Annotated in this window: 42 protein-coding genes and 1 pseudogene; 16 read left to right on the forward strand and 27 right to left on the reverse strand. The window is 72.5% G+C overall.

The window, feature by feature from the left end; genetic code table 11:
• Positions 1 to 27: 27 nt before the first annotated feature.
• Positions 28 to 399 carry an NTP pyrophosphohydrolase gene (locus RIN80_RS08560; protein ID WP_309094910.1) on the reverse strand — a complete coding sequence of 124 codons (372 nt, stop codon included), beginning with the start codon at positions 397 to 399 and terminating at the stop codon, positions 28 to 30.
• Between the two features lie 80 nt (positions 400 to 479).
• Here RIN80_RS08560 and RIN80_RS08565 point away from each other — a divergent pair, with 80 nt between their 5' ends.
• From RIN80_RS08565 to RIN80_RS08575, 3 genes are all read left to right on the forward strand, one after another.
• Entirely contained in the window at positions 480 to 1,499 is a 1,020-nt protein-coding gene (locus tag RIN80_RS08565) for a hypothetical protein (RefSeq protein ID WP_309094911.1), read from the forward strand.
• Between the two features lie 231 nt (positions 1,500 to 1,730).
• On the forward strand, positions 1,731 to 3,002 hold the full coding sequence (locus tag RIN80_RS08570; RefSeq protein WP_309094912.1) for a nucleotide sugar dehydrogenase: 1,272 nt from the start codon (positions 1,731 to 1,733) through the stop codon (positions 3,000 to 3,002).
• Complete coding sequence (locus RIN80_RS08575; RefSeq protein WP_309094913.1) at positions 2,999 to 4,771, forward strand: glycosyltransferase; 1,773 nt, start codon at positions 2,999 to 3,001, stop codon at positions 4,769 to 4,771. Before RIN80_RS08570 ends, RIN80_RS08575 begins: the two co-directional genes overlap by 4 nt.
• Positions 4,772 to 4,833: 62 nt before the next feature.
• On the opposite strand, the gene RIN80_RS08580 is transcribed toward RIN80_RS08575, so the two are convergent.
• The 6 genes from RIN80_RS08580 to RIN80_RS08605 form a co-directional block, all read right to left on the reverse strand.
• Positions 4,834 to 6,261: a polysaccharide deacetylase family protein gene (locus RIN80_RS08580; RefSeq protein WP_309094914.1), complete on the reverse strand. Its 1,428-nt coding sequence runs from the start codon at positions 6,259 to 6,261 to the stop codon at positions 4,834 to 4,836.
• Positions 6,262 to 6,320: 59 nt separating this feature from the next.
• Positions 6,321 to 7,760: a cellulose binding domain-containing protein gene (locus tag RIN80_RS08585; protein ID WP_309094915.1), complete on the reverse strand. Its 1,440-nt coding sequence runs from the start codon at positions 7,758 to 7,760 to the stop codon at positions 6,321 to 6,323.
• Between the two features lie 162 nt (positions 7,761 to 7,922).
• Positions 7,923 to 10,052, reverse strand: coding sequence for a 3-hydroxyacyl-CoA dehydrogenase NAD-binding domain-containing protein (locus tag RIN80_RS08590; RefSeq protein ID WP_309094916.1), 2,130 nt, complete (start codon positions 10,050 to 10,052; stop codon positions 7,923 to 7,925).
• The gene (locus tag RIN80_RS08595; RefSeq protein ID WP_309094917.1) at positions 10,049 to 11,266 is read right to left on the reverse strand and encodes an acetyl-CoA C-acyltransferase; all 1,218 of its coding nucleotides are present in this window, start codon (positions 11,264 to 11,266) and stop codon (positions 10,049 to 10,051) included. The genes RIN80_RS08590 and RIN80_RS08595 overlap by 4 nt, the downstream gene beginning before the upstream one ends.
• A 120-nt stretch (positions 11,267 to 11,386) precedes the next feature.
• Positions 11,387 to 12,424: a LacI family DNA-binding transcriptional regulator gene (locus RIN80_RS08600; protein ID WP_309094918.1), complete on the reverse strand. Its 1,038-nt coding sequence runs from the start codon at positions 12,422 to 12,424 to the stop codon at positions 11,387 to 11,389.
• Positions 12,421 to 14,793 carry a glycoside hydrolase family 2 protein gene (locus RIN80_RS08605; RefSeq protein ID WP_309094919.1) on the reverse strand — a complete coding sequence of 791 codons (2,373 nt, stop codon included), beginning with the start codon at positions 14,791 to 14,793 and terminating at the stop codon, positions 12,421 to 12,423. Before RIN80_RS08605 ends, RIN80_RS08600 begins: the two co-directional genes overlap by 4 nt.
• A 163-nt stretch (positions 14,794 to 14,956) precedes the next feature.
• On the opposite strand from RIN80_RS08605, the gene RIN80_RS08610 reads away from it, so the two are divergent.
• Genes RIN80_RS08610 through RIN80_RS08620 form a run of 3 tightly spaced genes read left to right on the forward strand, consistent with a single transcriptional unit; the run spans position 14,957 to position 18,044 of the window.
• Positions 14,957 to 16,270 carry an ABC transporter substrate-binding protein gene (locus RIN80_RS08610; RefSeq protein ID WP_309094920.1) on the forward strand — a complete coding sequence of 438 codons (1,314 nt, stop codon included), beginning with the start codon at positions 14,957 to 14,959 and terminating at the stop codon, positions 16,268 to 16,270.
• A complete protein-coding gene (locus tag RIN80_RS08615) occupies positions 16,270 to 17,217 on the forward strand; it encodes a sugar ABC transporter permease (protein ID WP_309094921.1) in 948 nt (315 codons plus the stop codon). Before RIN80_RS08610 ends, RIN80_RS08615 begins: the two co-directional genes overlap by 1 nt.
• Positions 17,214 to 18,044, forward strand: coding sequence for a carbohydrate ABC transporter permease (locus RIN80_RS08620; RefSeq protein WP_309094922.1), 831 nt, complete (start codon positions 17,214 to 17,216; stop codon positions 18,042 to 18,044). Before RIN80_RS08615 ends, RIN80_RS08620 begins: the two co-directional genes overlap by 4 nt.
• 15 nt (positions 18,045 to 18,059) lie before the next feature.
• Here the strand turns inward: RIN80_RS08620 and RIN80_RS08625 are convergent, their stop codons facing one another.
• The 3 genes from RIN80_RS08625 to RIN80_RS08635 all read right to left on the reverse strand — a co-directional run bounded on the left by RIN80_RS08625 (position 18,060) and on the right by RIN80_RS08635 (position 21,234).
• The gene (locus tag RIN80_RS08625; RefSeq protein ID WP_309094923.1) at positions 18,060 to 19,349 is read right to left on the reverse strand and encodes a ribonuclease D; all 1,290 of its coding nucleotides are present in this window, start codon (positions 19,347 to 19,349) and stop codon (positions 18,060 to 18,062) included.
• 225 nt (positions 19,350 to 19,574) lie between these two features.
• Positions 19,575 to 20,237, reverse strand: a complete 663-nt coding sequence (locus RIN80_RS08630) for a response regulator transcription factor (protein ID WP_003993737.1) — start codon at positions 20,235 to 20,237, stop codon at positions 19,575 to 19,577.
• Positions 20,238 to 20,559: 322 nt separating this feature from the next.
• A complete protein-coding gene (locus RIN80_RS08635; RefSeq protein WP_309094924.1) occupies positions 20,560 to 21,234 on the reverse strand; it encodes a DUF3000 domain-containing protein in 675 nt (224 codons plus the stop codon).
• Positions 21,235 to 21,344: 110 nt separating this feature from the next.
• Here RIN80_RS08635 and hemE point away from each other — a divergent pair, with 110 nt between their 5' ends.
• Positions 21,345 to 22,412 (forward strand): uroporphyrinogen decarboxylase, encoded by a 1,068-nt coding sequence (hemE, locus tag RIN80_RS08640; RefSeq protein WP_309094925.1) that lies wholly within the window; start codon positions 21,345 to 21,347, stop codon positions 22,410 to 22,412.
• An 18-nt stretch (positions 22,413 to 22,430) separates the two neighbouring features.
• On the opposite strand, the gene RIN80_RS08645 is transcribed toward hemE, so the two are convergent.
• Positions 22,431 to 23,249: a rhomboid family intramembrane serine protease gene (locus RIN80_RS08645; RefSeq protein WP_309094926.1), complete on the reverse strand. Its 819-nt coding sequence runs from the start codon at positions 23,247 to 23,249 to the stop codon at positions 22,431 to 22,433.
• Positions 23,250 to 23,383: 134 nt separating this feature from the next.
• Here RIN80_RS08645 and RIN80_RS08650 point away from each other — a divergent pair, with 134 nt between their 5' ends.
• On the forward strand, positions 23,384 to 23,716 hold the full coding sequence (locus RIN80_RS08650) for a hypothetical protein (RefSeq protein WP_309094927.1): 333 nt from the start codon (positions 23,384 to 23,386) through the stop codon (positions 23,714 to 23,716).
• 75 nt (positions 23,717 to 23,791) lie between these two features.
• On the opposite strand, the gene RIN80_RS08655 is transcribed toward RIN80_RS08650, so the two are convergent.
• Together RIN80_RS08655 and RIN80_RS08660 are read right to left on the reverse strand one after the other, a co-directional pair.
• Positions 23,792 to 25,189, reverse strand: a complete 1,398-nt coding sequence (locus RIN80_RS08655) for an FAD-dependent oxidoreductase (protein ID WP_309094928.1) — start codon at positions 25,187 to 25,189, stop codon at positions 23,792 to 23,794.
• Positions 25,190 to 25,216: 27 nt separating this feature from the next.
• Positions 25,217 to 26,206, reverse strand: coding sequence for a DUF4349 domain-containing protein (locus RIN80_RS08660; protein WP_309094929.1), 990 nt, complete (start codon positions 26,204 to 26,206; stop codon positions 25,217 to 25,219).
• 157 nt (positions 26,207 to 26,363) lie between these two features.
• On the opposite strand from RIN80_RS08660, the gene hemG reads away from it, so the two are divergent.
• Positions 26,364 to 27,839 carry a protoporphyrinogen oxidase gene (hemG, locus tag RIN80_RS08665; protein ID WP_309094930.1) on the forward strand — a complete coding sequence of 492 codons (1,476 nt, stop codon included), beginning with the start codon at positions 26,364 to 26,366 and terminating at the stop codon, positions 27,837 to 27,839.
• Between the two features lie 5 nt (positions 27,840 to 27,844).
• Complete coding sequence (hemQ, locus tag RIN80_RS08670; protein ID WP_309094931.1) at positions 27,845 to 28,588, forward strand: hydrogen peroxide-dependent heme synthase; 744 nt, start codon at positions 27,845 to 27,847, stop codon at positions 28,586 to 28,588.
• Here the strand turns inward: hemQ and RIN80_RS08675 are convergent, their stop codons facing one another.
• From RIN80_RS08675 to RIN80_RS08705, 7 genes and pseudogenes are all read right to left on the reverse strand, one after another.
• Positions 28,589 to 30,190, reverse strand: a complete 1,602-nt coding sequence (locus tag RIN80_RS08675) for an alpha/beta hydrolase (protein WP_309094932.1) — start codon at positions 30,188 to 30,190, stop codon at positions 28,589 to 28,591. It lies immediately after the preceding gene.
• A gap of 206 nt (positions 30,191 to 30,396) precedes the next feature.
• Entirely contained in the window at positions 30,397 to 31,167 is a 771-nt protein-coding gene (locus RIN80_RS08680; RefSeq protein ID WP_309094933.1) for a TIGR04222 domain-containing membrane protein, read from the reverse strand.
• Positions 31,168 to 32,490: 1,323 nt separating this feature from the next.
• A pseudogene (locus RIN80_RS26560) lies at positions 32,491 to 33,573 on the reverse strand (DUF692 domain-containing protein); the annotation flags it as partial.
• A gap of 313 nt (positions 33,574 to 33,886) precedes the next feature.
• Entirely contained in the window at positions 33,887 to 34,360 is a 474-nt protein-coding gene (locus RIN80_RS08690) for a hypothetical protein (protein WP_309094935.1), read from the reverse strand.
• A gap of 70 nt (positions 34,361 to 34,430) precedes the next feature.
• Positions 34,431 to 35,210: a peptidyl-tRNA hydrolase gene (locus RIN80_RS08695; protein WP_309094936.1), complete on the reverse strand. Its 780-nt coding sequence runs from the start codon at positions 35,208 to 35,210 to the stop codon at positions 34,431 to 34,433.
• Positions 35,211 to 35,292: 82 nt separating this feature from the next.
• Positions 35,293 to 35,472, reverse strand: coding sequence for a hypothetical protein (locus RIN80_RS08700; RefSeq protein WP_094052755.1), 180 nt, complete (start codon positions 35,470 to 35,472; stop codon positions 35,293 to 35,295).
• Positions 35,473 to 35,515: 43 nt separating this feature from the next.
• Positions 35,516 to 37,033 carry an FAD-dependent oxidoreductase gene (locus tag RIN80_RS08705; protein WP_309094937.1) on the reverse strand — a complete coding sequence of 506 codons (1,518 nt, stop codon included), beginning with the start codon at positions 37,031 to 37,033 and terminating at the stop codon, positions 35,516 to 35,518.
• 85 nt (positions 37,034 to 37,118) lie between these two features.
• On the opposite strand from RIN80_RS08705, the gene RIN80_RS08710 reads away from it, so the two are divergent.
• The gene (locus tag RIN80_RS08710) at positions 37,119 to 37,523 is read left to right on the forward strand and encodes a metalloregulator ArsR/SmtB family transcription factor (protein WP_309094938.1); all 405 of its coding nucleotides are present in this window, start codon (positions 37,119 to 37,121) and stop codon (positions 37,521 to 37,523) included.
• Entirely contained in the window at positions 37,520 to 38,005 is a 486-nt protein-coding gene (locus RIN80_RS08715) for an SRPBCC domain-containing protein (RefSeq protein WP_309094939.1), read from the forward strand. The genes RIN80_RS08710 and RIN80_RS08715 overlap by 4 nt, the downstream gene beginning before the upstream one ends.
• A gap of 9 nt (positions 38,006 to 38,014) precedes the next feature.
• Here the strand turns inward: RIN80_RS08715 and RIN80_RS08720 are convergent, their stop codons facing one another.
• The 7 genes from RIN80_RS08720 to zapE all read right to left on the reverse strand — a co-directional run bounded on the left by RIN80_RS08720 (position 38,015) and on the right by zapE (position 45,340).
• Positions 38,015 to 38,869, reverse strand: coding sequence for a PPK2 family polyphosphate kinase (locus tag RIN80_RS08720; RefSeq protein WP_309094940.1), 855 nt, complete (start codon positions 38,867 to 38,869; stop codon positions 38,015 to 38,017).
• 85 nt (positions 38,870 to 38,954) lie between these two features.
• Positions 38,955 to 40,337, reverse strand: coding sequence for an alkaline phosphatase PhoX (locus RIN80_RS08725; RefSeq protein ID WP_309094941.1), 1,383 nt, complete (start codon positions 40,335 to 40,337; stop codon positions 38,955 to 38,957).
• 90 nt (positions 40,338 to 40,427) lie between these two features.
• Positions 40,428 to 41,291, reverse strand: a complete 864-nt coding sequence (locus tag RIN80_RS08730) for a slipin family protein (RefSeq protein ID WP_309094942.1) — start codon at positions 41,289 to 41,291, stop codon at positions 40,428 to 40,430.
• A 153-nt stretch (positions 41,292 to 41,444) separates the two neighbouring features.
• Positions 41,445 to 42,938 carry a SulP family inorganic anion transporter gene (locus RIN80_RS08735; protein ID WP_309094943.1) on the reverse strand — a complete coding sequence of 498 codons (1,494 nt, stop codon included), beginning with the start codon at positions 42,936 to 42,938 and terminating at the stop codon, positions 41,445 to 41,447.
• A gap of 14 nt (positions 42,939 to 42,952) precedes the next feature.
• Positions 42,953 to 43,534: a carbonic anhydrase gene (locus RIN80_RS08740; RefSeq protein ID WP_309094944.1), complete on the reverse strand. Its 582-nt coding sequence runs from the start codon at positions 43,532 to 43,534 to the stop codon at positions 42,953 to 42,955.
• A gap of 78 nt (positions 43,535 to 43,612) precedes the next feature.
• Complete coding sequence (locus RIN80_RS08745; protein WP_309094945.1) at positions 43,613 to 44,044, reverse strand: hypothetical protein; 432 nt, start codon at positions 44,042 to 44,044, stop codon at positions 43,613 to 43,615.
• A 198-nt stretch (positions 44,045 to 44,242) separates the two neighbouring features.
• A complete protein-coding gene (gene zapE, locus RIN80_RS08750; RefSeq protein WP_309094946.1) occupies positions 44,243 to 45,340 on the reverse strand; it encodes a cell division protein ZapE in 1,098 nt (365 codons plus the stop codon).
• A gap of 37 nt (positions 45,341 to 45,377) precedes the next feature.
• Here zapE and RIN80_RS08755 point away from each other — a divergent pair, with 37 nt between their 5' ends.
• The 4 genes from RIN80_RS08755 (at position 45,378) to msrB (ending at position 48,829) form a co-directional block, all read left to right on the forward strand.
• Positions 45,378 to 46,181 (forward strand): pyrimidine reductase family protein, encoded by an 804-nt coding sequence (locus tag RIN80_RS08755; protein ID WP_309094947.1) that lies wholly within the window; start codon positions 45,378 to 45,380, stop codon positions 46,179 to 46,181.
• Positions 46,182 to 46,433: 252 nt separating this feature from the next.
• Entirely contained in the window at positions 46,434 to 46,907 is a 474-nt protein-coding gene (locus RIN80_RS08760) for an indole-3-glycerol phosphate synthase (protein WP_309094948.1), read from the forward strand.
• A 108-nt stretch (positions 46,908 to 47,015) separates the two neighbouring features.
• On the forward strand, positions 47,016 to 48,407 hold the full coding sequence (murC, locus tag RIN80_RS08765) for a UDP-N-acetylmuramate--L-alanine ligase (RefSeq protein ID WP_309094949.1): 1,392 nt from the start codon (positions 47,016 to 47,018) through the stop codon (positions 48,405 to 48,407).
• A gap of 14 nt (positions 48,408 to 48,421) precedes the next feature.
• On the forward strand, positions 48,422 to 48,829 hold the full coding sequence (gene msrB, locus RIN80_RS08770) for a peptide-methionine (R)-S-oxide reductase MsrB (RefSeq protein ID WP_309094950.1): 408 nt from the start codon (positions 48,422 to 48,424) through the stop codon (positions 48,827 to 48,829).
• Positions 48,830 to 48,863 lie beyond the last annotated feature (34 nt).

Consider the following 48,863-nt stretch of genomic DNA (forward strand, 5'->3'; position numbering starts at 1 on the left):
CGGGCCGCCCGATCCGGTCCCGGGCCGTTACGGGCGCACCGTGCGCGGCCCGGCCACCTCCGCGCCCAGGGTGCCGACCCGGTCGCGCAGCTCGCGGTCGGCCGTGACCACCAGCACGGAGCGCTCGCCTGCGGACGCCACCACCTCGACGATGTGGTCGTCCCCGCTGCCCGGCGCCGACGACACCCGGACCCCGGGTACCGACTCCACCCCCCGGGCCGCCCCCTCCACGACGAGGACGATCTCCACCGGCCCGGGCACCCCCGGCACCCCGTCCGCCGCCAGCCGGTCGCGCAGCCGCTCCGCGGCCCCACGCCGGTCCCGCCACCACCCGTCCGGCACCGATCCGACGACATTCGCGGCGTCCACCACGACGAGGAGAGGCTCAGCGGTGTTCATGCGGCCAGGGTCGCACGACGGGCGCCCCGGCACGCGGGGGTGGGCCGCGGCGGGCCGCCGCGCCCGCATAAAGTGAACTGGTGAACGGCGACTGGCTCCTGCGCGGCCGTGACGGCCGCCTCACCGTCTACCTGCCCTCCGGCGAAGCCGTCCTGTGCCGGGCGGAACGCGGCCCCGGCGGCCCCTGGGAGGGCACCCCGCGCACCGTCGGCGGCACCCAGAAGCTGCACCCGGGCGCGACGGTCGGGCAGGGCGCCGACCGCTACGCCCACCTGGCGGCCTGGCGGCCCACCGTGCCGGGGGAGTCGGGGCTCGTGCACACCACGCACTTCCGGCCCCTGCTGGCCCCCCTGGACTGGGCGCCGATCGGGCACCCCGACAAGAAGGGCGACCGGACCGGGCCGCCGGCCGTGGCCGTCGACGGCCCGGGGCGCGGCTACGTCTTCGTCCGCAACGCGGGCGGCGGGGTGAGCCTGCGCAACCAGAAGGTGAAGGGCGGCTGGGGCGGCTGGCTGGACCTCGGGGGGCAGGACGTCGAGGAGCGGCTGGCCCCCGTGGCGGGGGAGTCGGGGCTGATCGAGCTGTACGCCTGCGCGCCCGGCGCGATCCTGCACTGGCGGCAGGAGGGTGACGGGAAGAAGCCGGTGCGGGCCGGTGAGGTCGAGGTCGCCGTCCGTCCCGGGACCCTGCGCGCGCTCGCCACGTCGGCCGAGCACACCACCGTCTTCTTCACGGACATGTCCGGTGACCTGTGCGCCTGGCGGCCCGGTGAGAAACCGGTGCCCCTCCTGGCGGCCGCCGGGCCGGGGCCGGTCTCCGCGGTGCGCTGTGTCATCGAGGGGCACGACTGCACCGTGCTCGCGCAGCGCTCGTCGAGCGGCCGGGTCGCCTTCGCCGCGTACCCGACCGAGCAGGAGTCGGCGGGGGCCTGGTGGACGGAGTCCGGCCCGCAACTGCCGTCCGACGCCCTGGTCGCGGTGGCGCTGGACGAGCACGAGGAGCTCGTCGCGGCCTCGCTCTCGCCGTCCAGCGGGACCCTGCTCCTGACCCGCCGCAAGGACGAGCCGGGGCTCGCGCTGGAGGCCTGGCGGGAGATCTGACGCCCTGCCGGAAACAGGGGGGAGCCCTTCATTCCGGGGCTCCTGACGCACCAGACACACGAAGTGTGGCGAGGGTTGTACAGATGCGCGCGTGACAAGGCGCACCCTGGATGAACATGGTCAAAAAGTGAAGATCTTGTTAGCCTCCTTTGACTTGTTCGATTTTGCTCGGGGGGCCGGTTGCTGCTGCGTCTGGCCGACGCCGTGGCAACGGGGTTGGGGAATGATGTCGTGAGCAGATCCTCCACGGTGGATCTTGTCGTTGTCGGACTCGGTTACGTGGGACTGCCGCTGGCCAGATCCGCCGCCGCAGCGGGTCTGAAGGTGGTCGGACTCGACCGCAGCCGGCGGGTGGTCGACGGACTGAACGCCGGCCGTTCGCACGTCGACGACATCACCGACGCCGACGTGCGCACCATGCTGGAGCAGGGCTTCCGCGCCGTCGACGAGGCCGGGGTCATCGCCGACGCCGCCGCGGTGGTCGTGTGCGTGCCGACCCCGCTGACCGACCACGGCGCCCCGGACCTCGGCGCGGTGCACGCCGCCGTCGACGACATCGCCGCCCACCTGAGGGCCGGCACGCTCGTCGTGCTGGAGTCGACGACGTACCCGGGCACCACCGACGAGGTCGTCCGCCCGCGCCTGGAGGCCGGCGGACTGCGGGTCGGCGTCGACTTCCACCTCGCCTTCTCCCCGGAGCGCATCGACCCGGGCAACGCCTCCTTCGGCCTGGAGAACACCCCCAAGGTCGTCGGCGGCGTCACGGCCGACTGCACCAAGGCCGCCCGTGCCCTCTACGAGCGGTTCGTGCAGCGCGTCGTCGAGGCCAAGGGCACCCGCGAGGCCGAGATGGCCAAGCTGCTGGAGAACACCTACCGGCACGTCAACATCGCGCTCGTCAACGAGATGTCGATGTTCTGCCGGGAGATCGGCGTCGACCTGTGGGACGCCATCCGGTGCGCCTCGACGAAGCCGTTCGGGTTCGCGCCCTTCTACCCCGGCCCCGGCGTCGGCGGGCACTGCATCCCGATCGACCCCAACTACCTGTCGTACAAGGTGCGTTCGCTGGGCATCCCGTTCCGGTTCGTGGAGCTGGCGCAGGAGATCAACCAGCGCATGCCCGTGCACGTCGTCAACCGCGCGGCGGACCTGCTGAACGACCAGGGCAAGGCCGTGCGCGGCTCCCGGGTGCTGCTGCTCGGCGTGACGTACAAGCCGGACATCTCCGACCAGCGGGAGAGCCCCGCGCTGGCCGTCGCCGAGAACCTCCTCACGCGCGGCGCCGAACTCGTCTACTTCGACCCGCGGGTCGAGGACTGGCACGTCGACGGTGCCCCCGTCGAGCGGGCCGGGGACTACCTCGCCGCCGCCGAGGCCGCCGACCTCACCATCCTGCTCCAGCCGCACCGCGAGATCGACCTGGACGCGCTCGCCGACCGCGCCCGGGCGCTGTTCGACACCCGGGGCAAGTCCGCCGACCATCCGCGGGTGGTCAAGCTGTGACTGCCGACGATACGTACATACCGGGAGCCGTCGACTCCGGTGGCCGTCGGGCCCACCGCAAGCGGCGGCACCTGAAGGTCTCGTACTTCGTCTTCCTGGGCCTGGCCGCGCTGATCGCCACCCGGCTCGACGCCGGCTCGCTCCACCTGTACTCGATGGGCGCCATGGGCCTGCTGGCCCTGAAGATGATCGGCGCCCTGTTCTACCGTCCGGCCAAGGCCGGGCGGGAGGAGCTGGAGTACCTGGAGAACGCCTGGGTCACCGCGGTCATCCCGATCTACAACGAGGACCCGGTGATGTTCGAGCAGGGCATGCGCAGCCTCCTCGCGCAGAGCCGCCTGCCGAACGAGATCCACATCATCGACGACGCCAGCGCCAACGACTCCGGCATCCGCGCGGCCAGGAAGCTGCGCCGCGAGTTCGAGGCCAAGGGCGTCAAGTACACCGTCAGCGTCCAGCCCGAGAACAAGGGCAAGCGCGAGGCGCTGGCGCTGGGCTTCGAGGCCGCGCCGTACTCCGACATCTTCCTGTGCGTCGACTCGGACACGGTGCTGTCCCGGGACACCGTGCGCGAACTGCTGCTGCCGCTGGCCGACGAGAAGATCATGGCCTCCACCGGCATGGTGCTGGCGCTCAACCACGACAGCAACATCTTCACGCGCCTGCAGGACCTGCGCTACGGCAACTCGTTCCTCTTCGAGCGGGCCGCCTACTCCCGGCTGAAGTCGGTGCTGTGCTGCTGCGGCGCGCTCTCCGCCTACCGCGGCACGCTGGTGCGCAAGTACCTGCCGGACTTCCTCAACCAGCAGTTCCTGGGCAAGCCGGCCGTCTTCGGCGACGACCGCCGCATGACCAACTACTGCCTGATGGAAGGCCAGGTCGTCTTCCAGGAGACGGCCGTGGGCTACACCGCCGTCCCCGAGAAGCTGCCGCACTTCCTGCGCCAGCAGGTCCGCTGGAACAAGTCCTTCTTCCGCGAGTCCCTGTGGGCGTTCCGCCACCAGAAGAAGTACCGCCCGGCCTTCTGGCTGACCTGCATGGAGCTCGCGCTCTGGCTGGTCTTCGGCTCGGCGATGTTCTACTCGATGGTCATCCTGCCCATCATCAAGCCCCAGCAGTTCCTGAACCACATCGGGGACTACCTGATCTTCATGGTGCTCATGGGGTACCTGCGCAACGTCCGCTACCTCGACTTCCCGCGCCGCGGCATGGGCTTCGTCAAGCGCTTCGGCATGTTCCTGCTCGCGCCGATCTACGGCGTGATCCAGCTGACGCTGCTCACCCCGCTGCGCTTCTACGCCCTGTTCACCCTGCACAAGGGCAGTTGGGGCACCCGTCAGGGCGGCGTGGAGGTGTCCGTGGCCGGTGACCACGAGCACGACGTGACGGAGATCTTCGAGGAAGAGGACCCGTACTCCGACAAGAAGGTCACCGAGACGCTCCAGCTGATGCGCCTGGAGGGCGTGGCCCTGCGCACCCGGCCGCGCCCGGCGGGCGGCATCCCCTCCCAGCCGCAGCCGATCCCCGGCTACGACGAGGAGCAGCACGCGGCCGTCCCGCAGCAGCGGGTGTCCTGGGGAGCCCCGGCACCGGCCGGCCAGCAGCAGTGGCAGGGCGGCGGCTACGGTCAGCCCGACCCGTACCAGCAGCAGTACCCGGGCCACGGCCACGACCCGCAGCAGGGCGGCCACCCCTACCAGGACCCCTCGTGGCAGCAAGGCCAGGGTCAGGGGCACGGCCAGGGCTATGGGCAGGGCGGCGGCTGGTAGGGCCGCGAAGGAACGGAGAGAGGGGCGGCCGGGGGGCCGCCCCTCTCTTGTGCGTCCGGGCCTCAGGTGTACGAGGCCATGGCCTCCTCGACCGTCAGCACCGGGATGTCCCGGTCGTCGATCGCCTTCATCAGGGTCTCCAGACCGGCCTTGCCGATCTCGGTGCTGGTCGCCGGGGGGCCCTCGGTGACCTTGTGCAGGCAGAGGATCAGCCAGTCGCCGCTGTTGACGCACCGGTCGAGCCTGCCGCCCGGGCCCGTCAGCTTCGACAGGGCCGTACCGCCGATGCCCGTGCCGTCGTTGATGCCGGTCAGCGCCTTGAGGCGGTAGGGCATCGCCGGGGCGAAGGACTCGATGGTCTCGGAGATGATCGACCGGGCGGTGGTGAAGTGCCGGCTGGCGATCTGGTCGACCGGCACGCCGTCGGACGTCTTCTGGAACGCGCCGTGCGGGTAGGCGAAGTGCTCGCTGGTGAAGCCGTTGGACACCAGCCACTCGCGCAGCTTGCGGAAGTCGTCGTCGGCCTGCTCGGCGGTCAGCTTGGGGTAGCTGGCCGTGTGCACGGCGTTGGCGTACGAGTGGCCCGCCATCTCCCAGCCGGAGAAGTCCTGCATGGAGCGCATCTGGCCCATCGTCAGGAAGCTGCCGGTGCCGATGGCGTCGGCGATGTTGTAGACCGTGCCGGGGAAGCCGTAGCGGTCCATGACCGGCCGGGCCAGGTCGTGGATCGACTTGTGGGAGTCGTCGAAGGTGATGGAGACGACGCCCTTGGGGAAGACCGAGACGGTGTCCGGGATCAGCTCCACGGCCTGCAGCCGGTAGGTCACCGGGCCGCCCGCGTTGTCGTACACGGCGAACGACATGTCCGTGAAGCCGGTCTTCGTGGACGGCTTGCCGTCCGCGCCGATGGAGTACGTACCGGCCGCCGCGTTGACGTCCGCCCACTGGAGGTGGACGGTGACCCACTCGCCGGACTGGACGTAGTTGGCCGACGTCTTGGAGTGGACGTGGAAGGTCCAGGCGAAGTGGTTCGCGAGCGAGCCGCTGCCCAGGTAGAAGACCATCTTGGCCAGGTTGGTGACGTCGTCGACGCGGAAGACGAGCCGGATCATCTTGCCGCTCAGGCTCATCGCGCTCAGACCCGTCCTGCGGACGTAGGACTGCTTGCCGGTGCCGTTGGTGGTCACCCGGACCGCCTGGGTGCCGCGGACGAACTGGGTCTTGTCGTTCGCCTCGGCCGAGGCCGTGCCCGCGCCGCCCGGCGTCCAGCCGTGGCCCGACTGGAACTGCTGGGACCAGCTGGCCCGGCGGTACTTCGGGCGGCGCCCGGAGGGGGCGTAGAGGGGAGGCGTGGTGAGGCCTCCGATGGCTCCCTCGGCGGCGGCGGGGGCGGCGGCCGGCTGTGCCATCACCTTGCCCATCCACGCCCCGGCGCCGGCCATCGCGACGCCCCCCGCGCCGCCCATCAGCAGCGCGGAGCGCCTGCTCACCACCGGTTTGTTCTCCGTTGCCTCGGCAGCGTGCCTGTGGGCGCCGGACCGCCTGTTCCTCACCGGGTCTCCCGAACCGTGTCGAAGTAGGTCATGCCCTCGCCGGTGAAGTCCGCCACCTCGGCCTGGACCTCCTCCGCCGACAGCGTGTCGTTCGCGTTGTAGTAGAGCCAGTCGACCTTCATGTCCCAGGCGCGTTCGCCCTTGAACGGCAGGTCGATGAACCAGTGGTTGAAGTTCACGGACATGTCCGCGCGCGGCGCGTACTTGCCGTTGCTCAGGAAGAGCTTCTTGCCGTCGAGCCAGTAGGCGACCACGCCGTCCTTCACCCGGATCAGCACGGTGTGCCAGGCGTCGAGGCTCTTGTTGGTCGTCTCGTAGACCCGGTCGTTGGTCTTGTGGTCGTACCAGGTGACCGTGTCGAGCTTGGGACCGGGCCGGCCCCAGCCGCCGTTGGGCATGTACTCGTTGTCCAGCTCGCTGTACTTCGAGCCCTTGCCGCCGATGGTGTAGAAGGTCTGGTTGACGTGGTCGCCGGCCTTGCCGGTGGACGGCCCGTCGCTGAAGTGGATGCGGGCCGCGTAGGTGCCGTCGCGGAACTTGCTCGCGGCCGTGCCGAGACTCGCCTGCTTCGTCCCGGCCTTCGTGCCGTCCGTGCTCGCCCGGAGGTTGAGCACCTGGCCGTCCGCGTGGGAGCCCTCGGCGGTGGGGAAGCTGACGCCCTGAGCCGACCAGGTGTTCTCGATGCCGGGACCGCCCTTGCTGGTGCGGACCAGCCAGCCGTGCTTGAACAGGGCGGGATCCTTCGGGCCCAGGTAGTTGAAGTCGTCGAACAGCACCCCGGCCGGCGGGGCGGGCAGCGCCTCGGGCGCGGACTTCGCCGTGGCCTTCTTCTCGTCGCTCGCCTTCGTGCCGTCCGGTTCCTCACCCCAGGCGAGGACGCCCCGCTTGTACGCGGTGACCTCCTCGGCCTCCTTGTAGGACGTCTTCTCCGCGTCGAAGGAGCGGTCGTCGGACTGCTTGAGGTTCTTGTGGTCGGTGCGGAACAGCTGGACGTCGATGCCCTTGCTGTTGGCGCCGGGCTTCAGGTCGCCGGCGCCCTCGGTGAACCTCAGCTCCAGGTAGTGGTCGGCGGTGCCGGTGGGCTTGTCCATCGCGACGATCCGCCCGGCCACGTTCGAGCAGCCGAAGACGGCGTTCACACAGTTGTAGGCGTACGCGGCCTCGTCCTCGGCGGTGAACCAGTACCGGAGCGTGACGTCGCTCAACGGCAGTGGCGTGCCGGTGTCGTTGAAGACCTCCAGGGACGGCTTGGCCGCCGCGGCCGTGGCCGGGGTGTCGGTGCGGTAGCGGACCTTCAGCTCGGGCGGGTCCGGGTTGGCCGCCTTCCACACCGGGTACAGCGCGGTTCCGCCGGCCGCCACCACGGCCACGAGGAGCAGGAGCCTGAGCTTGGGCCACACCCGTCGTCCGGACGGTCGGCGGCGGGAGGACGCCACGGAAGACTCCTTCTCAAGACACCGGCGGCCTTGGGTGGAGACCGCCGGAGCCAGGTAAACAATGGTCGGATTGTGTGAGGATCCTATCCGTGCAGGCATACGCAGAGGGGGGCGGGTGCACGGATTGTTACCGTACGCCCCACCCCCCTCAGGGGTAACGCGTTACGCCGGGACGCTCGCGACGCCCGGAGCCAGGAACGTCTTGCCGTTGACGCGCTCGGAGACACCCTCGCGGTCCAGGTACGGCGTGATGCCGCCCAGGTGGAACGGCCAGCCGGCGCCCGTGATCAGGCACAGGTCGATGTCCTGCGCCTCGGCGACCACGCCCTCGTCGAGCATGAGCCCGATCTCCTGCGCGACCGCGTCGAGCACCCGCTCGCGCACCTGCTCCTCCGTCAGGACGGTGTCACCCTGCTTCAGCAGCGCGGCGACCTCGGGGTCGAGCTCGGGCTTGCCGCTGTCGTAGACGTAGAAGCCGCGCTTGCCGGCCTCGACGACCGCCTTGAGGTTCGGGGAGACCGTGAAGCGGTCCGGGAACGCCCGGTTGAGCGTCTCGGAGACGTGCAGGCCGATGGCCGGGCCGACCAGCTCCAGCAGGACCAGCGGCGACATCGGCAGACCGAGCGGCTCGACGGCCTTCTCGGCGACCTCGACGGGGGTGCCCTCGTCGATGACGTTCTGGATCTCGCCCATGAAGCGGGTCAGGATGCGGTTCACGACGAACGCCGGGGCGTCCTTCACCAGCACCGCGGTCTTCTTCAACTTCTTGGCGACGCCGAACGCCGTGGCCAGCGAGGCGTCGTCGGTCTGCTCGCCCCGGACGATCTCCAGCAGCGGCAGGACGGCGACCGGGTTGAAGAAGTGGAAGCCCACGACCCGCTCGGGGTGCTGGAGCTTGGACGCCATCTCCGACACCGACAGCGAGGAGGTGTTGGTGGCGAGGATCGCGTGCGCCGGGGCGACCGCCTCGACCTCCGCGAACACCTGCTGCTTGACGCCCATCTCCTCGAACACGGCCTCGATGATGAAGTCCGCGTCCGCGAAGCCCTCGGCCTTGTCCAGGACCCCGGTCACCAGCGCCTTGAGGCGGTTGGCCTTGTCCTGGTTGATGCGGCCCTTGCCGAGCAGCTTGTCGATCTCGGCGTGGACGTAGCCCACACCCTTGTCGACGCGCTCCTGGTCGATGTCGGTCAGCACGACCGGCACCTCCAGGCGGCGCAGGAACAGCAGCGCGAGCTGGGAGGCCATCAGACCGGCGCCGACGACACCGACCTTGGTGACCGGGCGGGCCAGGGACTTGTCCGGGGCCCCGGCGGGGCGCTTGCCGCGCTTCTGCACCAGGTTGAAGGCGTAGATGCCGGCGCGCAGTTCGCCGCCCATGATCAGGTCGGCCAGCGCCTGGTCCTCGGCGTCATAGCCCTGCTGCAGGTCGCCGTTCTTGGCGGCGGCGATGATGTCCAGGGCGCGGTAGGCGGCCGGGGCGGCGCCGTGCACCTTGGAGTCGGCGATGAAGCGGCCCTTGGCGACGGCCTGGTCCCAGCCCTCGCCGCGGTCGATCACCGGGCGCTCGATCTTCAGCTCGCCCTTGAGGACCGTCGCCGTCCAGATCAGCGACTGCTCCAGGAAGTCCGCGCCCTCGAAGATGGCGTCGGCGATCCCGAGCTCGTAGACCTGCTTGCCCTTGAGCTGCTTGTTCTGGTTGAGGCTGTTCTCGATGATCACCGAGACGGCCTTCTCCGGGCCGATCAGGTTCGGCAGCAGCGTGCAGCCGCCCCAGCCGGGCACGAGGCCGAGGAAGACCTCGGGCAGGGAGAACGCCGGCACGGCCGCGGAGACGGTGCGGTAGGTGCAGTGCAGGCCGACCTCGACACCGCCGCCCATGGCGGCGCCGTTGTAGTACGCGAAGGTCGGCACGGCCAGCTGCGACAGCCGCTTGAAGACCTCGTGGCCGCCCTTGCCGATGGCGAGGGCGTGCTCGTGCTCCTTGAGGATCTCCACGCCCTTGAGGTCGGCGCCGACCGCGAAGATGAACGGCTTGCCGGTGATGCCGACGCCGACGATCTCGCCGTCCGCCGCCTCCTTCTCGACCTGGTCGATCGCGGCGTTGAGATTCGCCAGCGAGGCCGGGCCGAAGGTGGTCGGCTTGGTGTGGTCGTGGCCGTTGTCCAGGGTGATCAGGGCGAAGCGCCCGGCACCCAGGGGGAGGTCGAAGTGGCGTACGTGCGCACTCGTGACGACCTCGTCCGGGAACAGTTCGGAAGCCTGCTTCAACAGCTCGGCGGTGGTGCTCACTTGTCCCCCTCGAAGTGCGGGTTCTCCCAGATGACCGTCGCGCCCATGCCGAAGCCGACGCACATGGTGGTCAGGCCGTAGCGGACGTGCGGCTGCTCCTCGAACTGGCGGGCCAGCTGCGTCATCAGGCGGACGCCGGAGGAGGCCAGCGGGTGGCCGAACGCGATGGCGCCGCCGTACTGGTTGACGCGCTCGTCGTCGTCGGCGATGCCGTAGTGGTCGAGGAAGGCCAGGACCTGGACGGCGAAGGCCTCGTTGATCTCGAACAGGCCGATGTCGGAGATCGACAGACCGGCCTGGGCCAGCGCCTTCTCCGTCGCCGGGATCGGGCCGTAGCCCATGACCTCCGGCTCCACGCCCGCGAAGGAGTAGGAGACCAGGCGCATCTTCACGGGCAGGCCGTTCTCCCGCGCGAACTCCTCGGAGGCGATGAGGGAGGCGGTGGCGCCGTCGTTCAGACCGGCCGCGTTGCCCGCGGTGACCCGGCCGTGGACACGGAACGGGGTCTTCAGGTTCTGGAGGTTCTCCAGGGTCGTGCCCGGGCGCATCGGCTCGTCGGCGGTGACCAGGCCCCAGCCCGTCTCACCGGCCTCCGCGTTGGTGCGGCGGACCGAGATCGGCACCAGGTCGGCCTGGATCTTGCCGTTGGCGTACGCCTTGGCGGCCTTCTCCTGGGAGCGCACGGCGTACTCGTCGGCGCGCAGCTTGGTGATCTGCGGGTAGCGGTCGTGCAGGTTCTCCGCAGTCATGCCCATGAACAGGGCCGACTCGTCGACCAGCTTCTCGGAGACGAACCGCGGGTTCGGGTCGACGCCCTCGCCCATGGGGTGGCGGCCCATGTGCTCGACACCGCCGGCGATGGCGATGTCGTAGGCGCCGAAGGCGACGGAGCCGGCGACCGTGGTGACGGCGGTCAGGGCGCCGGCGCACATGCGGTCGATGGAGTAACCGGGCACGGACTGCGGCAGGCCCGCGAGGATGCCCGCCGTGCGGCCGATGGTCAGGCCCTGGTCACCGATCTGCGTGGTCGCGGCGATGGCGACCTCGTCGATCTTCTTGGGGTCCAGGCCGGGGTTGCGGCGCAGCAGCTCCCGGATCGCCTTCACGACGAGGTCGTCGGCACGGGTCTCGTGGTAGATGCCCTTCGGGCCCGCCTTGCCGAACGGGGTGCGGACGCCGTCGACGAAGACGACGTCCCTGACGGTACGAGGCACGATGGCTCTCCTCCAGGGTCAGGATTGCGGTGCTGCTGCGACGCGCTGAGCGCGCGCTCAGTCCCCATGCTACTTATGAGTAACGTGGCTGCACAGTCCTGACAGGCACAGCGGTGAAGGTCACACCTTCGGCGGTGCCGTGGATCCCCGCGGCGTCAGGACGGGTGTGGGCACGGGATGCGACCCGGCCTCACCCCCTGTGATCACCGAGAACAGCGTCCGGGCCACCTCCGCCCCGAAGCCGTGCACGTCATGGCTCATCGCGGACAGCGTCGGATGGGTGAGCCGGCACAGCTGCGAGTCGTCCCACGCCAGCAGCGACACGTCGTCCGGCACCCGCAGCCCCATCTCCGCGGCCACCGAAAGACCGGCCACCGCCATGATGTCGTTGTCGTACACGATCGCCGTCGGCCGGTCCGGCGGCGCGGCCGTCAGCAGCGACCGCGTCGCCCGCGCCCCCGCGTCGCCCGAGAAGTCCGTCGCCACCTGCCACGCCCCGGCCAGCGCCAGCGCTCCCGCCGCCTCGTCGAACGCCGCCGTCCGGATCGAGGTGTGGCCGAGGTCCGCCGCCCCGCCCACCCGGGCGATCCGCCGGTGCCCGAGCGCGGCCAGGTACCGCACCGCCTCCGTCACGGCCGTGGCGTCGTCGGTCCACACCGAGGTGAGCTCCCCGGTCAGCGAGGGGTGCCCGACGGCGACGGCGGGCAGCCCGAGCCGCTGCACCAGACCCACCCGGGGATCGTCGGCCCGGAAGTCGACCAGGATCGACCCGCCGACCTGCCGCCCCCGCCACCACGCCTCCTGGACGCCCACCTCCTCGTCCAGACTCCGCACGAGCCGCAGCAGCAGCGAGCAGGAGTGCTCGGCCAGCACGCTCTCCACGCCCGACACGAACTCCATGTACCAGGGTTCGAGACCGAGCATCCGGGCCGGCCGGCACACCGCGAGCCCCACCACGTCCACCCGCGACCCGGCCAGCGTCCGGGCCGTGAGACTCGGCGCCCAGCCCAGCTCCCGCGCCGCCCGGAAGATCCGGTCCCGGGTCGCCTCGGACAGGCCGGGCTTGTGGTTGAAGGCGAGGGACACGGCACCCTTGGACACGCCGGCGCGCGCGGCGACGTCCTTGATGGTGACGCGAGGGGTCGGCGTTGCCGTCATCGGGTGGGCTCCACGCAGTACAGGGCCGATCGAGCACGTTCCGGGTCCGGAGTCTTCCAGCCGCGCACCCCGATGGTCACCTCTTCGCCCGGCAGCAGCGTGACCAGCCCCCGGTCCGCCCGCGCCGACGGATCGAGCCGGTCGGCCTGCAGCAGCAGGTCCCGCACCAGCGTGCGGGCGGTCACCGTGATCCCCTCCGGGGCGAGCGCGACCTCGAACTCGGGCCGGGGGTAGGCGACCTCCCGGTCGGGCACCGGGAAGTGCACCGCCCGCAGCCCGTCCGCGTCCGCCACCAGGAACTCCGTCGGCCCCGCCGGCACCAGTCCGTCCGGCACCCCGACCCGTGCCACGCTCCGCGCCCCGGCCGCCAGGGGCACGCCGCGCCGCCCCAGCACCTCGCCCTCGACGGACATCCGCCGCAGGGTCAGCGTCCCCGTCCAGTCCCCGGCCGCCTGGTTCACCGCGGCCAGCTCCAGCCGCCCGTCCTCCGTCCCCCGGATCGTCAGCAACCGGTCCGCGTACAGCCGCTTCAGTTCGTGGAACAGCGGCTTCTCGCGCCCGTCCCCGTCGATGGCCGCCCAGGAGGTCACCGGCCAGCAGTCGTTGAGCTGCCAGAGGATCGTGCCCGCGCAGACCGGCCAGTGCGCGCGCCAGTGCTCGATCCCGGCCGCGACCGCCCGGGCCTGGTTGACCTGCGTGAGGTAGTGCCAGCGGTCGAAGTCGCCGTCCGGCACCGCGAAGTGCCGGGCGAGACCGCGCTCCAGCTTGCCGTTGCCGTCGTCGGCCTTCTGGTGGTGCAGCATGCCGGGGGAGTCCGGCGCGAGATCCTCACCGGGCAGCGCCCGGCGCAGAGTGGCGTACGCGGGCGGCGCCTGCCAGCCGAACTCGGCGACGAACCGCGGCACGCTGAGCCGGTAGCCGGCGTAGTCCTCGCGGTTCCACACCTCCCACGAGTGGTGCGTGCCGTGCGCCGGGTCGTTCGGATGGTGCCGCCACGACCCGGACCAGGGGCTGCCCGCCGTGTACGGCCGGGTCGGGTCCAGCTCCGCCACCACCCGGGGCAGCACGCCCAGGTAGTAGCCCTCGCCCCAGGAGTCCCCGGCCAGCCGCGGCTCCCACCCCCAGTCGCGAAAGCCCCACAGGTTCTCGTTGTTGCCGTTCCACAGCACCAGCGACGGGTGCGGCATCAGCCGTACGACGTTCTCCCGCGCCTCGGCCTCCACCTCGCCGCGCAGCGGCTGCTCCTCCGGGTAGGCCGCGCAGGCGAACGGGAAGTCCTGCCAGACCAGCAGGCCGAGTTCGTCGCAGGCGTCGTAGAAGTCCGCGCTCTCGTAGATCCCGCCGCCCCAGACGCGCACGAGGTCCACGCCGGCGGCGGCGGCCTGCTCCAGCCGCTCCCGGTAGCGGGCGCGGGTGATCCGGGACGGGAAGACGTCGTCCGGGATCCAGTTGACGCCCCGCGCGAAGAGCCGCTCGCCGTTCACGACGAGGGTGAAGCCGGTGCCGTGCGCGTCGGCCCGCCGGTCCAGCTCCACGGTCCTGAAGCCGATCCGCCGCCGCCACACGTCCAGCTCCTCGCCGCCGTGCAGCAGCTTCAACTCCACGTCGAACAGCGGCTGTTCGCCGTAGCCTCGCGGCCACCACAGCGCCGGGTCCGGCACCCGCAGACGTACCGTCCCGCCCGTCCCCCCGATCTCCGCGCGGGCCCGCGCCCCGGCCACGGACGCCTCCACGGCGAGCGGTGCCTCCACCCGGGTCCGCTCGACGTCGACGGCCAGCTCGACGACCCCGGTGCCCTCCTCGACGGTCACCAGGGGCCGCACCCGGGCGATCCGGGCCGTCGACCAGTGCTCCAGGCGCACCGGCCGCCAGATCCCGGCCGTGACCAGGGTCGGCCCCCAGTCCCAGCCGAAGGAGCAGGCCGTCTTGCGCACGTACTGGTACGGCTCGGCGTAGGCGGCGGGCCGCTCGCCCAGCCGTCCCCGCACGGCCTCGGCCTCGGCGTAGGCGGAGACGAACCGCACGGCCAGCCGCCCCGACAGCCCCGTGACGTCGAACCGGTACGAGCGGTGCATGTTCCGCACCGTCCCCAGGGGCCGCCCGTCCAGGGAGATCTCGGCGACGGTGTCGAGCCCGTCGAAGACCAGGTCGGTCTGCTCCTGCGCCGACGAGCCGTCGAGTTCCCGCTCGTAGGTCCAGTCCCGGCGCCCCACCCAGGCCACCTCGGTCTCGTTCCGGCCGAGGAAGGGGTCCGGGATCACCCCGGCCGCCATCAGGTCGGTGTGCACGCAACCCGGCACGGCGGCCGGCAGCGCGTCCGGGCCGTGCCGCAGGATCCATCCCTCGCCGAGCGGTGTGACCTCCAGCATGCGCACTCCCTTTACCGGTTCAGTGAAGAGTCGAGTGTCGATTTCGCATCGTTGGCGGGAATGGGACTTTACCGGTTGAGTCAGCGCTGTCAGAGTGCCGAACCAGCCATACCGCACGTGCTCGTCCGTCCCGAGTCCCCCTCCGTGAACGGAGCTGATGCACATGAACCGCCGTACCGTCCTCGCCCTCACCGTCGGAGCGGCCCTGCTGGCCTCCGGCTGCACCGGCACCGGAGGCAGCGCGAAAGGCGCGGATGCGAAGGCGCCCGACGATCCCTCCGAGGTCAGCGGGACCATCACGGTCCTCACCCACCGGACCGACCTCGTACAGGACGGGACGATGAAGAAGTACGCCGCCGAGTTCCGCAGGACGTACCCCGGGGTGAAGGTCGAGTTCGACGCCATCACCGACTACGAGGGCGAAGTCAAGATCCGTATGAACACGGAGAACTACGGCGACGTCCTGATGATCCCGGGCGTGATCGAGAAGAAGGACTACCCCCGGTTCTTCGCCTCGCTGGGCAGCCGGTCCGAGCGGAGCGAGAAGTACCGCTTCACCGACTACACCACCGTGAACGGCAAGGTCTACGGCCAGAGTCCGCTCGGCGCGGTTCCCGGCTTCCTCTACAACAAGAGGGTGTGGCAGCGCGCCGGCGTCACCGACTGGCCGAAGACCCCGGCCGAGTTCCTCGCCGCCCTGAAGGCGATCAAGGCGGGGACCGACGCTGTCCCGTACTACACCAACTTCAAGGACATGTGGCCGCTCACCCAGTGGACCCAGGTCAACGGCTCGGTCAGCTGCGACGAACAGGCCACCACCCGGCTCGCCGAGGGCAACCCGTGGGCCGAGGGCTCCGACCTGCGGACGGCCGACACGCTGCTGTACGACATCGTGCGCGAAGGGCTCGCCGAGAAGGACCCGACCACCACCAACTGGGAGGCCTCCAAGCCGAAGCTGGCCAAGGGCGAGATCGCCACCATGTGGCTCGGCTCCTGGGCCGTCATCCAGCTGCGGGGCGCCGCCGAGCAGGCGGGCGCGAACCCCGACGACATCGGGTTCATGCCCTTCCCGGCGCAGAGGAACGGCACGTTCTGCGCGGTCGCGCTGCCCGACTACAACCAGGCCGTCAACATCCACTCCGACCACAAGGCGGCCGCCCGCGCCTGGATCGACTGGTTCACCGAGGAGTCCGGCTACGCCGAGGACAACCTGGCCCTGTCCCCGCTGAAGGACGACCCGCTGCCCGACGTCCTGGGGCCCTACGAGGAGGCCGGCGTCAGGCTCCTCGACCTCGACGACTCCAAGGGCGCCGAGGTGAAGGCCATCGACAACACCTCCGAGGTCGGCATCAACAAGCCCGACTACCGCCAGGACCTCGTCGACCTCGCCCGCGGAGCCACCGAGGGCAGCCTGGACGACTTCCTGGACGGCCTCGCGAGGAAGTGGACCGAGACCCAGCAGTCCCTGGGGTCCTGATGACGGACACCACCGAGAAGGCGGCCGTCCGGCCCGCCCCCGGCCCGGCCGCCCCACAACCGGCCCCGGCCCCGCGCACGGCACGCCTGTGGCGCGGGGCCACCCCCTGGCTGTTCCTGCTCGCCCCGCTCACGCTCCTGATCGTCTTCACCTACGCGCCGATCGCCAACATGGTCGCGTACAGCTTCACCGACTGGGACGGCGTCAGCCCCGAGCTGCGCTACACGGGCGCCGAGAACTACGCCGAACTCTTCACCCGCTCCGACCTGTTCGAGGTCTTCTGGGTCAGCGGCTACTACCTGGCGGCCTCCGTCCTCCAAGTCGTCGCCGCGCTGTACTTCGCCACGGTCCTGAGCTTCAACGTCCGCTTCCGGAACTTCTTCAAGGGCGTGCTGTTCTTCCCGTACCTGATCAACGGGGTGGCGATCGGCTTCGTCTTCCTCTACTTCTTCCAGGACGGCGGCACCCTCGACTCGGTCCTCGGCCTGTTCGGCGCGGAGACCGACCGCGCCTGGCTGGGCACCCCGGAATCGGCGAACACCTCCCTGGCGGCCGTCTCAATCTGGCGCTACCTGGGCCTGAACTTCGTCCTCTTCCTCGGCGCGATCCAGTCGATCCCCGGGGACCTCTACGAGGCGGCCGAACTGGACGGCGCCAACCGCTGGCAGCAGTTCCGCCACATCATCGCGCCCGGCATCAGGCCGGTCCTCTCCCTGACCGTGATCCTGTCGATCTCCGGCTCCCTGTCGGTCTTCGAGATCCCGTACATCATGACCGGCGGCGCGACGGGCACCGAGACCTTCGTGATCCAGACCGTGAAGCTGGCCTTCCAGTTCAACAAGACGGGGCTCGCCTCGGCGGCCGCGATCGTGCTGCTGCTGATCGTCCTGGCCGTGACCTGGGTGCAGCGGCGCCTCGTCCCCGACGACAAGGTGGACCTCACATGACGCGCCGCGCAGTCGCCCGCGCCCTGATGTACGCGTCCCTGCTCGCCGCGACCGCGGTGGTGCTGCTGCCGCTGGCGGCCGTCTTCCTGACGTCCCTGAAGTCTGAGCGGGAGATGGCCGACGGCAGCGGAGCCCTCGCCCTGCCGGACGACCCGCTGAACCTCCACAACTACGCGACGGCGTTCCAGGACGGCCGGATGCTCTCCGCGTTCGCCAACACCGCGTTCATCCTGGTCTTCGCCATCGGCGGCACGGTCCTGATCGGCTCCATGACGGCCTACGCCATCGACCGGTTCAGCTTCCGCTTCAAGAAGCCGGTCCTGGCCCTGTTCCTGATCGCCGCCCTGGTCCCCGGCGTCACCACGCAGGTGGCGACCTTCCAGATCGTGAACAGCTTCGGCATGTTCGACAGCCTGTGGGCGCCGATCGCCCTCTACACGGGCACGGACATCGTCTCGATCTACATCTTCCTGCAGTTCGTGCGGTCCATCCCCACCTCCCTGGACGAGGCGGCCCGGCTGGACGGCGCCAATGCCTTCACGATCTACCGCAAGATCATCTTCCCGTTGCTGAAACCGGCGATCGCGACGGTGGTGATCGTCAAGGGGATCACCACCTACAACGACTTCTACATCCCGTTCCTCTACATGCCGTCGGAAGATCTTGGCGTGATCTCGACGTCCCTGTTCCGCTTCAAGGGTCCCTTCGGTGCCCACTGGGAGACCATCTCGGCGGGAGCGATCCTGGTGATCCTCCCGACCCTGATCGTCTTCCTGAGCCTCCAGCGCTACATCTACAACGGCTTCACCAAGGGGGCGACCAGGTGAGGAGGCACCCGCCCCCTACGGCGCCTCGGCGGACAACGCGGTCACCAGCACCGGCGTGACCTGTTCGACCTGCCAGGCCCGGGCCCCGTACCCGGCCAGTGCCGCAGCGACGGACTCCGCGTCCACCACCGCCGGCGGCTCCCAGCACACCCGCCGCACCGTGTCCGGCGTGATCAGGTTCTCCTGCGGCATGTTGAGTTCCTCGGCGAGCGCGGACACCCCGGCCCGGGCGGCGGACAGCCGCGCCGCCGCCGCGGGATCCTTGTCGGCCCAGGCCCGGGGCGGCGGCGGCCCGGCCACCGACTGCCCCGGCTGCGGCAGCTGCGCCTCGGTCAGGGCCTTCGCCCGGTCCACCGCCGCCTGCCACTGCTCCAGCTGCCGCTTGCCCATCCGGTGCCCGAAGCCGTTCAGCGCGGCCAGCGCGTGCACGTTGGCCGGAAGGGCGAGCGCGGCCTCCACGATGGCCGCGTCCCCGAGCACCTTGCCGGGCGAGACGTCCCGCCGCTGCGCGATCCGGTCCCGGGTCTGCCACAGCTCACGCACCACGGCCAGCTGCCGCCGCCGGCGCACCTTGTGCATGCCCGACGTCCGCCGCCAGGGGTCCTTGCGGGGCTCGGGCGGCGGGGCCGAGGCGATCGCGTCGAACTCCTGGCGGGCCCACTCCAGCTTGCCCTGCCGGTCCAGCTCCTTCTCCAGCGCGTCGCGCAGGTCGACCAGGAGCTCGACGTCCAGCGCCGCGTAGCGCAGCCAGGGCTCGGGCAGCGGCCGGGTGGACCAGTCGACGGCGGAGTGGCCCTTCTCCAGGACGAAGCCCAGCACGCTCTCGACCATCGCGCCGAGGCCGACCCGCGGGAACCCGGCGAGCCGCCCGGCCAGCTCCGTGTCGAACAGCCGCGTCGGCACCATGCCTATCTCGCGCAGGCACGGCAGGTCCTGCGTGGCCGCGTGCAGCACCCACTCCACGCCGGACAGGGCCTCGCCCAGCGCGGACAGGTCGGGGCAGGCCACGGGGTCGATCAGCGCGGTGCCGGCGCCCGCGCGGCGCAGCTGCACGAGGTAGGCGCGCTGGCCGTAGCGGTAGCCGGACGCCCGCTCGGCGTCGACGGCGACGGGGCCGGAGCCGGCCTCGAAGGCGGCGATCACCCGGGTCAGGGCGGCGTCGTCCGCGACGACGGGCGGAATGCCCTCGCGCGGCTCCAGCAGAGGGATCGGCGCCTCCACAGCAGAAGATCCGCCGTCGTCCGGAGGGGCGCCTCCGGTGGTTCGCAGTGGGCTGTCTGCTGCGGTGTCGTGGGCGTCGGTCACCTGTCAAGGGTATCCATGTATGGACAGCGCCCGCCGACGGAACGTTCCGTCGGCGGGCGCCCGAGGGTCGCAAACCAGTCATGTCGGGGAAGTGGCGGGTTCACGAGCCGCGCGTGAGGGGAAGGGACCGAGCGGCCGGTCCCGTTCACGTGAGTGAATGATCAGGAAGGGTCAGGGCGGGGCGGATCCGGTGATCCGGGGGTGGTCGGTGGTCGGTGGTCGGGGTCAGTGGATGATGCCGGTCCGCAGCGCCACCGCCACCATCCCGGCGCGGTCGCCCGTGCCGAGCTTGCGGGCGATGCGGGCGAGGTGGCTCTTGACGGTCAGCGCGGACAGGCCCATCGAGACGCCGATCGCCTTGTTCGACTGGCCTTCCGCGACCAGTCTCAGGACCTCGACCTCACGGCCGGACAGTTCGCGGTAGCCGCCCGGGTGGCTCGGGGCGCCCGGGGGGCGGCGGTGCAGGCGCGCGGCGGCGGCGCCGATGGGGGCGGCGCCCGGCCGGGTGGGGAGCCCGACGTTGGTGCGGGTGCCGGTGACGACGTAGCCCTTCACACCGCCGGCGAGCGCGTTGCGCACGGCGCCGATGTCGTCGGCCGCGGAGAGGGCGAGGCCGTTGGGCCAGCCCGCGGCGCGGGTCTCGGACAGCAGGGTGAGGCCGGAGCCATCCGGCAGGTGGACGTCGGCGACGCAGATGTCGCGGGGGTTGCCGATGCGGGGACGAGCCTCCGCGATGGACGAGGCCTCGATGACATCGCGCACACCGAGCGCCCACAGGTGGCGGGTGACGGTGGAACGGACGCGCGGGTCGGCCACGACCACCATGGCGGTCGGCTTGTTCGGGCGGTAGGCGACCAGGCTTGCGGGCTGCTCGAGGAGAACGGACACCAGGCCTCCTGGGGTGCGGGACGGGGCCGGCTCGGGGGGTGAAGCCGGGACGAACCGTGCTTTCAAGGTCACAGACGTCTTCGGCAGAGGACCCGTCCGCCTTTAGAGAATGATCACGATTCGGTGATAACAATCCGTGCAATTCGGACACGCGGTCGATCATTCGAAGGCCGGACGGTTTCGGTCTGCGTCGGTACGCGGTCGAAAGTGGCCGTATCGACAAAGTGATTCGGCCAAGAGGGGGACGCGGGTGTGATCGTCGGCAGGGCAGCGTTGACCACCCCGTACAAGTTCGATCAGTACGGGGTGGGAAGGGGTTCGATCAGCGGGACTGGGGACCGCGCCGCTGGGGCAGCGTCACCACGGACGCGTCACCGGGCACGGCCGGGGGCAGCCCCGCGACCTGGGCCAGCAGATCGCACCAGGACGCCAGGTGGGCGGCCGTGTCCGGCACCCCGCCCAGGCCCTCGCGCGGCGTCCACGAGGCGCGGATCTCGATCTGCGAGGCGGCCGGGCGGGCGGACAGCCCGCCGAAGTAGTGGGAGCTCGCCCGCGTGACCGTGCCGCTCGGCTCCCCGTAGGTGAGCCCGCGCGTCTGCAGCGCGCCGGTCAGCCAGGACCAGCACACCTCCGGCAGCAGCGGGTCCGCGGCCATCTCCGGCTCCAGCTCGGCGCGCACCAGCGTCACCAGCCGGAAGGTGCCCCGCCAGGCGTCGTGCCCGGCCGGGTCGTGCAGCAGCACCAGACGGCCGTCGGCCAGGTCCTGGTCGCCGTCGACGACCGCGGCCTCCAGCGCGTAGGAGTACGGGGCGAGCCGCTTGGGCGCCGGTGTCGGCTCCACCTCGACCTGGGGCCGCAGCCGCGCCGCCTTGAGCGCGTCGACGGCGGCCCGGAAGGGCGGCGGGGCGGAGTCCGCCTCCCGCCGGTCGTCCCCGGTGTCCCTCGCTTCGTCCATTCCGCCAGCGCCGTCCGACAGTCGTCCCTGAGCCGCAGCCATGCGGGAAGATTACGGGGACCGGAGCCCGGGTGCGGGCTAGACACCCCGCGCCCGCCCGCGCCCGTCCGGGGGCTGGATCCCCTTGCCCAACGGCGTGCGAAACTTGGCCCGTGAGTGCCAACGACGCCCCCCGGGCCCCGCAGCCGTCCGCCCCGTACGACTCCGCCTTCCTCAAGGCGTGCCGGCGCGAGCCCGTGCCGCACACGCCCGTGTGGTTCATGCGGCAGGCCGGGCGTTCGCTGCCGGAGTACCGCAAGGTGCGCGAGGGCGTTCCGATGCTGGAGTCCTGCATGCGGCCCGAACTGGTCACCGAGATCACGCTCCAGCCGGTCCGCCGGCACGGCGTGGACGCGGCGATCTACTTCAGCGACATCGTCGTCCCGCTCAAGGCCATCGGCATCGACCTCGACATCAAGCCCGGCGTCGGCCCGGTCGTCGAGGATCCGATCCGCACCCGCGCCGACCTCGCCCGGTTGCGCGACCTCACCCCCGAGGACGTCTCCTACGTCACCGAGGCCATCGGCCTGCTCACCCGCGAGCTCGGCGCCACGCCCCTGATCGGCTTCGCCGGCGCCCCCTTCACCCTCGCCAGCTACCTCGTCGAGGGCGGCCCGTCCCGCACGTACGAGAACGCCAAGGCGATGATGTACGGCGACCCCGGGCTCTGGGCCGATCTGCTCGACCGCCTCGCGGACATCACGGCCGCCTTCCTGAAGGTGCAGATCGAGGCGGGCGCCTCGGCCGTCCAGCTGTTCGACTCCTGGGCCGGCGCCCTGGCTCCCGTCGACTACCGGCGCTCGGTGCTGCCGGCGTCGGCGAAGGTCTTCGAGGCCGTGGCCGGCTACGGCGTCCCGCGCATCCACTTCGGCGTCGGCACCGGCGAGCTGCTCGGGCTCATGGGCGAGGCCGGCGCGGACGTCGTCGGCGTCGACTGGCGCGTCCCGATGGACGAGGCCGCCCGCCGCGTCGGCCCCGGCAAGGCGCTCCAGGGCAACCTCGACCCGACCGTGCTGTTCGCCCCGACCGAGGCCGTCGAGGCCAAGACCCGCGAGGTCCTGCAGTCGGCGGCGGGCCTGGAGGGACACGTCTTCAACCTGGGCCACGGCGTCATGCCGGCCACGGACCCCGACGCGCTGACCCGGCTCGTGGAGTACGTCCACACCCACACCGCCCGCTGACCCCGTCCGGCCCGGGACTCACCCCCCGGGCCGTGCCCGCCTGCCGAACAGGACGCCGCGCGGCTGGGGAGGGGGCGGTGTGCCGGGGCGCAGCGGCAGGGCGATCAGCAGGCCGACGACGAACCCGGCGACGTGCGCCGCGTACGCCACCGTGCCGGCGTCGGAGACACCCGCCCCCGAGGAGTACACCGCCTGCAGCACGAACCACAGGCCCAGCACGATCCAGGCCGGCAGCCGCAGCGGCAGGAAGACCAGGAACGGGACCAGCACCCAGACCCGGGCCCTCGGGTACAGCACCAGATAGGCACCCAGCACCCCGGCGATCGCCCCCGAGGCGCCGATCAGGGGAGCGCCGGAGCCGGCGTTGAGGAGCGCGAAGGCGTAGGCGGCCGCGATGCCGCAGACGCCGTAGAAGAGCAGGAAGCGCAGGTGGCCCATGCGGTCCTCGATGTTGTTGCCGAAGATCCACAGGAACAGCATGTTGCCCAGCAGGTGCAGCCAGCCGCCGTGCAGGAACATCGCCGTCAGCACGCTGAGTTCCGGCGACTTGTCGTAGGACGGCGGACCGACCACACAGCCCGGCCCCTGCGGGCCCACGCCCACGTCACCGGTGGGCACCAGACGCGGCATCTCGTGGTGGATCAGCTCCCGCGGCACGGCCGCGTAGTGGTCCAGGAACGCCTGGAGGTGGCACAGCTGGGCCAGGCCGCTCCCGCCCGTGAGGGAGCCGGCCATGCCGGGGGTGAGCAGGAACACGACGACGTTGGCGGCCAGCAGGGCGTACGTGACCCAGGGGGTGCGCCGCACCGGGTTCAGGTCATGGACGGGGATCACCACACCCCACGTGTGCCCGGGGCGCCGCCGGTGAATCGGTGGCGTGGGTGAACGCGGTCGTCGGGGCGTGCGTATGTGTCGGCAACCGCCCGCGGCGCGGGGAAGGCGGGTCGCGGGGCCGACGTGAGGAACAGGCGATGAACGACCGAGTGACTCCTGCGATGCACGCACTGCCGGACGGCGAGGCGGAGCTGACGCTGGTGGTGCGGCTGCCCTGGGAGGACGTGGCCCGCCTCGGCCAGGAGGCCGGACGGCTGGCCGCGCAGTGGCGGCGGCCGGTGACGCTGGAGGAGGCGGTGAGCCACCGGCTGCGCTCCTCGCGGGTGGCCGCGCACGCCAAGCCGGCGGGGGAGCAGCCGCCGGCGGTGACGGCCGCGTCGGCGTCGGTGTCGTCCCTGCCGGCCCGGCCGCCGGCGGAGCAGGCCCGGCAGGCCATCGACCGGATCAACGGGACGGCCGGGACCGCGTAGGTTTCGCCGCAAGGGGTGCGGGTTCTCGTGCGGGTGCGGGCTCGTGGTGGCTTGTCGCGCGGTTCCCCGCCCTCTTCAGGGCGCGATCGAAGCGCGTACCTTCGCCGCCGCCTTGCGGGCCGCCACCAGGACCGGGTCCCAGACCGGGGAGAACGGCGGGGCGTAGCCCAGGTCCAGGGTCGTCATCTGTTCCACCGTCATGCCCGCCGTGAGGGCGACCGCCGCGATGTCGACGCGCTTGCCCGCGCCCTCCCGGCCGACGATCTGCACGCCGAGCAGGCGGCCGGTGCGCACCTCGGCGAGCATCTTGACCGTCATGGGGGAGGCGTTCGGGTAGTAGCCGGCGCGGCTGGTCGACTCGACGGTGACCGCCTCGAAACGGAGCCCGACGCGGTGGGCGTCCTTCTCGCGCAGGCCGGTGCGGGCGATCTCCAGGTCGCAGACCTTGCTGACCGCCGTGCCCACCACGCCGGGGAACGTGGCGTAGCCGCCGCCGGCGTTGGTGCCGATGACCTGGCCGTGCTTGTTGGCGTGGGTGCCGAGCGGGACGTGCCGCAACTGGCCCGAGACCAGGTCGAGGACCTCCACGCAGTCGCCCCCCGCCCAGACGTCCTCGTGGCCGCGCACCCGCATCGAACGGTCCGTGAGCAGGCCGCCGTGGATGCCGAGGGGGAGCCCGGCCGCCCGGGCGAGCCCCGTCTCGGGGCGCACTCCGATGCCGAGCACGACCACGTCCGCCGGGAACTCGCACTCCTGCGTGGCCACCGCACGGACCCGGCCGTCGTCCCCGGTCAGGATCTTCGTCACCTCGGCGTCGTTCACCATCGTGATGCCCAGGCCCTCCATGGCCTCGTGCACCAGGCGCCCCATGTCGGGGTCCAGGGTCGACATGGGCTCACTGCCCCGGTTGACCACCGTCACCTCGTAGCCGCGGTTGATGAGCGCCTCGGCCATCTCCACGCCGATGTACCCCGCCCCGACCACCACCGCACGCCGTCCGCGCGTGCCCGCCAGCGTGTCGAGCAGGGCCTGGCCGTCGTCCAGCGTCTGCACCCCGTGCACCCCGGGCGCGTCGGCCCCGGGCAGATCGGGCCGGATCGGCCGGGCCCCGGTCGCGATCACGAGCTTGTCGTACGGCGTCCAGGACTCGGCGCCCGAGTCGAGGTCCCGGGCGCGGACCCGCCGCCGGCCGAGGTCGAGTTCCGTGACCTCGGTGCGCAGCCGCACGTCGATGTCCCGCGCGCGGTGCTCCTCGGGGGTGCGGGCGATGAGCCGGTCCCGGTCGGTGACGTCGCCGCCCACCCAGTAGGGGATGCCGCACGCCGAGTACGACGTGAAGTGGCCCCGTTCGAACGCCACGATCTCCAGTTCGCCGGGGCCCTTCAGGCGGCGGGCCTGCGACGCCGCGGACATGCCCGCGGCGTCGCCGCCGATGACGACCAGTCGCTCCCTGCGCGTACGGCTCATGCTCATGCGAACACGCTACGGGAGCAGGGGACTTCAGTCCTGCTCGCCCGGGGTCCGCGGCTGTGATGCCTCCGGCGCCGGGCGGGCCGCCGGCAGCGGGCCGAGCGTGGCCGCCGCGGGCGCGGGCCGGGGCCGGCGCGGCAGCCGGGGGCGTACGACGCGCAGCCACAGCAGCGCCAGCAGGGCCGCCACCGCCGCGAACGGCAGGACCGCGCCCAGCACCACCGCGAGCCAGCGCAGCATCGTCACGAAGGCGTGCCAGCCGCCCGCGAGCGCGTCCAGGAACCCCGGGTCGTCGTCCCGCTTCGCCTCCTTCTTCACGGGCGTCTCGGACAGCGTCAGGGTGATGGTGGCCAGGCTCGTGCGTTCCTTCAGGGCCGCCTGCCGGGCGAGCAGCGCCTCCAGGTCGGCCTGCCGGGTGCTCAGCTCGCCCTCCAGGGTCACCACGTCGCTGAGCTTGGTCGCCCGGTCCATCAGCTCCCGGATCCGGGCCACGCTGGCCCGCTGCGAGGTGATCCGGCTCGCCACGTCCACGACCTGGTCGGTGACGTCCTCGGCCTTCGCACTGCGGTCGAGGAGCTTGCCGGCGCCCTCCAGAGAGGCCATGACGGCGTCGTACTTCCCGGCCGGCACGCGCAGCACGACCCGGGTGCGCTCGCGGCCCTGCCCGTCCCGGGTGGTGCTCTCGTTCCCGATGTAGCCGCCCGCGTCCTCGGTGCTCGTCCGGGCCTCGACCAGGGCCTTCGGGACGTCCTTGACCTGCACGGTCAGCGAGGCGGTGCGGATGATGTGCTGTGCGGGCAGCTTCACCGGCGCGGTCGCCCGTGCCCCGCTTCCGGTGCCGCCGGGCGCGGCCTCCTGCGCACCTGCCCCGCCGCCGTCCTGCGCGAGGCCGCGCTCGGCGGCCGTGCTCCCGGCGGAGTCGTCCGAGGCGCCGCTGCACCCGGTGAGCGCGAGGGCGGCGGCCAGCAGGAGGGCCGCCACGGCCGGAGCGGGACGGCGGGTGGATCGTCGTGTGCGCATGCGGGCATCCCCCGAGGGTCGATTCTGCTGACGCTTCTTCGACGCGCGAACCGCGCCGGACGTTTGGCCCGGCCGGTTCCGATGCGGTCACGGTCGGGACTCGTGACGGACACCGGGGCGCGACGGCGCCGCCCGTGGGGTCTGAGAGGCTGGGGGCATGCGCGAAGTACGAGGTCGTGGGGGCACGGGGCAGGTCGTCGTCGTCGGGGCGGGCATCGCGGGGCTGGCCGCCGCGCACCGGCTGCTGCAACGGGGGGCGCGGGTGACCGTGCTGGAGGCCTCCGGCCGGGTCGGCGGCAAGCTGCTGCCCGGGGAGATCGCGGGCGCCCGGGTGGACCTCGGCGCCGAGTCGATGCTCGCCCGCCGGCCCGAGGCGGTGACGCTCGCGCGCGAGGTGGGTCTCGCCGGCCACCTGCAGCCGCCCGCCACCGCGACCGCCTCGATCTGGACCCGAGGCGCCCTGCGCCCCATGCCCAAGGGCCATGTGATGGGCGTGCCGGGCGCCGCCGCCGCCCTGTCCGGCGTGCTGTCCGAGGAGGGCCTCGCCCGCATCGGGCGCGACGCCGAACTGCCGCGCACCGAGGTCGGGGAGGACGTGGCCGTCGGCCGGTACGTGGCCGCGCGCCTGGGCCGCGAGGTCGTCGACCGGCTGGTCGAGCCCCTGCTGGGCGGGGTGTACGCGGGGGACGCCTACCGCATCTCGATGCGCTCTGCCGTCCCGCAGCTCTTCGAGGCCGCCCGCACCCACGCCTCCCTCACCGAGGGCGTCCGCGAGATCCAGGCCAGGGCCTCCGCCGCGCGGCAGACCGGCCCGGTGTTCCTGGGCATCCGCGGCGGCGTGGGCAGCCTGCCGCTCGCGGTGGCGCAGTCGGTCCGGGCCCGCGGCGCCGAGATCGTCACCGGAGCCCCGGTGACGGAGCTGCGCCGAGTGGGCCGGCCGGACCCGGCCGGCGCGGCCTGGCGGGTGGTCGCCGGTGACCGGGTCCTGGAGGCCGACGCGGTGGTCCTCGCCGTGCCCGCCCCCGTCGCCGCCCGGCTGCTGCGCGCCGAGAGCCCCGGGGCCGCCGCCGGGCTCGACACCGTCGAGTACGCCTCCATGGCCCTGGTCACCCTCGCCTACCGCCGCGCCGATGCGGACCTGCCCGACGGCAGCGGCTTCCTCGTGCCGCCGGTCGACGGGCGCACCATCAAGGCGTCCACGTTCGCCTCGCAGAAGTGGGGCTGGATCGCCGAGGAGAACCCGGACCTGGTCGTCCTGCGCACCTCCGTGGGCCGCTACGGCGAGACGGAGATCCTGCGGCGGGACGACGGCGAGCTGGCCGACGTCTCCCGGCACGACCTGAAGGAGGCGACCGGGCTCGACGCCACTCCCGTCGCCACGCTCGTCACCCGCTGGGACGACGGCCTGCCGCAGTACCCGGTCGGCCACCACGCGCGCGTGGCCCGCATCCGCGAGCAGGTCGCCCTGCTGCCCGGGCTCGCCGTCTGCGGCGCCCCCTACGACGGCGTCGGCATCCCCGCCTGCATCGCCAGCGCCTACGCGGCCGTCGACCAGATCCACGGCGACCCGCGGGGTGTGCAGCAGCTCACCGCCCACCCGGTGCAGAGCCTGCACGGCGGAGCGGGAGAATGAGGAGCATGAGTGACGACGCCTCCACCACGCCCTCCGGCACCGCGCCCGACCGCATCCCGAACAAGGGCAAGCTGGCCAAGGACCTCAACGAGGTCATCCGCTACACGCTCTGGTCCGTCTTCAAGCTGAAGGACGTGCTCCCCGAGGACCGCACCGGGTACGCCGACGAGGTCCAGGAGCTGTTCGACCAGCTCGCCGCGAAGGACGTGACCGTCCGCGGCACGTACGACGTCTCCGGCCTGCGCGCCGACGCCGACCTGATGATCTGGTGGCACGCGGAGACCAGCGACGCGCTGCAGGAGGCGTACAACCTCTTCCGCCGCACGAGGCTGGGCCGCGCCCTGGAGCCCGTGTGGTCGAACATGGCGCTGCACCGCCCCGCCGAGTTCAACCGCTCGCACATCCCGGCGTTCCTCGCCGACGAGACGCCCCGCGACTACGTGAGCGTCTACCCCTTCGTGCGCTCCTACGACTGGTACCTGCTGCCCGACGAGGACCGCCGCCGCATGCTCGCCGACCACGGCAAGATGGCCCGCGGCTACCCGGACGTGCGCGCCAACACCGTCGCCTCGTTCTCCCTCGGCGACTACGAGTGGATCCTCGCCTTCGAGGCCGACGAGCTGTACCGCATCGTCGACCTCATGCGTCACCTGCGCGCCTCGGAGGCCCGCCGGCACGTCCGCGAGGAGGTGCCGTTCTTCACCGGCCGCCGCAAGGACGTCGCCGAGCTGGTCGCCGGTCTGGCCTGATCAGCGGACGCGCTCGCCGGCCCCGGCCCCGCCCGGGGCCGCCGGCCTGGGCTCGGCGTGCGGCGCGCACTGCGCACGCCGCCCGGGCAGCCGCCCGTCCAGCAGGTACGCCTCCATGTGCCCGTTGACGCAGGCGTTCGGCCCGCCCGCGAGGCCGTGGGCCCCGGCGTCCCGCTCGGTCACCAGCACCGAACCCGCCAGACGCCGGCGGAGTTCGAGGGCGCCGCGGTACGGCGTGGCCGCGTCCCGTTCGGCGGCCAGGATCAGCGTCGGCGGCAGCTCGCCCGGCCCGGCCCCGACGTCCAGCGGCCGCTGCCGGGGCGCCGGCCAGGAGGCGCAGGGCAGGTTCGTCCACACGTTGTCCCAGGTCTCGAAGGGCGCCACCCGCGCGAGCCGGGTGTTGTCCCGGTCCCACACCGCCCAGTCCGTCGGCCAGGGGGCGTCGTTGCACTCGACGGCCACGTACACCGCCCGGGAGTTCTCCGCCTCCACGGCCGCCTCGGGATGCTGTTCCGCCTGCTCGACCAGGGGCCGCGGGTCGCCCTTGAGATACGCCGACAGCGCGCGTGCCCGGTGCGGCCACTGGTCGTCGTAGTACCCGGCCTGCAGGAACGCCCCCTGCAACTGCCCCGGTCCGACCTTCCCACCCGCGGGCTCGGCGGCCAGCCGCGCGCTCGCCCGCTCGTAGCTGCGCAGCACCTCCCGCGCGGTCCGGCCCAGTCCGTACACGCCGTGGTGGCGGGCGATCCACTCCCGGAAGTCCCGCCAGCGGTGCTCGAACGCGGCCGACTGGGCGAGGTTGTTGCGGTACCAGATCCGCTCCGGGTCGGGATCGACCACCGAGTCGAACACCATGCGCCGCACGTGCCCGGGGAACAGCGTCGCGTACAGGGCCCCGAAGTACGTGCCGTACGAGGAGCCCAGGAACGTCAGCCGTTCCTCGCCGAGCGCGGCGCGCAGCACGTCGAGGTCGCGGGCGTTGTTCAGCGAGTGGTAGTGGCGCAGTGCGTCACCGGCGCGTTCGGCGCAGCCGCGGGCGTACGCCGCGGCCTGGACGCGGCGCTCCTTCTTGTAGGCCTCGGAGGGGTGTGTCGGCGCCTGCGTGGGCCCGTTGAAGAACTTCTTCGGGTCCTTGCACGACAGGGGAGCCGAGGGGGCGACCCCGCGCGGGGCGTAGCCGACGAGGTCGTAGGCGGCCGCGATGCGCTTCCACTCGGGAAGCAGGCCGATGAGCGGGAAGTACAGGCCCGTGGCGCCGGGTCCGCCGGGGTTGTGGACGAGGCTGCCCTGCCGCAGGACCGGGCTCTTGCCGTGCGGGTCCTCGCGGGTCGCCCGGGCCCGGCTGACGGTGAGTTCGATCTGCCGGCCGTCCGGCCGGGCGTAGTCCAGCGGGACCTTGACGGTGCCGCACTGCATGCTGCCGGGCAGGTCCTGCGCGTCGGGGCACGGCCCGAAGTCGATCCCGGCCGCCCCGGCCCGTGCCGCGGCCACGGCCGTGCCGCGCAGCTCGGCGGTCCCGGTGCGGTCCTCGGTGTCCGGGACGGCTGTGAGGGCGCTCAGCAGCAGGGACCCCGCGGCCGAGTAGAGGAGGGCGGCTCGCATCGGGTGTCCCTTCGCTGCACGGTGGCGACGCAAGGGATGTTTCGTGCGCGGCGGGAGGAAGGCAAGCACCGTCCGCCGGTGTCGGCGCCGATGCCCCCTAGAGCCTGTCGTGTGGATCAGGTCGCAGGAAAGTGACGGTGCTGTTCAGCGCCGGACCGCGCGTCTGCGGCGTGATCCACACGACAGGCCCTGGCGCGCCCCCTGGTTCAGTCGCGTGCCCCGCGGCGTGTGAAGGCGGCGCGCAGGTCGGGTTCGTCGATCGCGCTGACACCGCGCACCGCCACCGAGGTGAGGTACGCGCGGTCGTCGGCGTCGCCGTCCGCGGTGCGGGCCAGGGAGCCGAGCAGCCGCTGACCGGCCGGGGAGGCCCAGCGCGAGTACGGGTGGACCTCGACGCGCGCCACGGCCAGACAGCTCAGCACCAGGGCGAGCGGCAGCGCGAACCACAGGGCGACCAGGTGGCGCGGCATGTCCGGCGGGAGCGGGGTCAGCAGCGCGGCGACGCCGAGGGCGAGCACGGCGACGGCCGCCCCGCGCACCTGCCGTACCGCCGCCGCGACCGTCGTACGGGCACTGTCGGGTACGGCCAGCCCCGCGCGCACCAGTCCGTCGGCGATCCCGCGCACCGCGTCCGCCGCGGCGGCGGTGGAGCGCACCGGCGCGATACGCGACTGCCCCTCGGGCCCGATGGCCCCTATCACCGACCGCTCCATCTCGTCGCGCCCGCGCGGATCGACGACCGTCGCCCAGCCGGTGTGGGCCAGCAGCAGACGCCGCTGGCGTGCCATGGCCACCAGGGTGACGTCGGCGACCCGTCGGGGCCCGCCCGACAGGAACGCGGCCTCGTACAGCGTGAGTTCACGGATCCGGCCGGTGTCGGCGTCACCGGTCGCGGCCCGAACGGCGGCCAGGCACAGGCGGGTGCACGCCGTACCGGCCACGGCCCAGGCCGCCAGCAGGAAAAGAACCCAGAGCATATGTCGTTTGTATGTGACACGGTTACGCGAGCACCATGCCCTGGCCGCGATCCGGACGGAGTGTTGTCGGTATGTGACGTTCCGTTTCACTGTCCCGGCGGGGGGCGGTAGGCGGTACGCGGGTGGCGGGAGCGTGACGGTGGGGGGAGGGGACCGGTGCGGGGACGACCGGGGTGCCGTCCTCGCCGGCCAGATCGGGTGCACCCGCAAGTTGCGGATGCTCGCCCGGACCTGGGCGACGACCGGGAACACCCTGCCGTGCGCCACGCGCAGGAGGTGGGCGACTTCCGGTCGTGGGCGGCGCCCCGGCTCCGGTCGAGCGCGGACCGTTGGGCCCCGGCACAGCCGGGCAACCAGGTCCCGGCAGGGTGACCGGCCCACCCGGGTCCTCCGGACCGCCCGGACGCCCACGCGACGGTGCGTTCCGTGGCCGCCGCCCGCCCGATGGGCCGTGTTGCTCAGGGCGTCTGAGCGGCGCGGGCCTCAGCGCCGGAGCAGCGCCCTGCGCGTCGCGCGGGCCAGCCGGCGGACGGGCCGCGCGGAGCGCGGTGCGGGGCCCGAGCGTTCCAGCCACCACTCCCTCAGCTCCCGCCGGGCCTGCGCGTCCCCGGGCCGGCCGGCGGCGAGCAGGTGTTCGGCGAAGGTGAGGGCGTCGCGCCGGTAGCCGCCGGTCATGGGGTTCGTCTGGGCGTAGCCGAGGAAGGCCACGCGGTACTCCGGGCCCAGGATCACCGGCAGTTCGGGCGCGACTTTCGCCACGACGTCCGCCCGCTTCGCCGCGAGCGCCCGGGCCTGCACGCCGATCCGCACCCGGTCGAACCCCTCCGGCACGGGCGTCCCGGCCACCAGCGCCGACAGCAGCGCGGCCTGCGCAAGCCCGACCCGCTGCCGCGCCTCGCCGACCCCGACCTCGGGCCGCGGCTGGGTTTCCGCGACGGGGTCCCCGGCCTCGGGCCGCGGTCGGGCCTCTTCGTCCCCGAACTCGGGCCGCGGCCGGGCTTCCGCCACGACGTCCCCGAGCCGCGGCCGGGCTTCTTCGTACCCGCCTTCGGGGCCCTGTCGGGGTTCCGCGATGACTTCCCCGTCCTCGGGGCGCTGTCGGGTTCCCGTCACGGTGTCCCCGAGCCGCGGCCGGGCCTCGCCGGGGCCCGCCGGGTGCTGCCCGGCCGCGTCCGTTTCCGGGGGGTGGGGCAGGCCGAAGGCGCCCCGTGTCGCCTCGACCGCCCCGGTCTCGTCGCCCGGCCGCAGGACGGCCGTGCCTGCCTCGGGGATCTCCGCTCCCGACTCGGGCTTCTCCGCTCCCGACTCGGGCGTCATGGTCCCCACCTCGGGCGGGTCTGCCGCTGCGCGGGGAGCGTCCGCCCCTGTCCGGGACGCTTCCGCCCCGTACCTGGGCCTCCCGGTCTCCGCCGCGGGCGTCTCCGCTGCCGTGCGGGGCAGGCCTGCAACCCGGCGTGTCTCCGCCCCACCGGGTGCCTCCACCTCCACCCGGACCACCTCCGCCCCCGGCTCGCACGGCCTCGTTGCCGGTCGTGCCGCCGTGCGGCCCGCCTCGCGGAGTTCCGCCTTCACGCGTTCCACCGCCCCCGTCTCCACCGCCCTGCGGATCGAGGCCAGCTCGGAGTGGAGTTCCGCCGGTTCCGGGAAGTTCTCGTCCCGTTCCAGCAGGACGCCCGGCGGGCGGACGCGGGACGCCAGGTCGGTCAGGATGTCGAGGACCGGCAGCGGCACGGGGTGGGCGTGGCTGTCGTGCCAGACGCCGTCGCGTTCGAAACCGCCCGCGACATGGACGTAGGCGATGGCCTCAAGGGGGAGCTCAGCCAGGGCCTTCGCGGGGTCCTCGCCGCGGTTGACGTGGTTGGTGTGCAGGTTCGCCACGTCGATCAGGAGACGCACCCCCGTGCGGTCCGCCAGCTCGTACAGGAACTGGCCCTCCGTCATCTCCTCGGCCGGCCAGGAGATCAGCGCCGCGATGTTCTCCACGGCCAGCGGCACCGGCAGCGCGTCCTGCGCGATCCGCACGTTCTCGCACAGCACGTCCAGCGCGTCCCGGGTCCGCGGGACGGGCAGCAGATGACCGGCCTCCAGCCGCGGGGACGCCGTCAGGGCGCCGCCCGCCCGGACGAACGCGATGTGCTCCGTGACCAGCGGCGAGCCCAGCGCCGTCACCCGCTCGGCCAGCGCGGCGAGCCGGCCCTCGTCGGGCCGATCCGCGCCCCCGAGGCCCAGCGAGACGCCGTGCGGCACCACGGTGACGCCGCGCTCGCGCAGCCGCCGCAGCGAGTCGGGCAGATGGCCGGGGCAGACGTTCTCGGCCACGGCCTCGACCCAGTCGATCCCCGGCATGCGCTCCACGGCGTCCGCGATCTCCGGCCGCCACCCGATGCCCGTCCCCAGTCGCTCCATCGTCCCCTCCTCCACCCGGCCCGCTCCCCGAACGTGAGGGGGGTATGGCCCAGCCGCCCGCCTTCGAACCCCGCACGGGCCGCCTTCAGAGCAACATTTGAGGTTCGCCCCCACCGACACAGCCCCCGCACGCGCGCCGCCCCGAAGCGTCGTGGACCGGACCTGCGCGAAGGCGGCGAAGCAGGCGCACCGCCCCGCGCGGGAACGGCGGGGGAGACCGGGGGCGGCCCCGGCCCCCATGACCGGACGGCTGCACACGCTGGTCGCCGGGAGGGGACCGGCGCCCGCCGGCCCCCTGCGGCCGTCGAGGGCTCTAGACGGCGCGGGTGGAGCGGTAGTTGAACACCGACCACAGGACGAACAGACCGGTGACGATCATGATGATCGACCAGAAGGGCTGGTACGGCAGCCACATGAAGTTCGCGATCAGCGCGAGTCCGACCACGACAGCGCCCACCATCCGGGCCCAGGTGGCGCCGGTGAACAGGCCGAACCCGGCCGCCACCAGGAGCACGCCGACGATCAGGTGGATCCAGCCCCACGCGGTCAGGTCGAACTCGAAGACGTAGTCGCCGAAGCTCGTGTACACCTCGTCGTCGGCGATCGCCGCGATGCCCTGCAGCACCGCGAAGAGACCGTAGACGACCATCAGGGTGCCGCCGAGGGCGAGCCCCCCGGACGCCCACGCGTCACCGGAGCCGTCACCGGAACCGCGCGGGCCGCCCCCACCGGGCATCCGGTCGTCGGGCGCGGGAGGAGCGGGGGGAGGGGGCGCGGCGCTGCTCATGGCTGCCTCCTGGGTCGGGGTTGTCTGGTAACCCCACTGGAGCACTCGTCCGGGACCCCCGCGCCCGCGGTTACTCCGAACGGGTGGACGCCGGGTGACCGGTCCCGTGCGGCTCCCGGCGCAGCGCCGGGTGGTCCGCGACGACCGTGCAGGAGCCGGGCGCGATCTCCGTGAACCCGGCGTCCCGGACCAACGGCAGTCCGCTGTCGATCAGTCGGGGCCAGCGGTCCGGGTCGGCCGTCCGTACGGCGAGCGGGAAGCCCGTGTCCCGCCAGGCGGTTTGCTGCGCGTCGGACAGCTCCCACCAGGCCAGCTGGGCGGCGTGCCCGGCCTGGGCCATCGCCTTGCCCGCCGACATGCCGAGCTCCGGGTTGAGCCAGAGCACGGGAGCGGCCGGGTCGGCGTTCCCCGGCTCCTGCGGGTCGTCCAGGTCGGTGCCGGAGACCTGGAGCCGGGCGAGGTCCTTGGGCCAGCCGTCCAGCGGCACCGGCGGGAAGACCCGCACCTCGGCCGACTTGCCGGTGACCGAGATGCCGGGCAGGGCCTCGGCCCGCCGCCACTCGGCGCCGCGCGCCCGGCGCACCACCTTGCGGATCCGCGCGTCCTGCCAGTCCCGCATCGCCCCCGCCCACGCGCCGTCGCCGGCCGAGCGCTCGTCGGCCAGGATCGTCAGGACGGCCCGCGCGGCCGTCTCCAGCGCGTCGGTGCGCGCCGGCGGGTCCGCCCGCTCGATCCGCACGACCAGCGGCAGCACGAACTGCGGGGCCGCGTCGCGGCCGGAGGTCCCGGACCGGAAGGGGCTGTCGTGGACGGGCGTCGGGTCGTTCACGGTCGTCGGGTCTTCGCTCACGCACCCCAGTGTGCCAGCCGGAAAGATCGCGGCTGACCGGCCCGGCGGCCGCCGGACACGGCCGCCGCCGCTCTTGCCCGCCTCAGCCCGAGCAGGCCGTGCGCTGGGCCTCCTGCCATTCGCAGACCGGGCAGAGCGTGATGCCCTTGTACGACTCGGGATACTCCGTCGGCTCCCGGCACAGCACGCACTCGGCGTACGGCGGCCCGTCGGCCCGGGGTGGCCTGGCCGCGTCGATCAGGCAGTAGTCGTCCTCGCTCATGTCTCCAGCGTAGGCCGGTCGGGACCGTCCGCCCACGGCCCGCTCAGATGTCCCGCCGTTCCAGCGGCTTGGTCGCCGGGCCCTGGATCACCTTGCCGTCGGTGTCGAAGCGGGAGCCGTGGCAGGGGCACTCCCAGGCGCGCTCGGCGGCGTTGAAGTCGACCAGGCAGCCCAGGTGGGTGCAGCGGGCGGAGAAGGCGTGCAGGGCTCCGTCGTCGTCCCGGTAGACGGCGAGCCGGTGTCCGCCGGCCCGGACCACGGCCCCCTCACCGGGCGGCAGGGACTCCACCGGCGGCGAGGGCCGCAGCCGGTCGCCCACGAAGTGCCCGGCCACCTTGGCCTGCGTCTTGAGGAACGACGGCGCCTCCCGTACGGCCGGCTTCACCCGGCGCGGGTCGTACAGCCCGCTCCACTCGCACTCCTCGCCGGTGATCTGCGCGGCGAGCAGGCGGCCCGCCATGATGCCGCCGGTCATGCCCCAGCCGCCGAACCCGGTGGCCACGTAGGAGTGCCGGGCGCCCGGGTGCAGCGGGCCGACCATCGGGACGGTGTCGGTGGGGGTGTTGTCCTGCGTGGCCCACCGGTGGGTGACGTCCAGGCCGGGGAAGTGCCCGGTGGCCCAGGCGGTGAGGCGTTCCAGCCGCTCCCGGGTGTCGCCCGTGCCCGGCGTGAAGTGCTCACCGGTGACGATCAGCAGGCGCCGGTCCCCGTCGTAGGGCGCCGTGCGCACCGAGCGGGTGTTCTCGTCGGGCGTGATGAACATGCCGCCCGGGTCCTGGCCGGCGGGGATGGTCCCGGCGACGACCAGCTCGCGCTTGGGCGTGAGCCGGGCGAACAGCAGCGCCCGGTCGAAGATCGGGTAGTGCGTGGCGACGACGACGTCCCGGGCCCGGACCGTCGCCCCGGTCGCGGTCGACAGCCGGCAGGGCTCGCCCTCGTCCAGGCCGAGGACGGTGGTGTCCTCGAAGATCCGGCCGCCGCCCTCGACCAGGTCGGCGGCGAGGGCCAGCAGGTACTTGCGCGGATGGAACTGGGCCTGCCCGGTGACCCGGACCGCGCCCGCCACCTCGAAGGGCAGCCCGGTCTCGGTCACGAACTCGGCGGGCAGCCCGGCCTCGGCGGCCGCCCGGGCCTCGGCCCGCAGCTCCTCGACCTTGCCGGGGTCGCGGGCGTACGTGTACGCGCTCCTGGCCTCCCAGTCGCAGTCGATGCCGAGTTCCGTGGCGATCCCCGCCGCGCGCTCGATCGCCTCGGACTGGGAACGGGCGTACAGGCGCGCGCCCTCGGGGCCGCGGGTGCGGCGCAGTTTGTCGTAGACGAGGGAGTGCAGGGCCGTCACCTTGGCGGTGGTGTGCCCGGTGACGCCCGCCGCGACCCGGCCCGCCTCCAGGACCGCCACGCTCCGGCCCGCGCGCGTCAGCTCCCACGCCGTGCACAGTCCGGCGATCCCGGCGCCGATCACCGCCACGTCGACGTCCAGGTCCTCCGCCAGCGCCGGATGGCGGCCGTCCGGCGCCGTGTCGAGCCAGTAGGAGCTGCTGACCTGCTGCTTCTCGCTCATGTGGCACCGGGTACCCCGGCACGCCCGCGTCAGTGCCGGGCGGATCGCTTTACAGAGGGAGCCGGCAGCGCTAACCTACAACCAAATGGTTGTAGATGAGCCGAGTGACGAGACGGTGGACCGGCTGTTCCACGCCCTGGCCGACACCACGCGCCGGGACATAGTGCGCCGCTGTGTGAGCGGGGAGCTGTCCGTGTCCCGGCTGGCCGAGGCCTATCCGATGAGCTTCGCGGCAGTGCAGAAGCACGTGGCGGTGCTGGAACGGGCGGGACTGGTCACCAAGCAGCGCAGCGGACGGGAGCAGCTCGTGCGCACCGACCCCGACGCGGTGGACCGCGCCCGCCGGGCGCTCGACGAGCTGGAGTCCGCCTGGCGCGGGCGGGTGGACCGGATGGCCGGGCTGCTCGCCGAGGACCACGGCACCGGCGCGTCCCGGACCGGGCCGTCCGCAACCGGAGAGAACGATCCGACGGAAGGGCCCGAGAGATGAGTGTCACCCGTGTCGACAAGGACCTCGACCACCTGACCCTGACCCTGGTCGCCGAGTTCGCCGCGCCCGTGCAGCGGGTGTGGCGGCTGTGGGCCGACCCCCGGCAGCTGGAGCGCTGGTGGGGCCCGCCGACCTACCCGGCGACCGTGGAGGAGCACGACCTCACCCCCGGCGGCGAGGTCACCTACTTCATGACCGGACCGGAGGGCGACCGGCACCGCGGCTGGTGGCGGATCACCTCGGTCACCGAGCCGACGGCCCTGGAGTTCACCGACGGCTTCGCCGACGACGACGGCAAGCCCAAGGACGACATGCCGACCATGTCCGTGTCGGTCCGGCTCAGCGAGCGCGAGGGCGGCACCCGCATGGAGATGCGCTCCCTCTTCGACTCCCGCGAGCAGATGGAGCAGCTGATCACGATGGGCATGGAGGAGGGCCTGAAGGAGGCCGTCGGCCAGATCGACGCCCTGCTGGCCGCCTGACCGGCCGGGTCAGGACTCCACCAGCCGCCTCCGGCACTCCGCCACGTCGAAGTCCGCCTCCGGGTAGCGCGGATCCAGCTCCCGGAAGTGCTCCGTCAGCAGCGTGCCGACCGCCCAGTCCCGGTACCACTTGTGGTCGGCCGGCACCAGGTACCAGGGCGCGTACGAGGTCCCGCAGCGCTCCAGGGCGATCTCATAGGCCTCCTGGAAGGCGGGCCACAGGGCGCGGTCGTCGATGTCGGAGGCGGCGAACTTCCAGCGTTTGTCCGGCTTGTCGAGGCGCTTGAGCAGCCGGCGGCGCTGCTCGTCGCAGGAGAGGTGCAGGAAGCACTTGACGAGGGTCGTGCCGCCGTCGGTGAGGGACCGCTCGAAGCGGTTGATCTGCTCGTAGCGCCGGGCGATCTCGGTGGCGGGTGCGAGTTCCCTGACCCGCGCGATCAGAACGTCCTCGTAGTGCGAGCGGTCGAAGACGCCCAGCTCGCCGCGGACCGGGAGCGCCTGCTCGACCCGCCACAGGAAGGGGTGCGCGCGCTCCTCGGCGGTGGGTGCCCTGAACGCCGTGACCCGGCAGCCGGACGGGTTCAGCCGGCCGATGACGTGCTTGACCGTGCCGCCCTTGCCGCTGGTGTCCATGCCCTGAAGGATCAGCAGGACGCGGCGCCGGTCGCCCCTGGTGCTCGCCGCCCACAGCCGTTCCTGCAGGACGGCCAGCCGCTCGCCGATCCGTGCCGTCCCGGCCCGGCCCGCCGCTTTGCCGTCCGGTCCGGCGGGGGTGCCGGCGGCGTCGTACCGGGCCAGGTCGACCGGCTCGCCGACGGGCAGGCGCAGCCGGTCCCGCAGCGAGGTGCTCTCCGTGCGTGTCACCGGACCCCCTTCGGTCCTGTGCCTCGATGATCCGGCGGGGCGCCGGGCCGCGTACCCGCCGCCCCGGCCGGATCCGGAGCGCCGGCTACCGGCGCCAGGGGCCCGTCACCGCGAACGTGGTGCCGGGCGTGTAGCAGTTGACGTACATCGTGTCGCCGTCGGGCGAGAAGGTCACCCCGGCGAACTCACCGAACTCGGGCTCCTCGGGGGTGCCGATGTTCTGGCGGTTGCGGGCCATCGCGTAGACCTCGCCGCGCCGGGTCACGCCGTACACGTGCTGGACGCCGTTGCCGTCCTCGCAGACCATGAGGCCGCCGCCGGCCGCCAGGCAGATGTTGTCCGGGGACTCGCCCGGCAGCCGCACGTCGGTGTCCGGGCCGAACACGACGACCAGGGTCAGGCGGCGGCGCTCGGGGTCGTAGCGCCAGACCTGCCCGAAGTGGTCGGCCGCCGAACCGTCGCCGGTGCGCGCGAAGGACGACACGAAGTACACCGACCGGCCGCCCCAGTAGCAGCCCTCCAGCTTCTGCGCGTGCGTGATGCCCTGAGGACCGAAGTCCTGCAACCGGATCGGCGTCCGGGCGGCCTGTGGATCGGGTACGTCCACCCACTCGACGCGGTCGAACGCGGCACCGATGTCCTGGACCATGGACAGGTCGGGCACCCCGGGCACGCGCATGGCCTGCAGCCGGCCGCCCGCGCGCAGCGAACCCCGGCCGCCCAGCGGCCGGTCCGGCAGGAAACGGTAGAAGAGGCCGAAGGGCCGCTCGAAGGCGTCCTCGGTCTCGTAGACCACGCCGCGCCTCGGGTCGACGGCGATCGCCTCGTGCTGGAAGCGGCCCATCGCGGTCAGCGGCACGGCCCCGGTGCGGCGCGGGTCGACCGGGTCGACCTCGAAGATGAAGCCGTGGTCCTTGGCGTACCCGTTGGTGCCCGCCTTGTCCTCGGTCTCCTCGCAGGTCAGCCAGGTGCCCCAGGGGGTGGGGCCGCCCGCGCAGTTGACGGCCGTGCCGGCGATCGCGACGCGCTCCGACAGCACGTGGTTGCGGGAGTCCAGGGTCAGGGCCGTACAGCCGCCCTTGCCGGCCGGGTCGTAGGTGAGGCCCTCCACGGCGGGCACCGGGATTCTGCCGTTGTGGCGGTTCTCGTGGTTGCGGACCAGGTGGACCCGGCCGCCCCTGCCTTCGAAGGCCGACATGCCGTCGTGGTTGGAGGGGACGGCGCCCTCCCCGGAGCGGAGCGGGTCGCCCTCGCGAGAGAGGATCCGGTAGCGGAAACCTTCCGGCAGATCGAGGACGCCCTGCGGGTCGGGGACGAGGGGGCCGTAGCCGGTACGGCCGGTGGTCTGTGCGGCGGCGGTGCCGGCGAAGAGTTCGGACAGGGCGCCGGAGAACGCGATCCCGAGGCCCAGGGCCCCTGTTCCGGCGAGCACCTGGCGTCGGGTGGCGGTACGACCGGTCTCGGTCATGGGACAACCTTCCTGCTGGCGGACAGGAACTGTGATCCCGCTGTGTCTACCACCTGGTGCCGGTGGCGGGAACCACGCGCGTAGCGCGCGTCACTGCTCGACCGGGTGCCGCAGCTCCTCCATGGCGTCCCGCGCCTGCCCCGTGCGGCCGAGAGCCTGCTCCACCGGTGCCTGCGCGCCCTGCCCGCCCGTCTCGCGGCCGCCCCGTTCCAGGAAGCGGAGCAGTTCCACCGGGATGGGCAGCACCAGCGTGGAGTTCTTCTCCGCCGCCACGGCCATCACGGTCTGCAGCAGCCGCAGCTGGAGCGCCGAGGGTGTGTCGGCCATCTGGTGGGCGGCCTGGGCCAGCTTCTTGGACGCCTGGTACTCGGCGTCGGCGTTGATCAGCCGGGCCCGCCGCTCCCGGTCGGCCTCGGCCTGGCGGGCCATGGAGCGCTTCATCGTGTCCGGCAGGGACACGTCCTTGATCTCGACGCGGTCGATGGTCACGCCCCACTCCACGGCCGGGCTGTCGATCATCAGCTCCAGGCCCTGGTTGAGCTTCTCCCGGTTGGACAGCAGATCGTCCAGCTCGCTCTTGCCGATGATCGAGCGCAGCGAGGTCTGGGCCATCTGCGAGACCGCGAAGCGGTAGTCCTCGACGTTGACGACCGCGGCCGCCGGGTCCACGACCTTGAAGTACACCACCGCGTCCACCCGCACGGTCACGTTGTCGCGGGTGATGCCCTCCTGGGCCGGAATCGGCATGGTCACGATCTGCAGGTTGACCTTGCGCATCCGGTCCACTCCCGGGATCACGGTGGTGAATCCGGGCCGCCGCACGTCCCCGTGCAGCCGCCCGAGCCGGAAGACCACCCCGCGCTCGTACTGCTTGACGACCCGCGCCGCCGCGGCCAGATAGACCACGCCGCCGGCGCAGACCGCCGCCACCGCCCCGATCAGCTCCCCGACCATGCCGACCTCCCCGCTCAGAGGTCCCGTTCCGGATACTTCTGTCACGATATGCCCGGAGCGGGGGTCGGGGCCATGCCTGGGCGGACGGGGCCGGACGCACCGGATCCGGGGCGCGCCGGCCGCGCGCCCCGGACCGGGTACCGTCCGCTCCGGCTAGGCCGCCGTGACCTTCTCGCTCTCCGGCGACGCCTCGGTCTCCGTGACCTTCACCGGCTCCGTGCCCGTCGCGCTGTGGCGTTCGGCCCAGTTCTCCAGGGCCGTGCGGCAGGCGTGGTCGAGGTGCTGCAGACCCGACAGGTTCAGCTCCACCGGGCGGTCCTGGGGCAGGGCCTCCAGACTGTCCATGATCTTCGGCAGCCGCAGGAAGGTCGCGTTGCCCGCCAGGTACACCTGGATCGGGCCGGCGCCCTTGTCTATGACCTCCAGCCTGCCGTGCGAGGCCTCCCATGCGGTCTTGACGACCGACAGGGCCAGACCGATGAGCACACCCTCGAACATGTTCACCGCGACAATGGACACGGCCGTGACGACGAGGATCAGCGCCTCACCCCTGTGCGCCCGCCACAGCGCCGTGATCTGGCGGAACGGGATCAGCTTCCAGCCGGCGTGCACGAGGATGCCGGCCAGGGCGGGGATCGGGATCAGCGCCAGCGCCCACGGCATCGCGGCGGCGAACAGCAACAGCCACACGCCGTGCAGCACCCGGGACGCCTTGGTCCTGGCGCCCGCGCTCACGTTGGCGGAGCTGCGCACGATGACCGCGGTCATCGGCAGCGCGCCCAGCAGACCGCACAGGGTGTTGCCCGCGCCCTGGGCGATCATCTCCTTGTTGTACTCGGTGCGCGGGCCGTTGTGCAGCCGGTCCACGGCCGCCGCGCTGAACAGGCTCTCCGCGGAGGCGATCAGGGCGAAGGCGATGATCGTGCCCCAGAGGGCCGGGCTCGCCAGCTCGCCGAAGGCCTCGGAGCCGGGCGGCTGGACGACGCCGAGCAGGCCCTCCACCTGGACGGTGGCGACGGGCAGGCCGAAGACGAGCGTGGCGACCGTGGCCAGGACGACCGCGGCCAGGGCGCCGGGCACGGTCCGCACCGCCTTCGGGACCCTCTTCCACAGCACGATGACGGCGATGGTGCCCGCGCCGATCGCGAGGGAGGTGAGCGCCCTGGTGCTGCCGAACGCGTCGGTGAACGCCCCGGGCAGGCCGGCGATCTTGCCGAGGCCGGAATCCGGTGCCTTCAGGCCCGCCGCGGCGTAGATCTGGCCGGCGATGATCACCAGTCCGATGCCGCAGAGCATGCCCTCGACGACCGAGACGGATATCGCCCGGAACCAGCGGCCTATGCCGAGGAAGCCCATCGCGAGCTGGAGCAGCCCGGCGAACAGCACGATCACGCCGAGCGTGCCCACGCCGAACTCGCTGACCGCCTCGAAGACCAGCACGGTGAGGCCCGCCGCGGGCCCGGACACCTGCAGGCTGCTGCCGCGCATCATCCCGGTGACGATGCCGCCGACGATGCCGGTGATGAGACCCAGCTCAGCGGGCACGCCGGAGGCGACCGCCACACCGACGCACAGCGGCACCGCGACCAGGAAGACGACGATGGAGGCGAGGAAGTCCTGCTTCAGATAAGGGAACTTGGACAGCATGGTCACCGGCCCCCTCAGAGCGTCTCGAACGTGCCGGACTGCGCGCGGTGTTCCCGCACGACGCCGGTGTGGACCTCGTAGTACCAGCCGTGCAGCTGCAGTTCGCCCGCGTCGAGGCGCTTTTCGACGCACGGGTAGGAACGCAGCCGCAGCAACTGCGTGAGCACGTGGTGCTGTACCGCCTCGGCGACCGTCGGGTCCCCGGGGTCGGAGCACTCGGGTTCGTCCGCCGCGTGGGCGAGCCAGTCGCGCACGGCGGGTACGGCGGTGAGGTCGTCGTGGCGCACCACCGCGCCGACGGCGCCGCAGTGGGAGTGGCCGCAGACCACGACGTGCCGGACGCCGAGCACCTGCACGGCGTATTCGATGGTGGCCGCCTCGCCGGTGGGGGTGCCGGAGGCGTAGGGCGGAACGACGTTGCCCGCGGTGCGCAGCTCGAAGAGCTCGCCGGGGCGGGCGCCCGTGATCAGGGCCGGTACGACCCTGGAGTCGGAGCACGTGATGAACAGGACGTCGGGGGACTGGCCCTCGGCGAGGCGGGCGAACTCCTCAGGGCGCTGTCCGAACTTGCGGGCGTTGTCGATGAGGGGCTGCATGAGTGAGTGACTCCTCCTGGCGCGCAGTGGGGGCGCGTCGGACGGGCATGACGAAGGTGGGGGGTACTGCTCCGCTGCTCAGCAGCGGAAGACCTGCAGGGCAGCCGGGGTGTGCGACGCCGAGGATCTCGACGTGTGCCGGTGCGCGGTGCGGGGTCCGGCCGGTTCGTCCGCCGTCGGCTGGATGTGCCGGGACAGCGGCGTCCGGTCGGGCGCCGTGGGCGTGGAGTCGGTGGCGTGGGACCGGTTGCGGGTCCGCAGGGGACCGGTCGGGTCCCCGTGGTGCCCGGAGCGGCAGGTGGCGATCTCGTCGCGCAGTGCCTTGCCGGAGAGGGTGATCCCGGGGCGCGAGGCCGTACCGGAGGGCTTGGTTCCGGGATGAGCCTTGGCCTCGGCTTGACTCGGTGTGTGCGCGGTTGCGAAGGACGCGGTCGGCGCGAAGAACTGGAGGGCGAGCAGGACGGCGGCGAGGAGCGAGATCACGGTCCGTACCGTCGTACCTCGATGCATGCGCCCCCCTTCCGTCAATGCAGGCGTCTAGCGTTGACCAACACTTGGTCAACGGTTGGTCAAGAAACACGTTAACCCTGCAAAGTCGTTTGCAGGGTTAACTTAACGTTTCAAGCTGAAGAGAGCCTGAAAACCGTGGGTGCGCTGGCCGGAACCAGCCCTTCCCGTACGGCTGTTGACGCGATATTGGAAGCGGGGTTACCGACCGGTCGGCAAAGTGGCCGCGTCGCGGGCCAGCGCGGTGAGCCGCGAGATGGCCCGGAAGTACTTCTTGCGGTAGCCGCCGTTGAGCATCTCGTCGCTGAACAGCTGGTCGAACGGCACGCCCGAGGCCATCACGGGCACCTCGCGGTCGTAGAGCCGGTCGGCGAGGACGACCAGCCTGAGGGCGGTCGACTGGTCGGGAACGGGCCGCACGCCGGTGAGGCACACCGCCCTGATCCCGTCCGTCAGAGCGCCGTACCGGCTGGGGTGGACCCGGGCCAGGTGGTCCAGGAGGGGCGAGAACGAGTCGAGGGAGGCGCCCTCGGTGGCGTGCGCCGTCGCCGTCACCTGTTCGTCGGAGTACGGCGGTGGCGCCTCGGGCAGGCCGCGGTGGCGGTAGTCCTCGCCGTCGATGCGCAGGGCGCGGAAGTGCGCCGACAGGCCCTGGATCTCGCGCAGGAAGTCGGCCGCGGCGAACCGGCCCTCGCCGAGCTTGCCGGGCAGCGTGTTGGAGGTGGCGGCGAGGGCGACGCCCGCGTCGACCAGCTTGCCGAGCAGGGTGGAGACCAGGACCGTGTCGCCGGGGTCGTCGAGCTCGAACTCGTCGATGCACAGCAGGCGGTGGCCGGAGAGGGTCCGGACGGTCTGCTGGAAGCCGAGGGCCCCGACCAGGTTGGTCAGCTCCACGAACGTGCCGAACGCCTTCAGGGCGGGCTCGGCCGGGGTGGCGTGCCAGAGGGAGGCCAGCAGGTGCGTCTTGCCGACGCCGTAGCCGCCGTCCAGGTAGACGCCGCGCGGACCGGCCGGGGCCTTCTTCGCCGCCCTGCCGAAACCGAACAGCCGCCGCTTGCCCGAGCCGTCGTCCCCGCCCAGGCCGGCCGCGAAGCCCTCCAGGGCGCGGACGGCCTCGGTCTGACTGGGCTGGTTCGGGTCCGGTATGTACGTGCTGAACCGGACGGAGTCGAACCGCGGCGGCGGCACCATCTCGGCGACCAGGCGGTCCGCGGGCACGTGCGGCTCACGGGCGCACAGCGACAGCGGGGCCGGGTCGGTCGCGGGGCCGGTTCCGGACGGGGAGGGGGAAGAGGACACGGTTCACCATGCTACGGCGCGTGGAACACTGCACGGCATGCGACGCCTGTTCCCTGTGACCGACGAAACAGCAGCTCCGGCCCCCGACGGCCCGTCCGGTGAGGGCGCCGGGCGGGAGTGGAGCCTGGCCGAGCTGGCCGCCGCGTACGCCTATCCCGAGCCGGGCACCGGGCGGGCGGAGCCGTATCTGCGGGCGAACATGGTCTCCACGCTCGACGGCGCCGCCCAGCACGACGGACGTTCGCAGCCCATCTCCAGCGCGACCGACATGCGGATCTTCGGCACGCTGCGGGCCCTGGCCGACGTGGTGGTCGTCGGGGCCGAGACCGTCCGGCGGGAGGGCTACCGCCCGGCCCGCGCCCGGGCCGAGTTCGCGGCGCTGCGCGAGGCGGCCGGGCAGGCGCCCGCGCCCGCGATCGCGGTGGTCACCGCCAGCCTGGACCTGGACTTCTCGCTGCCGCTGTTCACCTCGCCCCTGGTGCCCACCCTGATCCTCACCGGAGCCGCGGCCGCCCCGGACCGCGTCGCCGCCGCCGGGGAGGCCGGGGCGCGGGTGGTGACCGCCGGGGACGGCATGGGCGTGGACCCCGCCCGAGCCGTGGCGGCGCTGGCCGGGCTCGGCCACACCCGGCTGCTGACCGAGGGCGGGCCCCGGCTGCTGGGGCAGATGGTGGCGGCCGGCGTCCTCGACGAGCTGTGCCTGACCGTCTCCCCGATGCTCACCGCGGGCGACGCGCAGCGCGTCGCCCAGGGACCCGCCGTCGCCGTCCCGCACCGCTTCTCGCTGCTGTCGATGCTGGAGGAGGACGGCTTCCTGTTCACCCGGTACGGCAGGGCCTGACGTACTGAACGGCCGGACCCGGGGTACAAGGTGTCGGCGGCCGGTGCGTCCGGTCCTTCCGGTGACACCGGAACAGGGGGGCGGTGGCCCTCCACGGTCCGTTCGACGGCGGCATGTGCCGTTCGGCTCGGGTTCCGGAGGGCACACTGGATCCGGCAGTACCCGTGCGTACACGGGCAGGATGGTTTCCGCAGGGCCCGGCACGGCCCACGCAGGAGTGGGGCCGAGGCCCCGGAGCAGAAGGGGCGCCTGGTGTTCACAAGCGTTTTGATGATCGAGAAGGCCCTGACGTCCGCCGACGTGGAGTTCGTCACGACCTTGCACGGGGAGGAGGAGGTCTCCTTCCAGGTGCTGCTCCAGCCGCGCGGTGAACAGGCCGACCGTCTGCTGCGGGCCATCGACGACGTGGCGCTCGGTGAACTCGACGAGGCCGTGCGGGAGGGGGAGACGCCGGAGGGCGAGGAGGCCCTGAGCGTGGGGCAGCGGGCCCTGGAGGTCTCCCTCGCGGCGCTGCGGGCCTCGGGCAGCGCGGCGGAGGGGCGGCTGATCGAGGACCATCCGCTGGACGCGCTGAAGTCGCTGGTGGAGGAGGTGGGGGCCGATGAGGTCATCGTGCTGACCGACCCCCACTACGTGGAGGAGTTCTTCCACCGGGACTGGGCCTCGCGCGCCCGGCACAAGGTCGGGGTGCCGGTGCTGAAGCTGTTCTCGCACAGCAAGGCGTAGCCCTCCGCGCGGCGGCGGGTCCCGGCCCCGCGGCCCTGGCACGGCCCCGCGCGCCACTGAAATAAGGTGGGTGCGCCCACACCCGTCACGCCGTACTTGGAGAACCGCATGGCACCCGGCCTTCCCACCGCCATGGACCGACCGCACTTCATCGGCATCGGTGGGGCGGGGATGTCGGGGATCGCGAAGATCCTCGCCCAGCGCGGGGCCGCCGTCGCGGGCAGCGACGCCAAGGAGTCGGCCACGGCCGAGGCGCTGCGCGCGCTGGGCGTGACCGTGCACATCGGGCACGCGGCGGAGCACCTGGCCGACGACGCCAGCTGCGTGGTCGTCTCGTCGGCGATCCGGCACGACAACCCCGAGCTGGCCCGCGCGGCCGAGCTGGGCATCCCCGTCGTGCACCGCTCCGACGCGCTGGCCGCCCTGATGGACGGGCTGCGCCCGATCGCGGTCGCCGGCACGCACGGCAAGACGACCACCACCTCGATGCTGGCCGTGTCGCTGAGCGAGCTGGGCCTGAAGCCCTCCTACGCCATCGGCGGCGACCTGGACGCGCCCGGCTCCAACGCGCTGCACGGCGAGGGCGAGATCTTCGTCGCCGAGGCCGACGAGTCGGACCGCAGCTTCCACAAGTACACGCCCGAAGTCGCGATCATCCTCAACGTCGAGCTCGACCACCACGCCAACTACGCGTCGATGGACGAGATCTACGAGTCCTTCGAGACCTTCGTGGACCGGATCGCCGAGGGCGGCACGCTGGTGATCTCCGCCGACCACGAGGGCGCCCGCGAACTGACGCGGCGGGTCGCCGGACGCGGTGTGCGGGTGGTGACCTACGGCGCGTCCGAGGACGCCGGGGTGCGCGTGCTGTCGGTCGTGCCGCAGGGGCTGAAGAGCGAGGTCACCGTCGTGCTGGAGGGCCGGGAGCTGACCTTCGCGGTCTCCGTGCCCGGCCGGCACTACGCTCACAACGCGGTCGCCGCGCTGGCGGCGGGCGTGGCGCTGGGCGTCCCCGCGGCCGAGCTGGCCCCGGCGCTCGCGGCGTACACCGGGGTGAAGCGGCGGCTGCAGCTCAAGGGCGAGGCGGCCGGCGTCCAGGTCATCGACTCCTACGCCCACCACCCCACCGAGATGACCGCCGACCTGGAGGCCATGCGCGGGGCGGCGGGCGACTCCCGCATCCTGGTCGTCTTCCAGCCGCACCTGTTCTCGCGGACGCAGGAGCTCGGCAAGGAGATGGGGCAGGCGCTGGCCCTCGCGGACGCCTCGGTCGTCCTCGACGTCTACCCGGCCCGTGAGGACCCGATCCCCGGCGTGACCAGCGAGCTGATCATCGAGGCTGCCCGGGCGGCGGGCGCGGACGTCACGCCGGTGCACGACACGGCGGAGGTCCCCGCGGTCGTCGCGGGAATGGCGAAGCCGGGTGATCTCGTTCTCACCATGGGAGCGGGCGACGTCACCGACCTCGGCCCGCGGATCCTGGACCGTCTGTCGAACTGAGGGGCTGGAGGCTCATGCCGTACGACGTCGAGAAGCCGGACGAGCAGTGGCGCGCGGAGCTGAGCCCGGGCGAGTACGCGGTGCTGCGCCAGGCGGCCACGGAGCCCGCCTTCACCGGTGAGTACACCGACACCAAGACGCGGGGCGTCTACTCCTGCCGTGCCTGCGGAGCGGAGCTGTTCACCTCGGACACCAAGTTCGAGTCGCACTGCGGCTGGCCGTCCTTCTTCGACCCGAAGGACACCGACGCGGTGGAGCTGATCGAGGACCGTTCGCACGGCATGGTGCGGACCGAGGTGCGGTGCGCGCGCTGCGGCTCGCACCTCGGGCACGTCTTCGAGGGCGAGGGCTACCCCACGCCCACGGACCAGCGGTACTGCATCAACAGCATCGCGCTGCGGCTGACGCCCGAAGCGGGCTGAGCGCGCCCAGCGGATCCGGCACTCCTTCCGGGTG

Source organism: Streptomyces sp. (assembly GCF_031181705.1).
GTDB lineage: Bacteria > Actinomycetota > Actinomycetes > Streptomycetales > Streptomycetaceae > Streptomyces.

Excerpts from the sequence above, each read along its gene's own strand:
- RIN80_RS08560 (WP_309094910.1), bottom strand. The coding sequence starts at position 399 with ATGAACACCGCTGAGCCTCTCCTCGTCGTGGTGGACGCCGCGAATGTC.
- RIN80_RS08615 (WP_309094921.1), top strand. The coding sequence starts at position 16,270 with ATGACGGACACCACCGAGAAGGCGGCCGTCCGGCCCGCCCCCGGCCCG.
- RIN80_RS08650 (WP_309094927.1), top strand. The coding sequence starts at position 23,384 with ATGAACGACCGAGTGACTCCTGCGATGCACGCACTGCCGGACGGCGAG.
- RIN80_RS08610 (WP_309094920.1), top strand. The coding sequence starts at position 14,957 with ATGAACCGCCGTACCGTCCTCGCCCTCACCGTCGGAGCGGCCCTGCTG.
- RIN80_RS08715 (WP_309094939.1), top strand. The coding sequence starts at position 37,520 with ATGAGTGTCACCCGTGTCGACAAGGACCTCGACCACCTGACCCTGACC.
- msrB (WP_309094950.1), top strand. The coding sequence starts at position 48,422 with ATGCCGTACGACGTCGAGAAGCCGGACGAGCAGTGGCGCGCGGAGCTG.
- RIN80_RS08735 (WP_309094943.1), bottom strand. The coding sequence starts at position 42,938 with ATGCTGTCCAAGTTCCCTTATCTGAAGCAGGACTTCCTCGCCTCCATC.
- RIN80_RS08725 (WP_309094941.1), bottom strand. The coding sequence starts at position 40,337 with ATGACCGAGACCGGTCGTACCGCCACCCGACGCCAGGTGCTCGCCGGA.
- RIN80_RS08690 (WP_309094935.1), bottom strand. The coding sequence starts at position 34,360 with ATGAGCAGCGCCGCGCCCCCTCCCCCCGCTCCTCCCGCGCCCGACGAC.
- hemQ (WP_309094931.1), top strand. The coding sequence starts at position 27,845 with ATGAGTGACGACGCCTCCACCACGCCCTCCGGCACCGCGCCCGACCGC.
- RIN80_RS08740 (WP_309094944.1), bottom strand. The coding sequence starts at position 43,534 with ATGCAGCCCCTCATCGACAACGCCCGCAAGTTCGGACAGCGCCCTGAG.
- RIN80_RS08660 (WP_309094929.1), bottom strand. The coding sequence starts at position 26,206 with ATGCGCACACGACGATCCACCCGCCGTCCCGCTCCGGCCGTGGCGGCC.
- RIN80_RS08710 (WP_309094938.1), top strand. The coding sequence starts at position 37,119 with ATGGTTGTAGATGAGCCGAGTGACGAGACGGTGGACCGGCTGTTCCAC.
- RIN80_RS08605 (WP_309094919.1), bottom strand. The coding sequence starts at position 14,793 with ATGCTGGAGGTCACACCGCTCGGCGAGGGATGGATCCTGCGGCACGGC.
- RIN80_RS08680 (WP_309094933.1), bottom strand. The coding sequence starts at position 31,167 with ATGCTCTGGGTTCTTTTCCTGCTGGCGGCCTGGGCCGTGGCCGGTACG.
- RIN80_RS08755 (WP_309094947.1), top strand. The coding sequence starts at position 45,378 with ATGCGACGCCTGTTCCCTGTGACCGACGAAACAGCAGCTCCGGCCCCC.
- RIN80_RS08705 (WP_309094937.1), bottom strand. The coding sequence starts at position 37,033 with ATGAGCGAGAAGCAGCAGGTCAGCAGCTCCTACTGGCTCGACACGGCG.
- RIN80_RS08700 (WP_094052755.1), bottom strand. The coding sequence starts at position 35,472 with ATGAGCGAGGACGACTACTGCCTGATCGACGCGGCCAGGCCACCCCGG.
- RIN80_RS08635 (WP_309094924.1), bottom strand. The coding sequence starts at position 21,234 with ATGGCTGCGGCTCAGGGACGACTGTCGGACGGCGCTGGCGGAATGGAC.
- RIN80_RS08620 (WP_309094922.1), top strand. The coding sequence starts at position 17,214 with ATGACGCGCCGCGCAGTCGCCCGCGCCCTGATGTACGCGTCCCTGCTC.
- murC (WP_309094949.1), top strand. The coding sequence starts at position 47,016 with ATGGCACCCGGCCTTCCCACCGCCATGGACCGACCGCACTTCATCGGC.
- RIN80_RS08675 (WP_309094932.1), bottom strand. The coding sequence starts at position 30,190 with ATGCGAGCCGCCCTCCTCTACTCGGCCGCGGGGTCCCTGCTGCTGAGC.
- RIN80_RS08745 (WP_309094945.1), bottom strand. The coding sequence starts at position 44,044 with ATGCATCGAGGTACGACGGTACGGACCGTGATCTCGCTCCTCGCCGCC.
- RIN80_RS08655 (WP_309094928.1), bottom strand. The coding sequence starts at position 25,189 with ATGAGCATGAGCCGTACGCGCAGGGAGCGACTGGTCGTCATCGGCGGC.
- RIN80_RS08730 (WP_309094942.1), bottom strand. The coding sequence starts at position 41,291 with ATGGTCGGGGAGCTGATCGGGGCGGTGGCGGCGGTCTGCGCCGGCGGC.
- RIN80_RS08600 (WP_309094918.1), bottom strand. The coding sequence starts at position 12,424 with ATGACGGCAACGCCGACCCCTCGCGTCACCATCAAGGACGTCGCCGCG.
- hemG (WP_309094930.1), top strand. The coding sequence starts at position 26,364 with ATGCGCGAAGTACGAGGTCGTGGGGGCACGGGGCAGGTCGTCGTCGTC.